General features: G+C 70.0%; 37 protein-coding genes (2 of these 37 cut by a window edge). 20 read left to right on the top strand and 17 right to left on the bottom strand.

Annotation, left to right across the window (positions count from 1 at the left end):
- Together IDM40_RS03110 and pglW are read left to right on the top strand one after the other, a co-directional pair.
- Positions 1-1,227: the 3' portion of a hypothetical protein gene (locus IDM40_RS03110; protein ID WP_193120347.1), read on the top strand. 498 nt of this gene lie to the left of the window's left edge; the window shows 1,227 of its 1,725 coding nt (coding positions 499-1,725); the start codon falls outside the window, past its left edge; the stop codon is at positions 1,225-1,227.
- A 116-nt stretch (positions 1,228-1,343) separates the two neighbouring features.
- The gene (gene pglW / locus IDM40_RS03105; RefSeq protein WP_193120346.1) at positions 1,344-5,645 is read left to right on the top strand and encodes a BREX system serine/threonine kinase PglW; all 4,302 of its coding nucleotides are present in this window, start codon (positions 1,344-1,346) and stop codon (positions 5,643-5,645) included.
- A 93-nt stretch (positions 5,646-5,738) separates the two neighbouring features.
- Here the strand turns inward: pglW and IDM40_RS03100 are convergent, their stop codons facing one another.
- The 5 genes from IDM40_RS03100 to IDM40_RS03080 all read right to left on the bottom strand — a co-directional run bounded on the left by IDM40_RS03100 (position 5,739) and on the right by IDM40_RS03080 (position 10,691).
- On the bottom strand, positions 5,739-8,111 hold the full coding sequence (locus IDM40_RS03100; RefSeq protein ID WP_193120433.1) for an ATP-binding protein: 2,373 nt from the start codon (positions 8,109-8,111) through the stop codon (positions 5,739-5,741).
- A gap of 61 nt (positions 8,112-8,172) precedes the next feature.
- Positions 8,173-8,781 (bottom strand): DUF6879 family protein, encoded by a 609-nt coding sequence (locus IDM40_RS03095; protein ID WP_193120345.1) that lies wholly within the window; start codon positions 8,779-8,781, stop codon positions 8,173-8,175.
- Complete coding sequence (locus IDM40_RS03090; RefSeq protein ID WP_193120344.1) at positions 8,774-9,043, bottom strand: hypothetical protein; 270 nt, start codon at positions 9,041-9,043, stop codon at positions 8,774-8,776. Before IDM40_RS03090 ends, IDM40_RS03095 begins: the two co-directional genes overlap by 8 nt.
- A 468-nt stretch (positions 9,044-9,511) precedes the next feature.
- Positions 9,512-9,838 carry a DUF397 domain-containing protein gene (locus IDM40_RS03085; RefSeq protein ID WP_193120343.1) on the bottom strand — a complete coding sequence of 109 codons (327 nt, stop codon included), beginning with the start codon at positions 9,836-9,838 and terminating at the stop codon, positions 9,512-9,514.
- Entirely contained in the window at positions 9,828-10,691 is an 864-nt protein-coding gene (locus IDM40_RS03080) for a helix-turn-helix domain-containing protein (RefSeq protein WP_193120342.1), read from the bottom strand. Before IDM40_RS03080 ends, IDM40_RS03085 begins: the two co-directional genes overlap by 11 nt.
- Before the next feature lie 326 nt (positions 10,692-11,017).
- Here IDM40_RS03080 and IDM40_RS03075 point away from each other — a divergent pair, with 326 nt between their 5' ends.
- From IDM40_RS03075 to IDM40_RS03045, 7 genes are all read left to right on the top strand, one after another.
- Positions 11,018-11,611 carry an ATP-binding protein gene (locus tag IDM40_RS03075; RefSeq protein ID WP_193120341.1) on the top strand — a complete coding sequence of 198 codons (594 nt, stop codon included), beginning with the start codon at positions 11,018-11,020 and terminating at the stop codon, positions 11,609-11,611.
- A 662-nt stretch (positions 11,612-12,273) separates the two neighbouring features.
- Positions 12,274-16,032, top strand: coding sequence for a BREX-2 system adenine-specific DNA-methyltransferase PglX (gene pglX / locus IDM40_RS03070; protein ID WP_328806922.1), 3,759 nt, complete (start codon positions 12,274-12,276; stop codon positions 16,030-16,032).
- Positions 16,033-16,345: 313 nt separating this feature from the next.
- On the top strand, positions 16,346-20,158 hold the full coding sequence (locus IDM40_RS03065) for a DUF6079 family protein (protein ID WP_193120339.1): 3,813 nt from the start codon (positions 16,346-16,348) through the stop codon (positions 20,156-20,158).
- Entirely contained in the window at positions 20,155-23,127 is a 2,973-nt protein-coding gene (gene pglZ, locus IDM40_RS03060) for a BREX-2 system phosphatase PglZ (protein ID WP_193120338.1), read from the top strand. Before IDM40_RS03065 ends, pglZ begins: the two co-directional genes overlap by 4 nt.
- 2 nt (positions 23,128-23,129) lie before the next feature.
- A complete protein-coding gene (gene brxD / locus IDM40_RS03055; protein WP_193120337.1) occupies positions 23,130-24,455 on the top strand; it encodes a BREX system ATP-binding protein BrxD in 1,326 nt (441 codons plus the stop codon).
- A complete protein-coding gene (locus IDM40_RS03050) occupies positions 24,452-26,617 on the top strand; it encodes a DEAD/DEAH box helicase (RefSeq protein ID WP_193120336.1) in 2,166 nt (721 codons plus the stop codon). Before brxD ends, IDM40_RS03050 begins: the two co-directional genes overlap by 4 nt.
- A gap of 338 nt (positions 26,618-26,955) precedes the next feature.
- A complete protein-coding gene (locus IDM40_RS03045; RefSeq protein WP_193120335.1) occupies positions 26,956-27,906 on the top strand; it encodes a sigma-70 family RNA polymerase sigma factor in 951 nt (316 codons plus the stop codon).
- Between the two features lie 103 nt (positions 27,907-28,009).
- Here IDM40_RS03045 and IDM40_RS03040 read toward each other — a convergent pair whose 3' ends face one another.
- A complete protein-coding gene (locus tag IDM40_RS03040; protein WP_193120334.1) occupies positions 28,010-29,902 on the bottom strand; it encodes an RNA polymerase subunit sigma-70 in 1,893 nt (630 codons plus the stop codon).
- A gap of 624 nt (positions 29,903-30,526) precedes the next feature.
- Positions 30,527-31,207: an SWIM zinc finger family protein gene (locus IDM40_RS03035; RefSeq protein WP_193120333.1), complete on the bottom strand. Its 681-nt coding sequence runs from the start codon at positions 31,205-31,207 to the stop codon at positions 30,527-30,529.
- 188 nt (positions 31,208-31,395) lie between these two features.
- Here IDM40_RS03035 and IDM40_RS03030 point away from each other — a divergent pair, with 188 nt between their 5' ends.
- Complete coding sequence (locus IDM40_RS03030) at positions 31,396-31,794, top strand: cupin domain-containing protein (RefSeq protein ID WP_193120332.1); 399 nt, start codon at positions 31,396-31,398, stop codon at positions 31,792-31,794.
- 6 nt (positions 31,795-31,800) lie between these two features.
- Complete coding sequence (locus tag IDM40_RS03025) at positions 31,801-32,490, top strand: DUF1028 domain-containing protein (RefSeq protein WP_193120331.1); 690 nt, start codon at positions 31,801-31,803, stop codon at positions 32,488-32,490.
- 264 nt (positions 32,491-32,754) lie between these two features.
- Here IDM40_RS03025 and IDM40_RS03020 read toward each other — a convergent pair whose 3' ends face one another.
- The 3 genes from IDM40_RS03020 to IDM40_RS03010 form a co-directional block, all read right to left on the bottom strand.
- Positions 32,755-33,453 (bottom strand): hypothetical protein, encoded by a 699-nt coding sequence (locus IDM40_RS03020; RefSeq protein ID WP_193120330.1) that lies wholly within the window; start codon positions 33,451-33,453, stop codon positions 32,755-32,757.
- A gap of 150 nt (positions 33,454-33,603) precedes the next feature.
- Positions 33,604-34,104, bottom strand: a complete 501-nt coding sequence (locus IDM40_RS03015; protein ID WP_193120329.1) for a metallophosphoesterase family protein — start codon at positions 34,102-34,104, stop codon at positions 33,604-33,606.
- Positions 34,105-34,135: 31 nt separating this feature from the next.
- On the bottom strand, positions 34,136-35,287 hold the full coding sequence (locus tag IDM40_RS03010; RefSeq protein ID WP_328806921.1) for a hypothetical protein: 1,152 nt from the start codon (positions 35,285-35,287) through the stop codon (positions 34,136-34,138).
- Positions 35,288-35,567: 280 nt separating this feature from the next.
- Here IDM40_RS03010 and IDM40_RS03005 point away from each other — a divergent pair, with 280 nt between their 5' ends.
- Both IDM40_RS03005 and IDM40_RS03000 read left to right on the top strand, forming a co-directional pair.
- Positions 35,568-37,739: a WD40 repeat domain-containing protein gene (locus IDM40_RS03005; RefSeq protein ID WP_193120328.1), complete on the top strand. Its 2,172-nt coding sequence runs from the start codon at positions 35,568-35,570 to the stop codon at positions 37,737-37,739.
- 198 nt (positions 37,740-37,937) lie between these two features.
- Positions 37,938-39,128 carry a PLP-dependent cysteine synthase family protein gene (locus IDM40_RS03000; RefSeq protein ID WP_193120327.1) on the top strand — a complete coding sequence of 397 codons (1,191 nt, stop codon included), beginning with the start codon at positions 37,938-37,940 and terminating at the stop codon, positions 39,126-39,128.
- A 468-nt stretch (positions 39,129-39,596) separates the two neighbouring features.
- On the opposite strand, the gene IDM40_RS02995 is transcribed toward IDM40_RS03000, so the two are convergent.
- The 6 genes from IDM40_RS02995 to IDM40_RS02970 all read right to left on the bottom strand — a co-directional run bounded on the left by IDM40_RS02995 (position 39,597) and on the right by IDM40_RS02970 (position 47,639).
- Positions 39,597-40,367 carry a hypothetical protein gene (locus IDM40_RS02995; protein ID WP_193120326.1) on the bottom strand — a complete coding sequence of 257 codons (771 nt, stop codon included), beginning with the start codon at positions 40,365-40,367 and terminating at the stop codon, positions 39,597-39,599.
- A 133-nt stretch (positions 40,368-40,500) separates the two neighbouring features.
- The gene (locus IDM40_RS02990; protein WP_193120325.1) at positions 40,501-41,421 is read right to left on the bottom strand and encodes a GntR family transcriptional regulator; all 921 of its coding nucleotides are present in this window, start codon (positions 41,419-41,421) and stop codon (positions 40,501-40,503) included.
- Positions 41,422-41,685: 264 nt separating this feature from the next.
- A complete protein-coding gene (gene pdxA, locus IDM40_RS02985) occupies positions 41,686-42,726 on the bottom strand; it encodes a 4-hydroxythreonine-4-phosphate dehydrogenase PdxA (RefSeq protein WP_193120324.1) in 1,041 nt (346 codons plus the stop codon).
- The gene (locus tag IDM40_RS02980) at positions 42,723-43,913 is read right to left on the bottom strand and encodes a four-carbon acid sugar kinase family protein (RefSeq protein WP_193120323.1); all 1,191 of its coding nucleotides are present in this window, start codon (positions 43,911-43,913) and stop codon (positions 42,723-42,725) included. The genes pdxA and IDM40_RS02980 overlap by 4 nt, the downstream gene beginning before the upstream one ends.
- The gene (locus tag IDM40_RS02975) at positions 43,913-44,950 is read right to left on the bottom strand and encodes a 2-keto-3-deoxygluconate permease (RefSeq protein WP_193120431.1); all 1,038 of its coding nucleotides are present in this window, start codon (positions 44,948-44,950) and stop codon (positions 43,913-43,915) included. The genes IDM40_RS02980 and IDM40_RS02975 overlap by 1 nt, the downstream gene beginning before the upstream one ends.
- Before the next feature lie 376 nt (positions 44,951-45,326).
- A complete protein-coding gene (locus IDM40_RS02970; protein WP_193120322.1) occupies positions 45,327-47,639 on the bottom strand; it encodes a HelD family protein in 2,313 nt (770 codons plus the stop codon).
- 335 nt (positions 47,640-47,974) lie between these two features.
- Here IDM40_RS02970 and IDM40_RS02965 point away from each other — a divergent pair, with 335 nt between their 5' ends.
- From IDM40_RS02965 to IDM40_RS02940, 6 genes are all read left to right on the top strand, one after another.
- Complete coding sequence (locus IDM40_RS02965) at positions 47,975-50,191, top strand: anthranilate synthase component I (RefSeq protein WP_193120321.1); 2,217 nt, start codon at positions 47,975-47,977, stop codon at positions 50,189-50,191.
- A gap of 244 nt (positions 50,192-50,435) precedes the next feature.
- On the top strand, positions 50,436-51,053 hold the full coding sequence (locus IDM40_RS02960; RefSeq protein ID WP_193120320.1) for a DUF4352 domain-containing protein: 618 nt from the start codon (positions 50,436-50,438) through the stop codon (positions 51,051-51,053).
- Positions 51,054-51,225: 172 nt separating this feature from the next.
- Positions 51,226-51,366, top strand: a complete 141-nt coding sequence (locus IDM40_RS02955; protein ID WP_193120319.1) for a GPGG-motif small membrane protein — start codon at positions 51,226-51,228, stop codon at positions 51,364-51,366.
- A gap of 175 nt (positions 51,367-51,541) precedes the next feature.
- The gene (gene thyX / locus IDM40_RS02950) at positions 51,542-52,339 is read left to right on the top strand and encodes an FAD-dependent thymidylate synthase (protein WP_193120318.1); all 798 of its coding nucleotides are present in this window, start codon (positions 51,542-51,544) and stop codon (positions 52,337-52,339) included.
- Between the two features lie 247 nt (positions 52,340-52,586).
- A complete protein-coding gene (locus IDM40_RS02945; protein ID WP_193120317.1) occupies positions 52,587-53,750 on the top strand; it encodes a DUF2382 domain-containing protein in 1,164 nt (387 codons plus the stop codon).
- Between the two features lie 118 nt (positions 53,751-53,868).
- Positions 53,869-55,254: a flavin monoamine oxidase family protein gene (locus IDM40_RS02940; protein ID WP_193120316.1), complete on the top strand. Its 1,386-nt coding sequence runs from the start codon at positions 53,869-53,871 to the stop codon at positions 55,252-55,254.
- Positions 55,255-55,276: 22 nt separating this feature from the next.
- Here IDM40_RS02940 and IDM40_RS02935 read toward each other — a convergent pair whose 3' ends face one another.
- A complete protein-coding gene (locus tag IDM40_RS02935; RefSeq protein ID WP_193120315.1) occupies positions 55,277-56,080 on the bottom strand; it encodes a hypothetical protein in 804 nt (267 codons plus the stop codon).
- Between the two features lie 128 nt (positions 56,081-56,208).
- Here IDM40_RS02935 and IDM40_RS02930 point away from each other — a divergent pair, with 128 nt between their 5' ends.
- Positions 56,209-57,671 carry the 5' portion of a carbon starvation CstA family protein gene (locus IDM40_RS02930; protein ID WP_193120314.1) on the top strand. The gene runs 394 nt beyond the window's last position, so only the first 1,463 of its 1,857 coding nucleotides appear in the window; it begins with the start codon at positions 56,209-56,211; its stop codon lies off the right edge, out of view.

The raw sequence follows: 57,671 nt of genomic DNA, 5'->3' as shown, positions 1-57,671 counted from the left end.
CAACGCCGCCTGCCCTGCATCGTCGCCGCCCGCCCCTCCAAACGGCCGGACCCCGAGTGGCGACGGACGGTGGACAACCTGTTCCGACAGGCCGCAGGGTTCGCCACCCTGTACGAACTCGAGGACTCCGCCGCGGCCAACGCCCTCAAGGCCGAACTCGGACACGCTCTCCGCATCGATCCGGGTGGAATCCGCACCTACCTGCCCGGGCTCGACCCCGAGGACCCCGGCGACGCGCACCGGCACCGTGTCCTGTCCGCAGCACGGTTGACGGGTGTCCGGGGCAGGGGAGGGGCCGCGGTTGTGGCCCGCGGGGTGCAGGACCGCGCGCGTCAGGCCGTGCAGCCCTCCGCGCTCCGGCATGCGGCCTTCGCCGATGTCTTGCGCCAGGAACGCGAGTCCCGGGAGCGGGAGCTGGAGAGCGTACGCGCCGCGCCCGACCGCAACTCGGTGGAGGAGCTCCGTGCCGACCTGAAGGAGACCGCGGCGCTTCTGGAACTCGCGGACAAGGAGATCGCCGACCTGCGCAAGAGCAAGGAGCTCGCCGAGCTCCGGGTCGCCTCGCTGACCGAACTGAACGAAAAACTGACGTCCGACCTGGAGGACGCGTTCGCCGACCATTTCGTGGACCAGCACGAGCTCCACCGGGTCCAGAACGAGGTCGGCCGGCTCCGTGCGGCCCTGCGCCGCACCGGTCGCGAGGACGAGATCCGGTCGGCCGAGGCCACCGAGGTGCAGGAGGCCCCGACCTCCTTCGACGAGCTCCTGGGCGCCTGCGCCGGCCGCCCCCGCGTCTGCTTCACCGGGGACGAGTCCCAGGCCCTCGAACTCGACGAGACCGGTGGTTCCAAGGCCGCCGTGTGGGCCGGAAAGGCCTGGCGTGCGCTCGTCTCCCTGGACGGTTACGCCGCCGCCAAGAGCGAGGACTTCGCCGGGGCCTTCCACGAGTACTGCAGCAACCCCCCGGGCGACGGGGAGGCCGTCGCGCTCAAGCAGCTCGCGATGTCGGAGAGCCAGGTGACCCTCGACAAGTACGGCCACGAGCGCATCTTCCCCGTCCCGGAAGACATCGCCCCCGAGGGCGAGGTGCTCATGGAGGCGCACATCAAGCTGGACTCGCGCGGTTCGATATCTCCGCGGGTGTACTTCATGGACTGCACCGCTGAGCACGGGATCGTCGTCGTGGGTTACATCGGCCGCCACCTGACCAACACCAGGACCAACTGAGACCGGACTCGCGCCCGGCCCGCAGCCGCTCGCCCTTGCCGCTCACTGGGTGCAGATCCGCTCTTCTATCCTGGATGAGCCCTCATGCGACACAGAACTGGACAGGGAGCACTCGGATGCCGGACCGGTGGTGGGACAATCCCTCGGAGTTCCCCTGGGAACAGGCCGCTCTCGACCACGTCAAGGAGAGCTTCCTCAGACACGGCACATCGAACCATTACCGTGCTTGGCCGGGCTTCACGTTCACGGCCCACAACCAGCGCATTCGCGAGTGCGACCTGTTCATGGTCACCCCCACCGGGGCCTTTCTCGTCGAGATCAAGAGCCATCCCGGACACGTCGTCAACCGGGGTAACCAATGGACCTTCTCGGGCGGGGACCGTTTTCGGCGCAGGACCATCACCAACCCCCTGCACCTGACCGACCAGAAGGCCAAGGAACTCAAGAGCCGCCTGCAGTGGGCAGTGGGCCAACTCAACCTGCGTGTCACCGTCCCCTTCATCGAAGCCGGCGTCTTCCTCTCGGACCCGGGGCTGCGTGCGGAATTCGACGAGGTTCAGCAGGTCAATGTGTTCGGGCGCGACGGCAAGGAGCAGCAGACCCGGTTGCCCGGCATCTGGGACCGTTTCCTCGGCGCGCCCAAGCGCCGCGTCGATCCTGACTTTCTCCGACATGTGTCCCGACTCATGGAGAAGATCGGCATCGTTCCGATGGACCGGGCGATGCAACTGGGGGAGTACAACCTGGCCAAACGTTCGATGGACAGCGGGCCGACCTGGACCGACTACGAAGCCGAGCATGCACGGCTCGGGTCCGAGACCCGGGTGCGGCTCTACCACTACGGGGAGCACGCCGACGCGGACGAGCGGCGCTCTGTCGAGAAGGCCGCCAAACGCGAGTACATGTCCCTCGGGGGCATCTCCCACGAAGGCATCGTGAAGGCCGAATACTTCGGTGTCCTCGAGGAGTCGGGCAAGGACCTGGGGCCGGCTATCGCCTTCGCCCACCGAAAGTCCTGGCAGCAGTTGGACCATTTCATGGCCGACCGCGGTGCGGAACTCCAGGTCGACACTCGGATGGAGATGGTGCGCCAGCTCGCCGAGGCGGTCAACCACGCCCACCGCAACCGCCTCTACCACCGGGCCCTGGCCGCCCGCAGCGTGTGGGTGGAGATGGACGGCAATTATCCCCGTCTCCACATCGCCGACTGGCAGGTGGCCTCCCGGGAGAGCGTGCGTCTGCGCGGTGGCCGTACCGGGCAGACGAGCGGGGCGACCGCACACCTGGAGGAGGCCTTGGGGAGCCGAGCGCTGGCGGCACACGTCGAGCGGGCGGCCGCGGGTTACCTGGCACCTGAATTTCCCGACTACACCGGGCGTGCTGCCCCCCAGGACCTCTTCGGCCTGGGTGCGCTCACCTATCTGATCTTCACGGGTCGGCCCCCGGCGCGTGATCGCCCGGAGCTGAGCCAGGCCATACAGGAGCACGGATGCCTGACCCCGGCTGCGGTCAGCGATGACATCATCCCCCAGCTGGACACGCTCGTGCGCGAGGCGACCCAGCGCTCCCCGGGCGAACGGATGGCAACCGTACCGGCGTTCCTGCGCGGCCTCGACGTGGTCGAGGAGTACCTCACCCTGCCCGAGGTCATCACCGACCCTCTGAATGCCCGGCGTGGTGACCAGGTGGTCCAGGGGTGGAAGGTCAGTGAGGTACTCGGCAAGGGCGCAACGGCCCGTGCCCTGTTGATGCACCACGAGCGCACCGGACGTGAACTGGTCTACAAGGTCGCGCTCAATCAGGAGTCCGCTGCCCGTGCTCTGCGCGCCGAAGCGGAGACCCTGCGCGCGGTCGGTTCCCATCCCCGGATCGTGCGCCCCGCGTCCGCGGAGGAAGGGGGAACGCCCGGAATCCAGGAGGTGGGGGAGCGCACCGTGCTGCTCCTGGAGCGCGCCGGCCAGAGAACCCTGGCCGACTACCTGGCGCGTCAGGGGTCCCTGACCACCGGTGAGCTGCGTACCTTCGGCCAGCACCTGTTCGAGTCGGTGGAGTTCCTGGAGGACCGGGAGGAGGAAGTCTTCCACCGCGACATCAAACCCGCCAACCTGGGGGTGCACCAGACCCCCAAGAAGGCCCGGGCCCTGGTGCTCTACGACTTCTCCCTCTCCCGGACGCCTGTCGGCAACACCTCGGCCGGCACCCGCGGCTACCTCGACCCGTTCCTGGGGCCGAACCGTCCCTACGATGCGTTCGCCGAACGGTATGCCCTGGCGGTCACGCTGCACGAGATGGCCACGGGTGAACTCCCTGTCTGGGACGAGGACGGGGTCGACCCCGAGTTCCTCGATAGTGAGGTCACGGTCCCGCGCCTGTCGAAGGACGCGTTGAAGGCCTTTCCCGGTCCGGTCGAGGACGCGTTCCGCAGGTTCTTCCACACGTCGTTGCACCGGCGCACCGGGCAACGGTTCGCCTCGCTCTCGGCCATGCGTGAGGCCTGGGAGGGATGTTTCCACACGACGTCCCACCAAGAGGCCAAGGAGGAGGACGAGGAGACACTCAGGCGCAACATGGAGAGCGCCGAAGCGGCCACCCCGCTGCATCTGGCGGGGCTGACGCCGTTGGCGGTGGACACGGCCCGGAGGATCCTGCGCTGTGAGACGGTCGGGGAGCTACTGCGCAGGCCCGTCAGGGACATCACCCACATGCGCGGATCGACGCTGGCCGTGCGCAACGAACTCAACCGTGCCGCCACCTACTGGCGCAAGCGCCTGGACGTGGCCGAGTACGCCGTTCCCACCCCCGCCAGGCTTCCCAGCGGGGCTGACGACGAGACCAAGCGCAGCGCGTCCCTGGACCAGGTGCTGCGCCAGTTCCTCCCGGTCACCACCGATGACAACAGGGAATGGGTCGGCGTCGTACGTGAGTTGATCGGCCTGCCGGAGGGCAAGCAGGGCTACGCGGACTGGTGGCCCACCCGGCGGGAGGTCGCAGAGAGACTGGGCCTCACCACTGCCCTGGTCGACCGGAGCCTGGACAAGGCACACACCCACTGGAGCAAGAACGCCTCCCTCCTGGGTTCGGTGCGTGGGGATGTCGAGGGCATCCTCGAGCGCGGGAACCGGGTGGGCGAGGTCCGTCAGATCGCTTCGGAACTGCTCGCCATGAGGGGTTCCTCCCTGGATGGGTACGAGCGGGCCGTCTTCGCCCTGGCCGTGGTGCGTGTGCTCGTCGAGTACGAGGCGCAGCGGCAGGAGCAACGGTTCGTGGTGCGGCGTTTCGCCCGCGGGGTGATCGCCGCTCAGGTGATCGATGACGACCCGACCGTGCCCGTCGAGAGCGATCTGCTGGATTATGCCGCGCTTCTGGGCCGCCGTGCTGACCAGCTCGTCGACTTCGGTGGCGCCGATTCCTTGCCCGGCCCCGGGACGGTGCGCGATGCCCTGCGCGCGGTGGACACCCCCGAGGGCATGGAACCCTGGAACGACACCGCCTTGGTCCGGACGGCCGTGGCAGCGTCGGAGCGGGCCGAGGCGACACCGCGTCTGGAGCTGTACCCCGACGACCTCGACCTGGATCGGGCGCTGCGCATCACTCAGGCGGTCGGCTATCTGGGTCGGCCCGGGATCAAACCGGAACAGATCCAGGACCGTGTCCGCTCGCGGTTCCCCGCTCTACCCACGCCACAGGAGGGGCAGCTCCGCGAGCTGCTGCGGGCCCGCCATCCGCACAAGCTGCGGGAAGACGTGGTGGGTGAGAGCGTGCGCTGGTTCATCGAACCGGAGTTCACCACCTATGAGCCCTCCACCCACACCGGTCACCGGGAACCGGGCAGGGTGGACGCCGTGTCCCAGGAGACGTGGGAGCGTCTGGGACGTGCGGTGGAACGGGGCGGTTACCGGGCGTTGAAGACCTGGCTCCCCGACACCGAGCGCAGTGCCGAGCAGATCGGGAACATGCCGGGCGTCGTCCCCTTCGATGTCTCGGCCGAGTTCGTCCAGGCCATGGACGAGGTCCGACAGGAGAAGGGCAAGGGGCTGACCTGGCGCCATCTGACCCAGGCCGACAGCAGCCGTCCCAGGCCGCGACCTTTCCAGACCATGCTGGAACTGGCCCTGCAGCGTGTGGGCGAGCGGGTGCGTGAGGCCGGCTCCGCTGCACACCACGGGCACGGTGTGGTGCTCCTGCACCGGGCCACGCCCCTGGCGCGCTACGAGCAGGGACGCGCCCTGCTCGGCCGGCTGGCGGAAGAGGCACGGGAGTCCGGTCGGTCCCCGCACGGACTGTGGCTGCTGTGTCCGATGCGCGGCCCACAGTCCCCGGCTTTGTTGGACGGGGAACCTGCGGGCATCATCGCCGATGCCGAACAGGTGCTCCTGCCGCGCGGGTTCTCCGCGCCGGAGCCACTCCTGATGGGCTGAGGTCTGCGTGGACGCTGGCCCCCGGTCGCAGGGGAACAGCGTCCACGTATGTCGGTGGCCGAACAGTGACCGAGGCAGGTGCACACGGGTTTGTCACGTGTCCCTGTCTCCCGCGCGCACACGGATCTCCCCGCGCAGGCGCACGGCCTGCGGATCGGTGAAGCCCTCCAGGGCCTCCAGGGCGGCCTGCCGACTCTCGCGCGCCGCTTCGTGGTTCCCGGTCGCGGCCGACACCGACGCCAACCGGTCCAGGCAGACCGCGAGCTTCCACCGCAGGCCCTTCTTCCGGTACCCGTGTACGGCCTGCAGGTAGAATTTGGCGGCCTCGCCGGGCAGCCGGAGAGCGTCGTAGGCCACGCCCGCACCCTCGAAGGCCTCGGCCTCGCGCGCATGGTCGCCGATCCGGCGGTGCAGGACGGCAGCCTCGTGGAAGCAGGCCAGGGCCTCCTCCGAGTTCCCGAGATCCACGTGGACCCGGCCGAGCTCCAGGAGCGCGAACCCTTCCCTGACGGAGTTGCCCAGTTCGCGGGCGACATCGAGGGCTCGCTGGGCCCACTCGAGTGCGCGGTCGGTCCGGCCCAGCTCCCGCCATGCCGCGCCCACGCAGACCAGGCAGGCGAACTCGCTCATCCTGTTGCCGGTCTCCCGGTGGATCGCGACGGCCTCTTCGGCCGGCGACACCGCCTCCTGCGGGCGCCCCGAATCGAGCAGCGCGTCGGCCAGGTTGCCGAGCGCGATCCCCTCCCAGCGCCGCTCTCCCAGGAGCCGGACCTCGGCCAAGGACCGTTCGAAATGGTCCCGTGCCTCGTCGAGCCGGTGCTCGCGCAGCAGGGCCAGCCCCAGAGCGTTGAGCGACATGGCCTCGCCGAAACGGTCGCCTGCCTCCTGGCGCAACCGCAGAGCGCGCTGGTGGTGGGCCTTGGCCTCCTCCCACCGGTGGGACTGCACGTAGGCCATCCCCAGGCTCTCCGACAGGTCGGCCTCGGCAGCCTGTTCCTGCTCGCGCCGTGCAGCGCCCAGACCGAGCAGGGTGGCGGTGACCCATTCGCTCATCGGAGCCCGGTACACGAAGTCGTGCCGCAGGACTACGGGCAGGCGCCAGGCGATGTGGTCCATGCCTGCCGACGCGGCGGTTTCGGCCATCGTGACCAGGTTCTTGGACTCCGTCTCGAACCAGCGGACCGCTTCGGAGTGTCCGGCGAACCCGGGAACGCCCTGCCCTGCACCTTCGCCCGATTCCGGGCCGGGCCCACTGTGGCGCAGGGGCGAGTCCAGCGCTCGGGCTGCGGAGTCTGCGGTCCGCAAATACCAGGTGAGCAGGCGCTCGAGCGCTTCGCGGTGCTGTTCCGGGTCCTCCTCGCGACGCGCTTGGTCCAGCGCATAGGAGCGCAGGAGGTCGTGGAAGCGGTACCGGTCGCGCCCGGACTGCTCCACCAGGTGCGCACCCACGAGGGAGTCCAGGATTCTGCGTGCCCGGCGGACCGGGACACCGGCCAGAGCGGCCGCAGCCCCAGCGTCGAAGTCGTGGCCCGGGTGCAGCCCCAACAGGCGGAACAGGCGCGCGGTCTCCTCCGGCAGGGCCCGGTAGGACCAGGCGAAGACGGAATGGACCGCGTCGGCCTCCTCCTCGTCATCGGTGGCCAGTGCGTCCCAGAGCCCGGACTCGTCGCGTAGGTCCTGGATGAGTTCTCCGAGGGGCATGTGGGACCGGCTCGCCGCACGTTCGGCGGCGATGCGCAGGGCCAGGGGGAGCTGCGCGCACAGCCGGGCCAACTCCGAGATCTCCTCGGGGTCGTCCTTGGGCCGGTCGTGCACGGTGACGTGTTCCAGCAGTTCCACGGCCTCGGCGGGGGCCAGGGTACGCACGGTGAGGCGCTGGGCCCCGTCCCTGGCGACCAAGCCGGAGAGGCGGTCCCTGCTCGTGATGAGCACCATGCACCCGGAGGAGCCGGGCAGCAGTGGACGCACCTGTGCGGCGGACGAGGCGTTGTCGAGCAGGACGAGGGCACGCCGGTCCGCCAGCAGGGAGCGGTAGAGGGCAGCACGGCTGTCGAGGTCGGCGGGGACCGTGTCGGCCGCGACCCCCAGCGCGCGCAGGAACCGGTCCAGCACCTGGTCCGGGGGCAGGACCGGACCCGGACCGTACCCGCGCAGGTCCACGTAGAGCTGTCCGTCGGCGAAGTGTTCCCGGACCCGGTGCGCCCAATGCAGGGCCAGCGCGGTCTTGCCCACGCCCGCGGTACCGGTGATGACGTGGATCGGTGCCTCGGGCCCCGCATCCTCCCCCGCACCGCGCAGGCGGGCGCTGAGTACCTCCGTCTCGCCCAGCCGGTTGACGAACCCGTGCACGTCACCGGGGAGTTGCCGGGGCACCGGGGGCCGGCCTGGGTCCGGGCCGTGCCCGTGGAAGTGCACGCCGCCCTGCACGTCACGCGCCTGCACGGCCCGGCCGGACACGTCCGCCATGCCGGTCCGCGGACCGGACGCTGCCCCGTCGGGGTCCTCGTCCGGGTGGGGGTGTCTGTGGTCAGGCACGGTGGGCTTCCGTCCCACCCACCTCGCGCGCGAAGTACCCCTGCAGGGGCTCGGCCTCGGCGTGCAGGGCGGCGATCTCGGCCCGGCACCGTGTGGTGACGGCGGGGTCGGTGAACCGTTCCCCGCCCCGGAGTACGCCCCGGTGGTCGTAGAGGATCTTGTACGTCACCTCGTCGCCCAAGTTCACCAGCTCCGGAACCTGATGGCTGCTCTCGAACCGCGCGAGGGGGTCGGCGGAGACGATCCGTACGTCTTCCCCGCACTGTGCCCGTAGGTGCAGCGAATGCAGTTCCCACAGCAGATAGGTCGTGAAAGGTCGTTCCACGACGCGGACCCGCCTGAGCGTGCAGCCCGACCGGGCGAGTTCGGCGAACGCCTTCTGCAGGGACGGGCGGCTCTTCTCCAGAATGCGGAGCGAGTCCGACCGTCGCCCTTCGCGGAAAGCCATCCAGCTCTCGCTCTCGGGCTGGTGGAAATCCTGCTGCCGTTCGAGTTTCCAGACGTCGGCGTCCCTGAGCGATGACAGTCGGGCGTCGAAATCATCCTGGTAGGGGGACAGTTGCAGACGTTCACCCGAAAGGCGGTCGACGGTGTCAAGCATCAGGGATGTCTGCTTTCGCTGATATCAGAGTATTGCGCGGGATGATGACCAGCCGCTCGTCCTCGGCGATGGCGGCGTCGTGGGGGAGCCGTCGTCTGTAGGTGTCGGTCAGGTCGCGGCCGATCACGGCGATGTCGCCGTTGTCGAGTTCCCACAGGTCGGGGCAGCCGCTGGCCTTGTCGGTGTTGCCGAGCTCCTTCGGCGACCTTCCGAGCCGGCGGGACATGGCGGCGGTGGGGTCTGCCTCCCAAGGACGTGTCATCGTGGGCCCTTCCGCGCACGGCTGGGGGGTTGGGTGCGCACCATAAAAATAGCACGGAATGCACGTGCTTCCTGGTGAGGAATGTGTCGCGCACGATCATGTTTGCCGCGTGGAGTGGTGGGGGTAGCGTCCTTCTCCGTAGGCGTTTCTGGTTATGTCCGGAACCGTGCTGGTCAGGGCTCTTTGTGGTTCCTGGAGTCGCGTTGGTCTTTTGCTGCGTATGTGTCTGGGATTCTACAACGACAGGGCGTGGAGTGTGTGTCCGGGGTGGCACGGTGGGCATTCCGGGAAATGCACCTGAAAATGCACGTGCATGAATTCGGCAGGGTGGAACAGCGGCAGGGTGGAACGGCGCCGGGGGAGATGGGGTCCGTGGGGCGGCCGTGGTCGGAGAAGCCGTTCCGGCACGTCGGCGCCCCGACCCAAGGGGTGTGGATCGGGGCGCCGAGAGGGGGAGTGGTTGGTGGGCTACGGGCGGTGGCCGATGCCGGCCGAGGTGAGGAAGGCGGTCCACTCCGAGGCGGGGAAGGGGAGATGGCCCGCGTCCGGGTTCTTGGAGTCCCGGACAGCGGCACCGCAGGGCAGGTCGGCGACCTCGACGCAGTTGTTGTTCACACCTGTGTAGCTGCTCTTGCGGAAGCTGGCGGGGGTGTGGGCGACCTCGACACAGTTGCCGTTGACGCCGCTGTAACTGCTCTTGCGGAAGTTCGGGGGGATGGCGGCGACCTCGACGCACTCGGCGCGGTCACCACTGTAGCTGGACTTGAAGAAGGACAGTCCGTGGTTAATCGACATGCTGCTCGCTGGACTCCAGGGTCTCTTGTAGGAAGCCGACGCTCTCTGCTGGGCGATGTGCGGCCGCGTTCAGGTTCGAGAAGATCGTTACATAACGCTGCACCGACGCGCTCTCCTGGACAAAGAGGCTATCCGTCGAGGTCTCGGTGTAGACGATGCTCGGATCCAGCTCGTTGGGAAAGTCCAGAAGGAAGAACGATCCCGACAGCGCAGCATGCATGCCGGCACGGAACGGCAGGATCTGGATGTTCACGTTGTGCCGCATCGCCATGTTGATCAGATGCTGAAGCTGCTCTCGCATCACCGATGGATCGCTGACCCGTCGATGCAAGGCTGCTTCGTCAATCACGGCCCACAGGTGGAGCGGATTGTGTCGAGACAGGGTGTACTGGCGTTGGATGCGTGCGTCGACGTTGCGACGTACTTCGTCATCCGTGTAGGCGCCGCCACCTCGAAAAACAGCCTCTGCGTAGGCAGGGGTCTGTAGAAGCCCGGGGATGACCTGACATTGGTACATGCGGATCATAGACGCCTCGACCTCGAAGTCGGGCAGGGCGTTGCCGCCGAACACGTCCTTGTACTTGGACCACCATCCCTTCTCCTTCGACTCCTGAGCCAGCTCCTGAAGTGCTGCACGTTGAGCATCGGAAGACCCGTATAGGTCGGCAAGCGCGTCGATGTCGCGAGGCTTGATTCGACGGGCTTCGGCGGCTTCGATGTTGCTCAACGTGGACTGAGGGACAGAGGCGTCCTTGGCGGCGGTGGAGAGTTTGAGGCCGTGCCCTTCTCGCAGTCGTCGCAGTTCTCGGGCTAGCCTCCGCCGTCGCACGGTGGGGCTGATCGGATGGTTCATGGGGGCAGCCTACTCAAGTCATTCTCGTATATCGAGTTTTAGTCTTGACATCCTGTATATCGCCCGACAAGATGTCAGTGTAGCCAGTGACTGAGAGGTCACACAGCGTCCTCGGTGCAGGCTACGCCGTGCCCCTTCCCGCCTGAGCGGGAACCGTGAAGCTCCACCCCTGCGGGCACGCCGACCCCCCGTTCAACTCCCATGCGCGAAGGAGCTCGTTCGTCATGCCCGCAACTGCACACCCGTCCGGATCCGCATCCGCATCCGGCCGCGCTCCTGGACCTGGAGCCGGAGCCGGAGCCGCACCCGGAACCGTCCCGGAGCTCTTGGCCGACCTGCCCGACGTCACCGTCCCGCTCGGCGAGCTGGTCCGACCCCGCTGCCGCCACTACTTCACCGGGCGTTCCGGCCGAGCCCACTTCCGCACGCGGCGCTACGATTTCGGCGGCTCGCCCCGGTACCTGCCGCTCGTGCGCGCCTTCCTGAACACCTGCGCCGCCGACCGCGACGACGACTACCGCTACCTCTTCACCCTGCTCGGCAGCGAACTCGCCAACAACGCCCTCGACCACTCGCACTCGGGCCGGCCGTTCGGCGTCTACAGCCTCACCTGCGAGCGCATCCGCGACGGTCTCCGTCTGACCTGCCGTGACCAGGGATCCCGCGACGGCACGACGGTCCCGTTCGGGCAGCGCGCGCACCTGCGGGCCGCCGCCGACGGCCTGGACCTGTCCGCGGAGTCGGGGCGCGGTCTGGCGCTGATCGACGCCCTGGCCACGTGCTGGGGCGACAACGGCATCCCCGACCGACGCCAGGTGTGGTTCTTCCTCGCCCACGACCTGACCGGCAGCCTCTGGGGCTCTGCCACCGCCGAACGCACCGGCCCCGACCCCGACCCCGGACCCGAAGCCGACCTCTAGCAACACCTCACGCCCCCGGACGTGAAACGGGCCCAGGAGAGCGCTCCAACGCCTCCCGGGCCCACACGATCCCAGCATCCGAGCACTCTCACATGAACAGAAAGCAGGATCGATGACGCATCCTATCCCGCAGCCCCGACGTTCGGGCGACCCGCGGCACCGCTCGTTCCCGTCGCTGCCGCACCGCCCACCGCTCGCGGGGCCTTCCTGCCCGCCCATCACGCGTCACCAGCCGCGCCGGGCACCCGCGGCTCACCCCGCTCCGCCGTGCGCACACGTGTCCTGCCGGCAGCGCCGGGCCCAGACGCTGCCCCGCCTGGGCGGGCACCGGTCCGAGTATGCCGCCGAGCACGCCCGGGCCGCCGCCGCGCAGGCCCGACACCCGCACCTGATCGTGTGGTTCGGGGAGTCCACGGGCTCGTTCTGGGTCGCCTCCTCCACTGGCCTGGCCGAGGTGCCGACGCCGAGACACTCACCCGCCTCTTGACGCCGGACCTGGCCCACCGCTGAGAGCTTGCTACGGCGGCCACCACAGCAACGGCCTTGATCCGCGTGATGGGGCCGGAGAATCGGCCCCATCAACGGGTTCCGGGTGCGTCCGGGTGTCTCCGACCGGTTGAATGGAGGGGTACCCCGCCCCTCTCGTCGTGGTTGGAGCCCCCGTGGTCGATCAGGAAGCGCTGTTGAAGGACCTGCAGGCGCAGGTTCGCTCGTTGGAGGACGATCTGCGCGAGCGCAGCCAGGATCAGGGCGCGATCAAGTACGTGGACGCCGAAGGAAAAGAGGTGAGCTTCGGGGAACAGCTCGACCACGAGTACGAGGAAGCCCAGGCGGGTGAACGGACCGCGATCACCAAGGGTGAGTGGCTCGAGGGACAGATCACCCAGGCCGCCGTGGCGTGGGTACTCTCCACCGTCTTCGTCCGGTTCTGCGAGGACAACGGCCTCCTGGCGCAGCCCTTCATCGCCGGACCCAAGGACGAGCGGGACCGGTACGGGATCGCCCAGGAACTGAAGGAGGCCTGGGTCCTCCGAGGGAGGCAGGAGGAACCGGAGGCGCCAGAGCGCACCGACCGGGACTGGCTGGAGCACGCCTTCGCGCAGATGGGTGTCTCCTCGGTCATGGCCGGTCTGTTCGACCGGTACCACAACCCCATGTGGACCATCACGCCGTCGCACCAGGCGGCCAAGGGGCTGATCGAGTTCTGGCGGACCGTGGGCGACGACGCCCACCTCGTCCACGACTTCACCGACCCCGAATGGAACACCCGGTTCCTCGGAGACCTGTACCAGGACCTCTCGGAGGCGACCCGGGACAAGTACGCACTGCTGCAGACACCGGAGTTCGTCGAGGAGTTCATCCTCGATTACACGCTGGAGCCCGCGGTCGAAGAGTTCGGCCTCGACGGCAACCGGATCTACCAGGCCCGAACGCAGGGTTTCCGCCTCATCGACCCGACCTGCGGTTCGGGGCACTTCTTGCTGGGGGCGTTCCACCGTCTGCTGGACAAATGGCGTGAAGCCGAACCGGGCGCCTCGGACTGGGACCTGATCAGTCGCGCCCTGCGCAGCGTGCACGGAGTGGACAAGAACCCCTACGCGGTGGCGATCGCCCGTTTCCGCCTTCTCATCGCAGCGATGAAGGAAGGCGGCGTCACTGCGCTGAGCGCGAGCAACCCCGAGTGGCCCATCGTTGTGGCCACGGGCGATTCTCTACTGCACGGCCGAGGTGCCCCGCAGCGGCAGGAGGACCTGTTCGGCACGGCGGGATCCGTGCACCGCTACGCCTCGGAGGACGTCTTCGAGTACGAGGACGAGTTCGATCTTCTGGGCGTCGCCAGCTACCACGCCGTGGTGGGCAACCCGCCCTACATCACCGTGAAGGACAAGCAGGAGAACCTGAACTACCGGAAGCGGTACAGCACCTGCAAGGGGACCTACGCCCTCTCCGTCCCGTTCGCCGAGCGCTTCTTCAACCTGGCCCGGCGGGCAGGAGGCGACAGGGTCGGTGCCGGTTTTGTCGGCCAGATCACCTCGAACTCGTTCATGAAGCGTGAGTTCGGTAAGAAGCTCATCGAGGAGTTCTTCAGGAACGAGGTTCGGCTCACTCATGTGATCGATACATCCAAAGCGCATATTCCCGGGCATGGGACGCCGACCGTGATCCTGTTCGGTCGCAACATGAAACCTTCCCACTCCGGGAAAATTCGAGCCGTCCTCGGGATTCGTGGGGAGCCCGAACAGCCACAGATTCCAGCCGAGGGGGTGGTCTGGAATGCTCTAACTGGGCAACTGAAGGCGCCTGGGGAAACTGAGTCAGAATGGCTGAGTGTGCTCACTTTGGGTTGGGAAATGTTTCGTTCTCATCCATGGTCCTTGGGAGGGGGGAGTGCGCCTGATCTGGCGCAATATATAGAAAATGGCTCGACAGATACCATTGGGCGAGTCTGCTTGAGTATTGGTCGAACCACAGCTACCGGGCAAGATGATGCTTACTTCCTCCCAAGCGAGAAAACTGCTGAACGCCTTGGTGACGCTGGCCGAGTTCGACGCTTGGTGGCTGGCGATATGGTTCGAGATTATAGGATCTCAGGGTCCTTGGTGGTGAGGAATCCGTACAGAGACCTTAAGAATGAGATTCCGTTGGGCGTGCGCGACTCTCTGCTCGGCAGGTCGCTTTGGCCTTTCAGGTCTCCACTTAGGGAGAGGCTTCTTTTTGGGAAAAAAATAAAAGACCAAAAGGTGCCGTGGGGTGTTCATCTGGAGAATTATTCAAGTAAACTCTTTTCGTCGTTGGCGATAGCGTTCGCTTTTGTGTCTACTCATAATCATTTTTCCTTTGATCGCGAGGGTAGGCTTTTTAATAGGTCTGCTCCCATGGTTAAGCTTCCGGAGGGGGCGACAGAAGATCAGCACCTGGAGTTGATGGGTGTGCTGAACTCGTCGGCGGCGTGCTTCTGGCTCAAGCAGGTAAGTCATCCCAAGGGAGGTAGTGGAATCGGGAGAGGGGTCCAGGATGAAGAATGGGAGAGCCGATACGAGTTCACCGGAACCAAACTCCAGGAGTACCCGCTTCCGAAGACTCTTCCTCTGGACCGCTCGAAGGAGCTCGACTCCCTCGCGCAGCGCCTGTCCGCCCTGGAACCGTCAGCCGTCGTGGAGGCCGAAACCCCCACGGCCGACCGGCTCAAGGAAGCCTGTGCGGCGCACGCGGAGACCCGCCAGAGAATGATCGCGCTCCAGGAAGAGCTTGACTGGGACGTCTACCACCGGTACGGGCTCCTCACCGATGACCAGCACGCCGAGCTGGTCATCACCGACACCGCCGAAGTCCCCGCTCTCAACCTGGGCGAGCGGGCCTTCGAGATCGTGCTCGCCCGGAAAATGGCAGCCGGTGAGGCCTCCACCGAGTGGTTCAACCGCCACGGTTCCACACCCATCACCGAGATTTCCGACCACTGGCCGGACGCGTATAAGCAGGCCGTGGCCGCGCGCATCGATCTCATCGAGTCCGACAAGAACATCAACCTCCTCGAACGCCCCGAGTACAAACGCCGTTGGCAGTCCGAACCCTGGGAGAAGAAACAGAAGGCCGCCCTCAAGTCCTGGCTGCTGGACAAGTGCGAAGACCGCCGTCTGTGGTTCACCCCCGACGACCACGGCGCCGAGCGCGCCCAGCCGCTGACCGTGCGCTCCCTCGCGAACCGGGTCCGCGACCTGTTCCCCGATGCCGCCGGGGTCGCCGCGCTCTACGACCCCGGCAAGGAGTTCGGTGAGGTCGTCGCCGAGATCGTCAGGACCGAGCATGTGCCCTACCTTGCCGCCCTGCGTTACAAGGAGTCCGGCATGCGCAAGCGCGCGCAGTGGGAAAAAGTCTGGGATCTCCAGCGCAAGGAGGACTCCCTCAACGCCGGTCTCCTCGAAGGCGAGGCCGAACACCGCCTCGACATCCCTGTCCCACCCAAGTACACGACGCCCGATTTCCGCCGCAACGAGTACTGGTCCAACCGGGGCAAGCTCGACGTGGCCAAGGAGCGCTTCGTCTCCTACCCGGGAGCCGAGACCGAGTCCGACCCCACGCTGCTGCTCGGCTGGGCCGGCTGGGACCACGCCCAACAGGCCGACGCCCTCGGCAGCCTCGCCCACGAACGCCACGACGAACTCGGCTGGGGCAAGGACGCCGACACCCGGGACGCGATGGTGCCTCTGCTCGCGGGCCTGCGCGAACTCCTGCCGTGGGTGCAGCAGTGGCACACCGAACGGGACGATTACGGGGAGACCCCCGCCGACCACGTGCGTGAGGACCTGACCGAGCTGCGCGACGCCACGGGCATCACCGAATCGGAGATGGCCGCCTGGCGCCCTGCGGCCCGCTCACGGGGACGCAAGACGAAGAAACAGCCCCCGACCCTGCCCCTGTGAGGTCGCATCCGCACCCCGGGCCGGGGACACTCGCGTCCTCGGCCCGGGCGGGGCAACCCCCGAGCGGGTTCGGCCGTCACAGGGTGGTCCGCTCCCGCTGCCGCAACCGAGCCCGGCACAGGTCCGGAACCCCTGCCACGGACGGGGTACGGGCCGCCTCCGTCCCGCCCGAGGCTTAAGCTGGAACCGAGCCCTCCGCACACCACGTCCACTGCGCTCCAACCACCGGATGCCCGCCCGGCGCCCCCGCCGCATCCGGTCGGCCCACGCGCACCGACCCCGCCGAACGACGTCAGAAAGGCGCACCCTGGCGATGACGACCTCTCCCTCTGCTCCGGGCAGCACCGACCGGGTCATCCGCGACCTGCTCGAGATCCCCACCGCGGTCCACGACGGTGACCTGGTCGTCAAACTCACCGACAGCGCCGAGAAACGGCAGGCCAAGGCCATCGCCGACTACGTGGTCACACCGCGGCTCGCCGAGAACTTCAACGAAGCCCTCGAGCTCATCCGCTCCGCCGTGGTCGACAACACCTCCCAGGCGGCCTACCTGCACGGTTCGTTCGGCGCCGGTAAGAGCCACTTCCTGTCCGTGCTCTCGGCGGTGTTGGAACACCACCCGGACGCACGCGGCAAGGAAGGGCTCGGCAACGTCATCGCCGCACACGACCCTTGGCTCGCCGACAAGAAGTTCGTCGAGGTCAAGGCGCACATGACGGACAAGACAGTGTCCGTCGAGGCCCACATCCTCGGTGGTTACGTGCGCCAGGTGCGCGCGCAGTTCCCCGATGCCCCCGTCCCTGCGGTCTACCGGGCCGGCGGGCTCCTGGAGGACGCCCGCAACCAGCGTGCCGAAATGGGCGACGACGCCTTCATCGCGAGCCTGCCCGTCCGCGCCGACGACGGTGCAGGAGAGGACGGAGACGACGCGTGGGGAGAGCTGGGCGGCCCCTCGACCTGGACCCCCGACACCCTCGACCGGGCCTTCGCCGCCGACCCCGACAGCGAGGAGCTCGGCGAGAGAAACCTGCGTGAAGAGCTCGTCAGCGCCCTGCTCGACGGGCCCTTCAAACGCTACGCCGACTCCATCGGCCAGTCCGGGAACGCCTACCTCGGCATCGACGAGGGCCTGTCCGTCATCAGCCGGCACGCCCGGGAACACCTCGGGTGCGACGGCATCATCATGCTCCTGGACGAGCTGATCCTGCGCTTCACCGCCTTCATCAACGACGAGGGGCGCATCGCCGGCGAGCTGCAGAAGATCTCCAAGCTCGTGGAATCCTCCTACAGTCGGCCCGTACCCGTCATCAGCTTCCTGCCCCGCCAGCGCGACCTGCGCGACCTGGTCGGGCTCGGCGGAGGCACCGAAGGCATCACCCGCACCATCGACTACTGGGAAGACCGGTTCAAGGACATCTTCCTGGCCGACGCAAACCTCACCGAGGTGGTCAGCCGGCGCCTGGTCAAACCGCGCAGCGCCGAGGCCGCCGCCGAGATCGACCAGGCATTCGAACGCATGCGCGGCAGCCGCGCCGAGGTCAAGGACACCCTCCTCGACAGCCAGGGCGGTGCCGAGACCAGCACCTGGGAGGACTTCCGCAAGCTCTACCCGTTCAGCCCCGCCCTGCTGCACGTCATGGTCGAGATGTCCCACGCCCTTAGCAGGTCGCGCAGCTCCATCAAGCTGCTCCTGCAGCTGCTGGTCGACCACCGCGACACCCTGCCCGTCGGGCAGATGGTTCCGTTGGGCGCGGTCTTCGACGTGCTCATCGGGGGCGAGAACAAGCCTTTCAAGGACCACCTGAGCGGTGAATACACCAAGATCAGCAACTTCTACCGCAACAAGGTCCGTCCCTGGTTGCTCGGCAAGCACGGTTACACCAACGTCGAGCAGACCGCCGACCTCGATGTGCGTTCCCCGTTCCGCCGCGAGGACCTGCTGGTCAAGACCTTGCTGCTGAGCGCGCTCACGCCCAACGTGCCCGCGCTCAGGGACCTGACCGCAGGGCGCGCCATCGCCCTCAACCAGGGACTCGTGCGTTCTCGCCGGCCCGGCCAGGACGTCAAGGCCGTCACCCAGTTCTTCAAGGACCTGCAGGCCGAGTTCGGCGAGGTGCGGGTGGGCGCCCAGAGCGACAACCCAACGATCTCCCTGAACCTGCTGCGTGTGGACACCGGATCCCTCATGCGCAGCGCCTTCTCCGCCGTCAACGACCACGCCCTGCGGGGGTTGGTCAAACGGCTGCTGTGGAAGGAACTGGGCCTGGAGGCGGGGGCCGAGCGCACCACCGTGGTCTGGCGCGGTACCCAGCGGCCGGTCGAACTCGTCTACGGCAACGTGCGCTCCAGCGACGACGTGGGGCGGGAAGATTTCCGGCCCCTGGCGGAGAACGCCGTGCGTATCGTCTTCGACTACCCCTTCGACAGCGGCGACCACAGCCCGGCCGACGACCGCCAGCGCGTGCAGGCGCTGCGCGAGGAATTCACCGAGCCGGTCGCCGCCCTGGCGTGGCTGCCCACCTTCCTGGCGCCCAACCGCCTGGAGGACGCCCGCAAGATCCTGCAGATGGAGTACCTCCTGCAGAACGGCGTCATCGAGGAGAAAGCCCCTGACTGGAACAGCGACGACCGCCGCGAGGCCTGGCTGCAGCTCGACAACCAGCGGCACCAGCTCACCGTGAGGATCAGGGGCCTGCTGCGCGGTGCCTACGGGCTCGTCGAGGCCGACGGCACCGACTACGGGGCGACGGCCGCCACACACATCGAACCGCTGATGCCGAACCTGTCGATCCCCCTGGAGGCGGGTAGCCAGTTCCCCGAAGCCCTGGAACGCGTCAGCTTCAAGCTCCTGGACGCCCTCTACCCCGAGCACCCCGACCTGTCCAGCTCCACCGGCAGGACCGCGGTGCGCCGGGCCGACCTGAGCACGGTGCTCAACGCGGTCGAGGCCGCCAAGGGCAATGCGCTCGAGCGCTACGACGATGTGCCCAAGGCTGACCTCCCGGTGCTGCGCCGTATCGCCGTCCCGCTGCGGATCGCCGCTGTCACCGAGGTCTTCGTGCTCCAGGACGAGTGGCGCAGGGAGATCGACCGCTTCATCGCCCGGCGCAGGGTCACCAGCGCCGACGTCCGGGTCGCCGAGATCAAGGAGTGGATCCGCGCACGGCAGGACGGCCACGGCCTCCCCGAGGACGTCGTCGATCTGTTGGTCCAGGTCTACGCCGTGCAGAGCGACCGGGCCTGGATCCGGGCCGGCAAACGCTTCACCGGGGTCGGGTTCGGCCAGCTCGCCGGCGACATCGTCCTGCGCCGGCAGGAGCTGCCCGCGGAAGAGGACTTCCACCGTGCCAACGACCGTGCTGAGCTCCTCTTCCAGCTGCCAAGCCAACCGTTGCGCAGCGCCCGCGCGGTGCAGAACCTGGCCGGGCAGCTCAAGGAGCAGGCGCACCGCCTGCAGCACGGGAGCGAGCGCCTGGTCGGTGAACTGCTCAAACACGCGGACGTCCTCGGTGTCGACGAGCAAGCGCCACGTGTGGCCACGGCCCGCACCGTCGACGGGCTCCTCGGCCGACTCGCGGGACTGACCGACGACACCGAACTGGTCAACGCCCTCGGGCGAGCCGACCTGCCCGAAGAAGCAGGTGTCTACAGGGCCGCGATGATCGGGGCCACCAACGTGGCCGACAGCCTGGCCGCAGCCCACTGGAAACTGCTCGGCTCCCTCGAAGGCATCGTCGAGGAAGGCGGGGCAAAGGCTGCGCAGGCCCGCGACATCCTGGACCAGCTCCGCGAGGCCGCCCGGCACAACGAGCTCAGCCACAAGCTGGCCAATGCCCTCCGCCAGGCCAACAGCGAGGCCGTGGACCTGCTCGCCCGGAACGTCACTCCGGACGCAACGGCGGAAAGGGCAGCCGCAGGCCACGGCACGGGTACCCGGGAACACGAACCCGTCACAGGAACCGGGGCCGGCCTCCCGGACATGCCGCCCACACGGCGTGAACCCGCACACACCTGGGTCACGGTCCCGCACAGCGCGGACCTGGACGCCGCCGTGGCCGAATTGAGGTCCTCACTCGGCATCTCCCCGGAGGCGCCGATCCAGATCACTATCCGGGAGGCCGAGTGAACGCCGTACTGGGCCGGGTCGGCGAAGAAGCCGTCAGAGGCGCACTGGACAGGGCCCTTGACGCCGAGCAGCGCAGGATCGACAAGGGCCACGCCCGATCGCAGGCCCGCGCCGTGGCCCTGTCCGCCGATCCGCACTGGGAGGGGCCCGACCGACTGACCCTCGACAGTGAGGCGCTCGGGGAACCCGTGACCGTCCGGGTGGCTGGTGCCGACAGCGTCCTGGGCGTCGTGCACGCCCTCGCCGAGTTCGGACAGGAGCAGTCCGCCGACCACCTGGTCGTGCTCACCCCGCTCGACCCCTCCGAGTTCGGAGAGGCCTTGTTGGCACGGTTCCTGGGCGACGAAGTCATGCGCCTCGACGATTGGGAGCTGCTGCGCACCGAACTCAAGGTCACCCGGATCGATCCCCGCCTGAACGCCGGCCGTTGGCGATGGCTCGCCGACACGCTGCGCAGCATCCGGGCCGCCACACCGCTGCGCGTGGGCACAGGCGTGCTCAAACTCGAACAAGCCCTCTCCATCGCCGTGTCCGTACGCTTCGGCGGCCAACCCGAGGAACGCGTCGACAGTGCCGCACTCCTCGAATGGACCCGGCGCCCCGACGCCGTAGCCGCCTTCACCCACCTCCACGAGCGCGAACGCCAGGAACTCTGCTGGGCGCTCGAGGAAGAACTCGGGTCGGTTCCGCGTGTGGTGTTCAAACTCCTCGAGCGCGGACACGCCCTCGATGCGGTTCCCGTCGGGTTGGCCCTGGCCGAACTCTCCGCCGCGGCGCGGAAGGGGCGCGAAGGCGACGACCGATCCGTTGTGCGGTCGGCCCAGCACGCGCTGATCCGTGCCCAAGAACGCTACTTCGGCGCCAACCGGCCCGCCGAACAGGACCTGTCCGAGTTCGGCAGGGCCTGCAGGGCCTCGTTGATCCGCCTGTTGGAGGGGTCGGAGGAGGACCAGGCCGACACCACGATCCGCCGTGCCGAAGAGCTCCTCTTCCAACTCGGCGCCGAACCCGTCGCCGAGGCCAGCAGCCTGCTCGACAGCGGCCTGCGCAGCCGAACGGCCGAACTGGGCAAACAGATCACCCTGGCGCTCGGCGAGCCCGGCCCAGCCGACGCTCCCTCGTTTCCCCTGCCGCAAGATCTGCGGGAAGTGGAAACAGCCTGGCAGCGCATGTGCCGACACCGCCGTTACGGTGGCCGCACGCCCCAGGGGCATCGGTCCGCTGCCCAGAACGCCGTGCGACTGCTGCGCCGCCTGGCCCGCAGCCAGGACGAACGTCCTCTCGGACCCGACACCCGTGCTTCCGTGCGCGGGTGGATCCAGAGCCATGTCGACGAGACCGGTTGGGTGGACCGTGCAGCCTCCGCGATCTGGCACGAGCGGAGTGACGTTCCCGCGTTCGCCCAGGCACTGGCCGAGCTCTACGAACGCGTCCGCGCGTGGCGAGCGCAGTTCGACGCGGCCTTCGCCGGCGCGCTCGAACACTGGGACGGCGCCCACAACGACGACGGCGCCCCGCTCCTCATCGAGAACGTGCTGGAGCAGTTCGCACGACCCCTGGCCCGTGAACAAGCACCCCTGATCATCGTGCTCGACGGGATGAGCGTCGAAGTGGCGCTCCAGATCGCCGAGCACATCAACGCCGAAGGGCGTCTGACCGAGATCGCGCACTTCCCCGACCGCAAGAAGGAGCAAGGGCAGGCCAACGAACCCCGGAGAGCCGGCGTGCTGGCAACGGTGCCCTCAATCACCACCTGCTCTCGAGCCTCCTTGCTCACCGGAACGCTCACCTCGGGTAAGCAGGACCGGGAACGCTCCGGATTCGCCGCGCTGTGGGCCGGCAACGGGTTCGGAGGCAGGAACGCTGTCCTGTACCACCAGCGTGACCTGGACAGCGGGGCCGGCGTCCACCTGCCGACCCACGTACGGGAGAGCATCGACGACACCACAACGGTCGTCGGGGTCGTGCTGAACACGGTCGACGACGCCCTGTCCCGAGGACGGGAAGCCGACGAGGCCGAGTGGAAACCTGCTCAAATCGGGAAGCTCAGCCCCCTGCTCGACGCGGCGGCCCGAACCGGGCGTCCCGTCCTGCTGACCTCCGACCACGGGCACGTCTGGGATCGCGGGTTCTCCACCAAGACCCGGACGGGGGAGGCAGCGCGCTACCGGACCGGCCGTCCCGAAGGCGGAGAAGTCCTGGTCACAGGTGGGCGGGTCCTGCACGGTGACGGCACCCTCGTCGTGCCCTACCGCGAAGACATCCGCTACACCGACCGCAAGGAGGGTTACCACGGGGGATTCTCTGCCGCGGAGATGGTCGTCCCCGTCCTGGCCTTCGCCCCGGTCCTGGATTCCGGTACCGCCACGCACGGCGGGACGGGGATCGTGCCCAAGGGGTGGAAACACCTCACTGCGGCCCAGGTCGAACCAGCGTGGTGGTCCCAAGCGCTCGAGAGCACGGACCCGCCCGAGAAGGACGGTGCGGTCGGCGGGGCTCCGGCCACCGGGGCAACCGCTGACACCACGTCCGAGCGTGTCCCGAAACGTTCGAAGAAGAAGCGGTCCGAGCGCGAACAGACCCTTCCCATGTTCGACGCGGTCCCCGAACCTGCCGAACCTCTGGAAAACGAACGGGTACACACCCTCGGCACAAAGGTGACCGCTTCCGCGGTCTTCGCGTCCAGCCTGAAGCGGGTCGGCCAGAGAGGCCCCCGGGCAGAACAGATCATCGCGATCATCGATGCCCTCGCCGCGGCGGGCGGCACCCGGCCGCGGCTGCCTGTCGCCGCAGTGTCCTGGGCCGGGAACGGTCCTTCGAGCCATCCTCGCGCGGTCCGTTTCCTCAAGATGGTCGGCAAGGCGCTCAACGTGGAGGCCTACCCCGTGCTCACCCTCACCGACGGTGACCGCAGCGTCGAACTGGACATTTCCCTGCTGCAACAGCAGTTCCTCTCTGAAGGGAGCTGAGCGTGACCACCGTCAGCGCCGCACGCCGTGCCGAGATCGTCGGTGCCCTGCGCCATGGAACCGTGCCGCACAGCGGCCTCGATCAGTTCGCCGTGGGACTCGGACGCTACGAGGCCGCTGTGGACAAGGAGTTGGGCCAGGTCACCACCGGAGGTGCCGAGTTCAAGGCCGTACGCGGTGAATACGGTTCCGGCAAGACCTTCTTCGTGCGTTGGTTGGGTGAGCGCGCAAAACGTGCCAACCTCGCTGTCTCGGAGATCCAGATCTCCGAGACCGAGACCCCTCTGCACAGGCTGGAAACGGTCTACCGGCGCCTGACCGAACGACTGTCCACCGCCACACAACCGCCCAGCGCATTGCGCGAGATCGTCGACAACTGGTTCTTCTCCCTGGAGGAAGACGTCCTCGACTCCGGCGACGTGGACGAGAGCGACGAAGAAGCGCTCGACACGGCCGTCACCACCCTCATGGAACGCCGCCTGGGCGAGGTCGCCAGCGCCAATCCCTCATTCGCTGCGGCACTACGGGGCTATCACAGGGCCCAGGCCGAAGAGGAACCCGCCATCGCCGAGGCGCTCATCGCCTGGTTGGGCGGCCAACCCAACGTCGCCGCGGCGGCCAAACGCTATGCTGGCATCAAGGGCGACCTCGACCACTTCGGCGCCCTGGCCGCGCTCAAGGGGCTCCTGGTGTTGCTGCGCGACTGCGACCACCCCGGACTGGTCGTCGTCCTCGACGAACTGGAAACCCTCCAGCGCGCCCGCACCGACACCCGGGAGAAGGGACTCAACGCGCTGCGCCAGCTCCTGGACGAGATCGCCAACCGGCAGTTCCCGGGGCTCTACCTCTTCATCACCGGAACACCGGCCTTCTTCGACGGGCCCCAGGGTGTGCAGCGCTTGGCGCCCCTCGCACAGCGCCTGCACACCGACTTCCTGGCCGACCCGGCCCACGACAACCTCTACGCCACCCAGATCCGCCTCACCGGGTTCGACCTGGACCGGCTCCATGAGCTGGGCGTGGCGGTGCGGGAACTGTACGCCGACGGCGCCGACGCACCGCAAAGGGTGCGCAGCCGGGTCGATGACAGCTACCTGCTGGGCTTCGCCGAGGCGGTGGCCGGGGAGCTGGGGGGCAAGGTCGGCATCGCGCCCCGTCTCTTCCTGCGCAAGCTCGTGGACGTCATGGACCGGATCGACCAGAACCCCGACTTCGACCCGCGGCAGCACTACGACCTGCGTGTGGGCAGGAACGAACTCACCGAGGTCGAACGCGGGGCCCACGTGCAACGGGCCGCCGACGCGGACGAGGTGGAGCTCGACCTGTGAACGCGGAGAGCGGGAGCGGAGAGGAATCTGCCGGTACCAGCAGCCTGGACCTTCTCCATCCCACCCTGGCCCACCACATCGTCCACACCCTGGGCTGGCCCGGTCTGCGCCCGCTCCAGCGGGAGGCACTCCCGCCTCTGGTGGACGGAGAGGACGCGATCCTGCTCGCGCCCACCGCGGGCGGTAAGACCGAGGCTGCCCTGTTCCCACTCCTCACATCGATGGCCGGGCGGACGGGGGAGGGGCCGTCACTGCTCTACGTGTGTCCCATCAAGGCTCTGCTCAACAACCTGCTGCCGCGCGTGCAGGCCTACTCGGGGTGGTTGGGCCGCACTTCGGAGCTCTGGCACGGCGACGTCTCTTCTGCAGCTCGCCGGCGGATCCTGCGCAATCGGCCCGACGTCCTGCTCACCACCCCCGAGTCGCTCGAATCGATGCTGGTGAGCACCAAGGTCGACCATCGGGCCCTGTTCCAGAATCTGCACTCCATCGTGGTGGACGAGGTGCATGCGTTCGCCGGGGACGACCGAGGATGGCACCTGCTCGCAGTTCTGGAGCGACTCGGCAGAGTGGCCGGTCGTCCGATCCAGAGGGTGGGACTGTCAGCGACCGTCGGCAACCCCGACGAGTTGCTCGCTTGGCTCCAAGGGCCCGGGGCCGGTAGCCGCCCCGGGCGCGTCATCGCACCCGGCGTGCACCTGCGCGGGCCGGGCGCGTTGCCGGACGAACCGCCGCCCGGGGACGTCCAACTGGACTACGTGGGCTCCCTGCATAACGCAGCCAAGGTCATCGCTTCCCTGCACCGCGGAGAGAAGCGGCTGGTCTTCTGCGACTCTCGCAAGTACGTGGAGGAGCTCGGCCACTCACTGCGCGAGTTCGGAGTAACCACCTTCCTGTCCCACGCCTCACTGGCCCTGGACGAACGCCGTCGTGCTGAGGCGGCCTTCGCCGAGGCCCGCGACTGCGTCATCGTTGCCACCAGCACCCTGGAGCTGGGTATCGACGTCGGGGACCTCGACCGGGTCGTCCAGATCAACGCGCCCGGTAAGGTCGCTTCCTTCCTGCAACGAATCGGCCGGACAGGACGGCGGCAGGGAACCGTCCGCAACTGCCTGTTCCTGGCCGTGGACCAGTCCGGTTTCCTGGACGCTGCCGGACTCCTGCACCTGTGGGGAAGGCACTGGGTGGAGCCGGTCAGGCCCACCCCCGAACCTCGGCACATCGTCGCCCAACAGCTTCTGGCGCTGTGCCTGCAGGAACCCGAGGTGGCACAGAACCTCTGGCCGGAGTGGTGGGAAGGCCTGGGCCCCTTCCAACAGGGGGCGCCCATCGCCGCACACCTGGTGAAGGAGGGGTTCATCGACCTCGACGGCGGCTTGATGATGATCGGCCCCGAGGCGGAGAAGCGCTTCGGCCACCGCCACTTCACCGAACTGACCAGTGTCTTCACCGCTCCGCCCCAGTTCACCGCCCTGAACGGGCGCACCGAGATCGGCAGCGTGGATCCGGCACTGCTGGCCGGGGACGAGAGGGAAGAGGGCCCGCGGCGTCTTTTGCTCGCTGGACGGACCTGGATGGTCACCTGGGTCGACTGGCGTCGGCAGCGGTGCTTTGTCGAGCCTGTCGACGGCGGCGGGGGCAAGGCCAAATGGGATTCCGGCGGGCACCTCGGATCGTTCTTCCACCTCACCCGGGCGGTCCGTGAGGTGTTGCTGGGCACGGATCCCGCGGTGAGGATGACTCAGCGGGCGACCGACGCTCTGGCCAAGGCACGCGAGGAACACATGGACCTGGTTCACCCCGGCGGATCGGTCATCGTACGTGCCGACAACGGTGACCTGCGTTGGTGGACCTGGGCGGGGGCCAGAGCCAACATCACCCTGGCCACCACCTTGGGGGACGCCGCGGACCCCAAGCAGCAGCCCAACGACGCCTGTCTACGGCTCAATGCCGAGCTGGATCCGCGCACGTGGTCGGCGGCCAAGAGCGCGGCGCAAGAACGTGTGGTCCTCCCAGAGGTCTCGGTGCGCGCTCTGGACGGGCTCAAATTCAACGCGGCTCTGCCCCAGCACCTGGCCGAGCGCACCTTGTCCGCGCGCCTGGCCGACGTGGAGGGGGCTGCTGCTTTGCTGAAGGAGCCGACCCGCTTTCTTCGACTCTGATGTACGAAGCGCGTCGTAGTCCGCACCCGGTGATTCCCCGACCTGTTTCCGGGAATCGGGCGATTCTGTCAGCGGGTGATGACATGATCTGAAGCATGCCGAACATGTCCTCCTCAGCGGCTTCAGGGGTCGATCGTCGTGCCATTGCCAAGGGCGTTCTCAGTAGAATTCGGGCATCTTCCGACAAAGGGTTGATCGACCGCGAGGAATTCGAAAGAGCGTGCGACGAATGGGGGATCGACCCCGAGGCCCGTCGGCGTTTCAGGGGTGCGCTCCCGTCTTTGGGCCTGCGTCTGATCGCTCCCCGGAAGATACCGGGGCCGCGGAAGCCCGAAGGGATGGATTCCGCGCGCCTCCCTGAATCGGGCCGTTCTTCTCAGGAAAAAGACGGTGCCGAATTTCGGTCCGCGGAGGTCGCCGGCGCCCGCCTGGTCCTGGAGGAGGACCGGTGGCGGCGTGACCGGCACACGTACATCCTCACCGCGGAAGAACAGGTGGGGATGGCCGTCCTGATGAGGGGAGGGGCCCCGCTCGACACGGAGCTCGACCAGGCCGAGGTCGTGGCACTGGCGCCCACCGACGAACGCCGTCGGGCCTTCGAAGCCATGGTCGTGCACAACCAGAACCTCGTGTACAGCATCGCCAAGAGGTACACAGGCCGAGGGCTGGACCTGGACGACCTGGCCCAGCACGGCATGCGGGGTCTGATGCGTGCGGTCGTCAAGTTCGACGGCAGCCGCGGATTCAAGTTCTCGACATACGCCACATGGTGGATCCGTCATGCGCTCCGGAGCGCTCTCGCCGACGAGGGTGCGACGATCCGCCTGCCGGCGTACATGCACGACAGGGTGTGCAAGGTGGCCCGGATCGAACGTGAGCTGGCTGCACAGGGCAGGTCCAACGGCCCGGCAGACGTGGCAGCGCACGGCAACATGACCATCCGTGAGGTCGCGCAGGTGCACAACCTCGCTCGGTGCACCGAGTCCCTGGACCGGAACATCTGTGGCGAGACCACCCTGCTCACCGTGGTCGCCGAGGACCCGCGCCATGCCCTGCCGTCCCCGGAGGTCGAGGTGCTGGAGGAGGAACGGCGCCTCGCGGCGCGCGCGTTGCTGACGCGGTTGAGTGACCCCCGCCGGCGTGAGGTCGTCGCACGGCGTATGGGCATGGTCACGGGGGACGTGGAGCCTCTGGGCCGCCTCGGCGAACACCTCGGGGTCACCATCGAGCGCGTCCGACAGATCGAGAAGACGGCCCTGCAGACCTTGCGTGAGATCTACGCACGGTAGGCCCGCGAGGGCGGTGCCCCGCCCCACCGGATGTGGAGCGGGGCACACGGGGAGAGGCTACGGGCGGTGGCCGTCGTCGGGGGAGGCGGGGAAAGCGGCCCGCTCAGACACCCACCCCGCGCACCAGGCCGTAGAGGTCGGTGTCGCCCCGCACGTCGAGGCGCTCCAACAGGTCGAGCACCGTCGCCTCCGGCTGCAGGCCCACGGCGGGCATCAGGGCGGACACCTTCGGCAGGGCATCCCCTTCACCGTCCGCGTCGAGCCCCGCCAGGTACAGGGCCCGCCTCAGTCCGTCGCGGGGAGCCAGGTGGGCCCGACGGACCCGGACCCGCACGGTGCCCTCGGCCAGGGTGACGAAGGCGTGGTCGCCCTCCAGGGCCCCGGTGCCGAGCAGGGCCGTCCGGATCGAGCTCATCGACGGGTACGACTTCCACGTCACGTACGAGCCGCGTTCGCCGACGGTCACCGGGCGGCGCTCTCCCGGACGCAGGCCGCACGCCGCTGCGAAACCCGCGGGCACCGGGAACCCGGAACCGCGCAGGTGCTCCCGGTTGAGGTCCACCCGGAACCACCAGGTGCCCTCTGGGTCGCGGAAACACCGGCGCGCACGCTCGACCGGGCGGCGCGGCCGGTACCGGAGCTCCTCCTCGGGCGAGAAGGCGCCCGCCATCCCGATGCGTCCGTCCTTCGACCGGGTGAACTCGGGGCCGTACCCCGTCGAGCGGATCGAGCTCTCGCTGATGTCGTACTTCTGGGTGACGCGATCGACCAGGACGTTCATGTCCACGGAACCGCCCGCGGCCTCGATCTCCCGGCGCATCGAGTCCGCCAACCCCGGGTACTCCTGCCCGCCCCAGCAGCGAAGCCCGACCACCTTGCGGTCCACGAGCTGGAAGCGCCGGTCGGCCCTGATCCGGCTGCGGACCCCGGCCATGCTGTAGTCGCCGCCGATCCCCTCGGCCAACGTGTCGAAGGACAGAGGGGAACCGACCAGGGTCAGCACGGCGGCCGCCTTGTCGGCGACACTGCGGCGCCACGACACCACGTGGCCGTCCATGACCTTGCTCAGGGGGAGCGCGTCCAACCACGCCGGGACGTGCTCGAGCCGGATGCCCCCTTCCACGAGCGTGCTCTCGACCTCGTCCAGGGGCAGGACCGAGCGTTCACGCAGGCGCATGGCGATCGTCTGCTCCAGGGTCGAGGAACGCAGTGTGGTCACCCATCCGTCCCGCGTCCAGTGGTGGGGCAATAGAGCCAGGACCGCATCACCGGCCGGCACACCCAGGGTCGGGAGCGTGGCGCGGTGCTCCGGGCACAGGTCCCAGAACGCCTTGGCGGGGGCGGCAGAGCCGAGCGCTGCCTCGACCTTGCGCAGGTGCTCGGACGTGGCCCGCCCGAGCGGGCCCTCCGCCCACGCGGCGAGCTCGTCGGCGGTGCGCTTCTGGACCTGGCGCGCCCACGTGCGCGTGACCCCGAGCTCCCCGGCGACCTGGTCGAGGGCGACCGGGGGACGGGTGAAGAGCCGCTGGACGGCGATGCTCCTCTTCCGGTCGGGGGCGTTGAGGCACCAGGCCTCGATCTCCTCCATGAACGCCGGCGTATCGGAAGCCTGCTCCCGGCACGCGCGCTCGACCGGGATCTGTTCCAGCACCCGGCGGAACTGCGCGGCGAGCTCCTCGACCGCGGCTTCCTCGCCCTTGGCCTGCAACAGGCGCCAGACCGGCGAACCGACGAACGCTTCCTCCCCGGTGAGGTAGAGCGCGGGCATCACCTCGCCGGGGCAGTGGCCGCCCCACCGCTGCGCGGTGAGCCGGGCCAGCCCGTCCGCAAGCTTCTCGGCGCCTGTTCTGTCCAGGACCAGGGGGAGGCGCACACGGTTCCACCACCGGTGCTGCGGCAGCGACCCGTCGTGCAAGGCATGGCGCACGAGGTCGTCGCGGGTGTGGGCCAGGGGCGGGACAAGACTGCTGAGGGGGAAATCCGGTGACCTGGTCAAGGCTGCCTTCCGGGGGTGACAAGCTCTGCGGGGGCAACAGCAGAACTCACCGTAGAGCAGCAACGGGGCACGTGGGGTGACAACGCTGGAACTCAGGTTCCGATGGGGTTCTTGTCCCGATCTGCACCCGCGCCATCGCCGTTTCGGGTGCCCGGATCGCGTGATCCGGTCCCGTCCCGGGTATCCGGCTCGTCGTCCCGGAGACCGCGATGGCATCGATCCCGTGATCATCGCGCCCGTCGATCAGGCTGTCTGCGGCCTCGTTACTGCTGACGCCGGCCTGACCGCGCGCCGCCAGCGCCGCCAGGCACGGGCGCCCGCTCGCGCACACGCTGTTCTCCCAGGAGACCCAGGTCCGGTTGGAATTTGCGCACCTGCTCGAATGAGTGCCGGTGCGGCCCATGCGACCGCTCCTGTGCCACCCCTGCTCGTGCACGGAACCGGCCATGTGGACGGTCTCGATCACGACCGCGACGACCGTGCCGCCCGGGTCTCGATCAGGTTCTCGATCGCGCCGGAGGGATCAGCGCCCCGGGAACTGCCCACGTGATGCCCGAAGCAGTTCGGCAAGCCCCGACCGATCCGAGGGCCGGCCCCTGTCGTCCACTACACCGCTCCACTACCTCAGGCCGTGTCGATCTCGTGCAGCCGGTCCAGGGCGGCGGCTACCTCCCCCTCCTCATCCTCCACGAGGTCTTCCGCGTCTTCGGCACAGGCGTGGACGGCTTCGAGGAGATCCTGGGCGTCCTCCTCCCGGCTGCTCTGCTCCAACGCTCGCACCGTGTCGACGGCGGTGTGCACGGCCCGGGCGTAATAGGACGCCTGTTCCTGGGGGACCGGCTCGGAGACCTCGAGCGCGCTCTCGAACAGGCTCGAGAGCACACCCGTGTCCCCGGAAACCACTGCGGCCCGGGCCTCCAGCTCCAGGGCCAGGGCGGGGGAGCGCTCGCTCTCGGCCAGCAGGAGCCCCACGAGGCTCTCGTGGTCCAAGGAACGCAGGTGGGTGGCGACCTCGGGCACCTGAGGGGCCTGTTCACCGTGCTCGCGGTCGAAGAGGTGCACCAGACCCACCGCGACCACGTGCTTGCAGCAGTTGCCCTCCATGGCCCACGGGCACTCACAGCTCCAGAAGAAATGGCCCGTGTCGGTGAGTTGGACCCGGTAGCGGGCCCTTCCACTCACGGTCGCGTGTACCCGGCCCTGACTGAGGCGGCGGCCGGACACACGGTCGAGGTAGTCCAGCGCGCGGTCGAAGGAGGGTTGTCCGGCGGTGTGGAGCAGTTGCTCGCGCGAGAGTTCAGCCATGGCCGAAGTCAACCAGAGGGGTCGGGCACCGTCGGGCGGTGCCCCGCCCGACGGTGCCTCCTGGCACAACCAACCGCCCGGCTCTTGTCCAGGTTCGTGTGTGGCACGCGCGGGACGTTCGCCGGCTCCGCGCGGTGCACGGCCGTGAAAAGCTCGGCGAGAGCCGAACAGAGCAGAGGGGAACCGCCATGGCACACGAGAACCCGCCGTTCAGCCTCATCAGCTCCGGGATCGAACAGCTGCGGCAGAGCAACCCGGGCCAGGAGGGGCGCGTGGCCCCCGAACGCCTCTACTCCGGCCAGGACGTACGCATCATGCACCTGGTCCTGGACGCGGAGATGACCGAGCACCGCGCACCCTCGCCGATCGTGGTGCAGGTGGTGGAAGGGCACGTGCGCTTCGACATCGAGGACCAGGGCCACGAACTGGGGGCCGGTGGTATGGTCCACGTCGCCGCCGGGATCCCGCACGCCGTCACCCCGCTCGGGGGTCCGGCCCGTATCCTGATCCACCTGCTCCACCCGGTACACCGGGGGCCGGGCGAGTACGGTCAGGAAGACCCGGCCGGGGAACCGTACCGAAAGTGAGACCGGTTGTACGCAGGGACCTTCACACTCGTGGCCCACGATCGTGCCACGGGCACGTGCGGCGTCGCCATCAGCAGCCGGATGCCGGCGATCGGCGCCTTCACCGTGTTCGCGCACGCGCGGGCGGGGGCTGTGGCCACCCAGGCGTTGATCAACCCCTTGCTGGGCGTCGACGCCCTGGAGCTGTTGCGGTCCCGTCCCGCCGACGAGGTCCTGGAACAGGTCTTGGCCACCGACCCCGACGCGGATTCGCGCCAGGTCGCGCTGGTCGACACCGAGGGCCGGTCGGCCGCCCACACCGGTGCACAGACGCACCCGTGGAGCGGTCACCGGACAGGTGAGGGATACGCGGTGGCCGGCAACATCCTCACCGGAGCTGACACACTCGACGCGATGGCCGAGCGGTTCGAGGCCACGGCGGCGGAACCCATGGAGGAACGCCTGCTGGCAGCACTGGAGTCCGGGCAGGAGGCCGGGGGAGACCGGCGAGGCCGGCAGAGCGCCGCACTGTACGTGCACACCGGTCACCCCTATCCGTACCTGGACCTCAGGGTGGATGAGCATCCTGACCCCGTGGCCGAACTGCGCCGGGTGCACGGGGTCGCCCAGGTGGAGCTCCTGCCGTTCGTCAAGGCCCTCCCCACACGTGCGCGCCCGGCAGGGGCCTTCGACCGGTTGTTGGATCCCGGCGACTGAAGACGTTCACCTCTGAGCGTGCTCCTGCCCGCGCAGGTGGGCCGGTTCTGAGCGCGGTCCACGGGCTCGTTCCGGGGCGTCTCCTCCACCGGCCCGGCCGGGGCCCGCGACGCCCGGACCCCAGATCGCCCGTCCGTCCCCGAGGCAGCCCGCCGCTGACGGTCTGCCCGGGCGGCCCCGATTCCGTGCCGGCCCCGGCTCTGTGCTTTGCGCGCACGTCGAGGCGGTCCAACAGGGCGAAGACCGTGGCCTGCGGCTGTCGGCCTACTCGCTCATGGACTCGTTCATGTAGTTGATCTCGCTCACGGCCGCCTCGACCGCGCCGTCGGGGTCCTCGATCAGGTTCTCCGTCTCCTCCACGTACGCCATCACCCAGTGGTAGAGGTCCTCGCCGTTGATGGGTTGGCCGTTGAGGTAGAACAACCCGACGGCCTCGGCGGCCGCGTGCAGAGCCCGCAGGTAGGCCGGGCGCTGCTCCTCGGCGGGCAGGACGAAGACGTCGAGGGCCTCGTCGAACAGCAAACACAGGTCGTGGCACCTGCCGTTGCCCACCTCGCGCAGGATCTGGACCGACAGGGGCGGGTCCTCGGGACCCCGCTCTCCGGTCCGCAACCGCCGCATCAGGCCGTCGTGGTCGAAGGGGATCGGGCTCACGTCCAGGGGTGACCGCGGCGGGCGGTACGGCCAAGCGCGGTAGAGCATGCCCGTGGCGTAGGCCATCCCGATGAGGACCGCGTGGTAACAGGGTGTGTCGCCGCGGGGTTCGGAGCAGTCGCAGCTCCAGGTGAAGTCCTCGTCGTCGGAGACCCGGACCCGGTACGTCACCCCCTCGTGGATCACCGTGCCGTGGACCAGCCCGGCCTCCTCGCGGAGTTCGTCGACGAGGCCGAGAGTGTTCATGGCCAGGCCGAAGGTCGAGCGGTCGGCGACGCGGAACAGAATGTCGGTGGTGAGTCGGCTCATACCCCGAGTGAAGCGCAAGATCCGGTCCCGTGCGGGTTGTCCACAGGGTGGATTCGGGGCGGACCCGTGCGTGGGCGACGCCGCGTGAGGGGACTTCCGTTCCGAAAGAGGAGGGCGGCGCCGGCGACTCCTGCCCTGGGCGTCCCCGGCTCAGCCCCGCGGCTCCACGGTGTGCAGCTGCACGTCGATCCGGCCACCGTCGACCTCGGCCGTCATGTACGTGTGGTGCGGCTGCCTGCGGCGGTCCGTGGGCGACCCCGGGTTGAGCAGGCGCAACCCGTTGTCGGCGCGGGTGTCCCAGGGGATGTGCGAGTGGCCGAAGACCAGCACGTCCACGTCGGGGTAGCGCTTCGCGCACCGCTTCTCCCGCCCATGCGCCTGCCCGGTCTCGTGCACGACCGCGAAGCGCACCCCGCCCAGTTCCGCGCGCGCCACCTCGGGCAGGCGTGCGCGCAGCTCCGGCCCGTCGTTGTTGCCGTACACACCGATGAGCTGCTCGGCGCGCGCCTCGAGCGAGGTCAGCGCATCGAGGTCGCACCAGTCGCCGGCGTGGATCACCGCATCGGCCCGGTCGACCTCCTCCCACACCTGCGAGGGCAGGTCGCGGGCGCGCTTGGGCCGGTGGGTGTCGGAGATGATCAGCAGGCGCATGGCCCGCAGGGTATCGGAGGGCACTGCCACGTCACCGCTGCGCGCACCCGGCCATGAGGGCCAGGCCCCGGGGCGGAACCAGGGGCGGCAGGCGGGCTCCGGCCGTGTCGTTGTGCCATGCGTGCGCGCGCACGGCCGCCGCGCACACCGCGTTCCAACGCGCCGCCCGAGCCCTCGGTGACGGTTCCCGGGCGATCTCCTGCCACAGCTCGGACCAGACCGCGAGGTTGTGCCCGTGCACGGCTCCGGTCCCCGCCTGCCCGAGCTCCTCGAAGGGCCGGCCGGGCTCGCCCAGGGAACGCGCCTCGCCCCACCTCAGGCAGGGCTCGCAGGTGCACCGTCCCAGGGCGGGCAGGTGCGCCGTCGCGGTCGGCCCGGCCATGTAGGTGAGCAGCGTACGGTTCAGGATCCCGGGCCAGGTGGGCGCGGGCGGCGGGAAGGGATCACCCGGGTAGGGCGGCGCGCAGCTCGCCGTGGCGGCCTCGTCGAGGGAGGCGAAGGACGCGCCGTGCGCCAGCGCGTCCAGGCCCACCAGGCCTGCCCCGAGCACGGCGGTGTCGTGCACCTCGGACACGACCAGCCGCAGCGCCCGCAACCGCTCCGCCGTGTCCACCTGAACGCGTTCGGGGTCCAGGACCAGCGCCTTGGGGACGCGCACCGGTCCCAGCAGTGCCACCAGGGTCTGGGCCCCGAAGTCACTGAGCCAGGCGGCGTCCACCGGAACGGCGAGCACCGTGCGGTCGGTCCTGACACGATCGACAAGGCGCACCGCCTCCCGCAGTGCTCGGATCCCCGAGGCGTCGCCGGGCAGGAACCCGGTGGGGGTGAGCAGCAGGGCCATCGGGCTCTGCCAGCGGTCCATCTCCGCCAGCGCCCGGCCGGGATCGTGTTCCCCGTTGTAGGCGCTCCACGGCGTGAAGTGGAAGGGCTCCTCCCCGGTGGCCACACGGGTGCGGTGGCGTGCCGGGTCGTGCACCATCGGGTAGGCGTGCCCGGACGCGGTGATGCGCTCGTTGCGCGGGGGAGCCGTGCCCGCGCCCGAGGGCAGGACGATGCCCCCGACCGTCGTGGGCATGCGCAGGTGCAGGCCGGGCGCGGTGTCTCGTACGTGGAGCAGTACGCGGTCGCGGACCGGGGACAGGGGATCGGGCGGACCGGGGGACGCGGTAGGGGAGGACAGCACCGCAGGACCTCGCCGTTCGGGTGACGGGCTCTGTACCGTTCTTCCCCGTTCTCAGGTCACCTGTGGCCTTCTGTCCGCTTGTGGTCACGCTCGGAACGCGGCCGTGTGCCCCGTGTGGTGCACGGTGGCCCGGGTGGCACTCGGGGCCGGGCCGCTGGGGCCCCGGGGGCGGCTGTTCCCAGCGGGGCCCATGGGGCGCACAGCCGGGTCAACCACCGTGACCGGAAGTGGCCACGACAGAGGGTGAACGAGGGGTCCGGAAAACGTTAGCGTTCCGGATGTGGACAAGCTCGACCCTTCCGACAACCAGGCAGCCCTGACCAGGGACTTTCCCACGCTCGTGGACGCGATCCTCCTCCGCGGCCCGCAGGCGGTCGCGGACTCGATCGCGGTCCGGGAACGGGACGGAACCGACCCGCACTCCCCGGTGGGACACCTGCGCTGGTTGCTGCTCAGCCACGCCCACCTGCTCGTGCGTTCCCACGACCGGTCCGAGGTGGCTTGTGTGCTGCACGACCTCTTGGCCCGGCGCCCCTCGGTGTCCGGATGGCTGGCGGGCGCGGAACGGGCCCTGCCACCGGTGCGGCTGACCGTGCGGGGGCCGGCCAGCGCACCCGACGACCTCCGGCTCGTGCGGGTCCTGACGGGCCACCGAGCCCCGGTGCGCTCGATCGAGTGGTCCCCCGACGGCGAGCGCCTGGCGACGGTCGGCTCCCACGACACCTCTGTGCTCATCTGGAACCCGCGCGACTGGACCCAAGAGCGTCGGATCGGCATCGAGGGGGCCGCCCTGGACGTGGCCCTGTGGTCCCCCGACGGCCGGCGCCTCGCGGTGCTGGGCAGGAGCGACCGCTTCCCCGACCTGGGCGAGCACCGCGAGAACGACAGGTCCGGCAGGGAGGGCCGCGTCGAGCACGTGCACACCGTGCTCGTGTACAACACGGTGACCTGGGAGGAGATCGCCGCGACCCACACCGCGCCCCGGTCGGGGTTCAGCGGCAGGCCGGTCATCGCGTGGTCGCCGGATTCCCGCACGCTCGCCGTGGGGGAGGACATCGGTGTGCGGCTGTGGACGGTCGACGAGGAGGAGCGGTCACCGTGGCTCCTGCCCGGCGGCCGGGTGCGGCAGGTCCTCGACCTGGACTGGATCCCCGACGGCGCCCTCACCGCCCTGACCCAGGGACGTGAACAGGTGCCTGGCGGGGCGTCCACGATGCCGGAGAGCCTCCTGGTGACCTGGCCCGACCCGGGCGCGGCCCCGGAGTACTCCGTGTGGGCCCGCGGGGTGCCCTGGGACCCCATCACCGGGGTGCGCCGGCGTCCCGGCAGCGACCGTGTCTGTGTGTACTCCCGCAGCGGGGTGGCCTTGTGCGATACCGCTGCGGAGCGGGTCCTGTGGCAGGAGGAACGCGCCCCCGACGACGCCTGGACCAAAGCGGTGGAGTGGGCCCCCGACGGCCGGGTGCTGGCCGAGCTGCGCTCCCGCCACCAGGGATGGTCCGACCTCGTCCTGTGGGAGACCGGTGAGGGCTCCGAACCGTCGGTCGTCGCCCGGATCGAGTGCGCCCCCGAGGAGACCACGGCGCTGGCCTGGTCACCCGACGGCGATCTGGTGGCCACCGGCGGCGACAGCGGGGTGCGCCTGTGGAGGCCGGAACCGGGCACGAGCCACCGTAGCGGTTTCGACACACGCGTCAGCACACCCGTGTGGAGCCCCGACGGGGACGCCCTGGCGGTCTACTCCCCGTCCGTCGGGGAGTGGTCCGTGGTCGACGCACGGGACCCGAGTGAGCCCGTACTGTCCGGGCCCGAGTGCCCCTTTCCGCGCCTGGACCCCGCCGCGCAGGAGGAACTGATCGAGGCCGCGCGCCACGAAGGGCGCGACTTCGACCTCTACACCAGCATGTACGGCCCCTACGCGCCGGACGCGATCAGTCCCGGGCAGGAGCTGTACGCCCTCGCCGGCCGGGGTTCGCAGATCACCCTCTTCGACCTGGTCGACGGCGGCAGCCGCAGACTCGGCGCGGGGCAGCCCGAGGGCCGGTGGATGCTGTTGCGGTTCACCCCGGAGGCGGAGCGGCTGGTCAGCCTCCACGTGCGCACGCTGACGCGCGAGCGGGACGGCGACTGGGTGGAGGAGCTCGTCCTGACCCTGTGGGACCTGGCCACGGGACGGCAGTCGGCCTGCGAACGCATGCTCCAGACGTGGGCCTCCGACACCCACCGGGTCGATCATCCGCGCGCCCTCGCGGTGAGCGACCGGCACCTGGCCTGGTGCGGGGAGGACGGCACCATCGCCCTGCACGACCTGGAGACCCTGAAGCCCCTGAGCCGGACCCGGACGTCGGGGGCCACCAGGGACGTGGAGTTCTCACCCGACGGGAACACCCTCGCCGTGGTCGGCGAGGGCGGCGTGCGCGTGGTGGACGTGGTCCACGCCGACCGCGGGTGACCGCCGGCCCGGCCGGGTTCGGGCCCGCCCGGCCGGACCCCCGAGGTTCACGGCCCGGCCCGATCCCGCGAAGGGGGCGGGCCGGAACCGCCCGCCACCGCGGGGACCTTTCCCCGGAAACCGGTCGGAGCCGGATGCGTCACCTGCGGAATCCTGTCCCGAACGTCTCCGGGTCGGCGCGCCGGGTAGCCACGCGGCATGACCATCACACCGAGTGACCCGAACGCGGTCACGACACGGATCATCGACCACTACGACGGAGGCAAGCGGGCGTGGGTCAAGGAGGCCGTCCGCTTGTTGCACGCCGATGCCACACGGTCGGCCGACACCCACGTCTTCCAGTTTCCCCTCCCCGCGGACTGGGGCATCGACCTCTACATCAAGGACGAGTCCGTCCACCCCTCGGGCAGTCTCAAGCACCGCATGGCACGAGCGTTGTTCCTGCATGCCCTGTGCACCGGCTGGATAGACGCGAGCACCCACGTGTACGAGGCCTCCAGCGGGTCGACCGCGGTCTCGGAGGCCTACTTCGCGCACCTGCTGGGCTTGCGGTTCACCGCGGTGGTGCCGGCGAGCACCAGCCAGGAGAAGGTGGATCTCATCCAGGCCTACGAGGGAGAGGTCCGCAACCCGGGGGAGGACGGTGACATCGAGAAGGAGGCCGCACGGTTGGCGAAGGCCGACCCCGAGGGCCACTTCATGGACCAGTTCACCTACGCCGAGCGCGCCTACGACTACCGCGACGACCACAACGTGGCAGCCACCGTCTTCCGCCAGATCGCCGAGGAGCGCCACCCCGATCCCCGGTGGTTCGTGGTCGGGGCCGGAACCGGAGGCACGAGCGCGACCATCGGGCGCCACATCCGGTTCAGCCGCCGTGACACCCGGGTGTGTGTCGTGGATCCGCAGAACTCGGCCTTCTTCCCCAACTGGACCGCGAACCAGGGCCGGCCCAAGAGCCGCTGGCCCGACGACCCGGCCACCTGGCAACGGGGCAAGCCGTCCAGGATCGAGGGGATCGGACGCCCGGCGGTCGAGCCCTCCTTCCTGCCCGGGGTCGTGGACCGGATGATCTCGGTGCCCGACGCCGCGTCGGTCGCGGCTATGCGCCTTTTGCTGTCACGCCTGCGCCACCGCGCGGGGCCGTCGACCGGCACCAACCTGTGGGGTGCCCTGCGCATCGTGGCCGAGATGCTGGCCGACGGGGAACGCGGCAGTGTCGTCATGCTCATGTGCGACCAGGGCGAGCGGTACATGCACAACTACTACGACGACGCCTGGGTGCAGGAGCACCTCGGGCAGGACCTCGCCCCCTACACCAAGACACTGGAGAGCTTCCTCCGCAACGGGACCTGGAACGAACCCGCCCCCGTGGCCTCCCAGTACTGAACACGAGCCGGGGCCGCCGCCCCCTGACCCCCTGTGCCAACCCCCGGGGCGGCGCCGGATTCCCCTCCGGCGCCGTCCACCCACGTGCGGGCCGTTGTGGGCACGGCCTCACCGCGGTTCCGCTCGCGGCCCGGCCGATATCCGAATGAGGGCGGGCCGGAAGTGTCCCCCGCCGCGGGGACCTTTCCCCGGAAACCGGGCGCAGACGGACGCCCGATCAGTGAAATCCTGCCCGGAACGTCTCCGGGACGGCGCGCCGGGTATTCACAAAGCATGACCGCCCCCGAACCGGCCCCCTGACCCGCACCGGGGTCGCCCGACTCTCCCCGTGGCGGCCCCGGTGCGACCACGACCTGTCCCTCCCACCCCCGAAGGACGGCGCCGGATCCCCCTCCGGCGCCGTCCGCCCCCACCCGGGTGTCGCGGGCACGAGCGGGCACCGGGACCGCCGTTCCCGCTTCCGACAAATCAGAGGCCGGCTTCGAGGGCGGCGACGCCGGCCTCGAGCACCTCGTCGAACTCCGCGTCGATCTCGTCCTGGGCGTCGGACTCGGCGCGCTCGGTCACGCGGTCCCGGCAATCGCGGTCGCCGATCTCGCACTCGTCCACGATCTCGTGGGGCGAGACGTCGGCCTCGGCACCGGTGTTCATGCCCATGAGAAGGAAGTGCACGTCCTCGACCTGGGCCCACACGACCGTCGTGGCCATGTCGAACCCGTCGGCCCCGACATCCATCGTGAAGCCGTCGCCGCCCTCGGGCAGGGCGGGGGAGTCGGCCTCGGCCATGCTGCCCTCCAGCTCCATGTCGTCGTAGGTGGCCGTCAGGGACGAACACGCGTCGAGCATCGCCCGGAGGTGGGCCTCTTCCTCCGCCCCTGCCTGGAACTCGCCGGAGGTCAGCATGTACACGTACACCCCGTGGGCGTCGTCCCCGGACGGGGTGAGGGTCTGCGCGGCGCCCTCGGCGGCCTCCTCGGGCACGTCGCCCGGGCCGCCGTCCATCGCGTCCTCGCACTCCGAGGGCGAGACCGAGTCCCAGTCACCGCCGGCGGAACCGTCGTCCTCGACGTCCGTGATGTCGACGGTCTCCACGTCGAACCCGTCCGGGTAGTCGGACGAGGAGGGCAACAGGGCCTCGAGCCGGTCGCTCTGTTCCAGTTCGACCTGCGGGGAGCCGCACCCGGCCAGCGGCAGGGCGAGCGCCAGGGGGAGGAGGGCGTGGCGGGCCTTCAGGGGCATGGGGGATCCTCACTGCTTCGTTCTGCGTACGCCCACTCCGACGGCACCCCGTACCGGCCGGTTCGCGGGGGCCCGCGAGACCGCGGTCACACCGGGGGCCGGGCGCCGCAAGGCCGACGGACGCCCCCTTGCTTCAGCCCCGTCCGCGCAGGTGCGCCACCTCGGCGCGCAGCTCCTCCACCAGGTCCCACACACGTTCCAGGACCGGTTCGCCCGGACCCCCGGTCGCAGGGCCCTGCCGCCGCGGCGCGGACCCGCCGGAAGCCTCCGGCCCCGGCCCCGCCGTTTCCCGAGCCGGCGCCAGACTGACCCGGTCCACGCCGTCCTCCGCCTCGATGTCGAAGACCACCCGGTCGGAGCGGTGCCAGCTCTCGAACCACTCCAGCGGTGTGCCGTTCTGGTCGAAGGTGCCGCCCTCGAGCAACAACAGCGGCGACCGGTCGGCGACCCCGAGCCCGCGCGCGATCCGCGGGTCCGCCGGTACCGCACGCACCTGGCGCCGGCCGCTGGTGGGGGAGGCCCCGTACCGTTCGCGCATGACCCGGTGCAGGGACGCGTCGTTCAGCATGCGTGTGGTCAGGTCGTGGAACCGCACACGCGGGAGCCAGGTGCGCACGTGGGAGAGGGGTTCCCCGCCCACCGAACGCAGGCGCTCCAGCCGCAGCAGGTCGTCGGTGCCCAGGTGGCGGGCGGCCGCGGGGGAGGCCGTGCGCACGAGGTCCAGGGACAGCACCTCCGTGGACAGGCTCAGCCCTTCGGAGGAGAACTGGTCGTGCAGGCCGGTGACACGCTGCACGAGCCGGTGGTGCTCGGTGGGGGAGGCTGCGACCGGGGCGCGCCCGCGCGCACGGTGCACGCTGCCGTCGTCGATCAGCGTCCCCAGGGCCTGGCGCACCACACTCCGGGAGACCCCGAAACGCTCGCGCAGGGCCGCCTCGCTGGGCAGGGTCTCACCCGGCGGTATCGACCGGTCCCGGATCTCCGCGCGCAGGACGTCGGCCACCTGGGCGTGCAGGGGGCGGGGATCGGAGCGGTCGACAGGCATGGTTGTCATTTTAGGACCTGTGCGGCCGGGCCCCGGGCGGGCGTTCCAGCGCGTCACCCCGAGAGCCCTGGTCGCCGGCCCACTGCACGTGCAGACAACAGAACCGCCCCGGCTGACAACAGAACCCCCGCCCCGGGACCCGGGACGGGGGTCGTGTGCGTGCGGCCGCGCCCCCGCATCGGGCGCGGGATCCTCCCCACGCCCTACGGCCGCACGTGGGGCGGGCGCCCGAGTCCGCCCGGACGGGCGCCCGCCACCGTTCCTCCCCCCCGGTCAGTGCCCGGGGTTGGTGGCCCGCCACACGTGGCCCCACCCGGGGGCCAGCTCGGCGGCGCGGCGCATCGCCAGTACGAGGCTGGCCTCGCGGGCGATGCCCTGCCCGGCGATGTCGAAGGCGGTCCCGTGGTCGACGGAGACGCGCACGACGGGCAGGCCGGCGGTGATGTTGACGCCGTCGTCGCCGTAGACGGCCTTGAAGGGGGCGTGGCCCTGGTCGTGGTAGCAGACCGCGACCAGCTTCCACTTGCCCTGGACGGCGGCGGGGATGAGCGCGTCGGCGGGCAGCGGTCCGTGGGCGTTGATGCCCTCGGCGCGGGCGCGCTCGACCGCGGGCTCCAGGACGTCGGCGTCCTCGTCCCCGAACAGCCGGTTCTCGCCGGCGTGCGGGTTGAGCCCGGCCACCCCGATGGGCTCGTCGGCGTCGCCCTGGGCCTTGGCGAAGGCGCTCATCAGGCGCAGGACCTCCAGAGTCCGCTCCTGGGTGACGTCCTCGATGGCCCGGCGCAGCGACACGTGCGTGGTCAGGTGGAAGAACGACAGGTCGCCGGCGGACAGCACCAGGCTGTAGTCGCTCACACCGAACTCGTGCGCGAGCAGCTCGGTGTGCCCGGGCCAGGGGTGGCCGCCCAGGTGCATGGCGGCCTTGTTCAGCGGCGGGGTGACGATGCCGTCCACCAGCCCGCGCTTGGCCAGGTCGACCGCCTCGATGACGAACCGTGCGGCCCCGTCGCCGGCGTCCGCGCTGAGTTCGCCCAGCGCCACGTGGCCCAGGGACGGTCCGGTCTGGACGATGTCGATGACCCCGGCCTCGTCGGCGGCCTGCTCGGGGCTCTCCACCGGGTTGACGGCAGAGGGGTCGCCGCCGACCGCGGTCACGGCACGGCGCAGGGCGTCGGTGTCACCGATGACCACCGGACGCGCGTACTCACGCACCTCGGGGTGGTGCAGCAGCGCCTTGGCGGTGATCTCGGGTCCGATGCCGGCCACGTCCCCGAGGGTGACGGCGAGCGTGGGGCGTTGGTCGGGTCGGCTCATGTGCTCTGGCCTTTCGTGTGGCGGACGGCGTCGGCGGCGTCCAGGAGTGCGGTCGGGGAGCCGAAGCCCCCGGCCTTGGTGACGATGGTGAGCCCGTGCAGGGGACCGCCGGAGACGGTGCCGATCGGGATGCCGGGTGCGACCTCGCCGGTGAGCGCGATCGCTCGGGCCTGCACCTGCGTCGTCAGGGAACGGGCCCCGTCGCCGCCGGTGACGACGAACCCGGAGAGCGTGTGCTCCTCGGCGATGCGTGCGGCCAGGGCACCGAAGCGGCGGGCCACGTCGGCCGGGGACAGTGCCCCGTCCCGGTCCTCGGGCGCCACAAGGGCCAGCCGCGGGGCGCCGGCGTCGAAGCGTTCCAGCACACTCCGGCTCCAGGACCGCCAGGCGTCCTCGTCGGCGAGGTCGGCCGCGCCGGGGCGCTCCACCCGGGTGCCGGGCTCGGCGGCCAGGCGTGCGACCTGGTCGCGGGCGGTGCGGTGCAGCGAGGTGACCATGACCAGGGCGGGGCCGTGCGTGTGCCGGGGTGCCCAGGTGCGGGCGAGCTGGGCGGCGAGCCCGGCCGAGCCCACCGGAACCGCGTCGGGGCCCAGCGCAGCCACGGCGGCGGCCACACGTTCCAGGTCGGCCTCGGTCTCGGCGTCCACGACCGCCACGGGCCCGGCCGCGCGCAGGAGTCCGGCGTCCTCTCCGGCGTCGATGCCGGTCAGCCGCACGTGCTCGGCGCCCAGGAGCTCGGCCACGCGGCTCTCGGTGACCGGGGTGACCGGGTCCTGGCCCGCGGCGGTGCGGTGGACCTCGACCCCGTCGACCAGCAGGACCCCGTCGCGCACGGTGCGCCCGTTGGCGGGGTAGGCGGGGCAGACCACCGCCACGGCGCCGGGTCCCCACACCTGCAGGACCCCGTCGATCTCGGCGCGGATGCGCCCGCGCAGGGTCGAGTCGACCTTCTTGTAGAGCAGGTCGACGCCGTTGGCGCGCAGGTCCTGCAGCGCCTGCCCGGCGGCCTGCGCGGCTTCGCCGGAGGGAAGGGCGCGGGAATCGGTGGTCACGGCCACGACCTCGGCGGCGGTGTCGGCCGCCGAGAGTTGGAGCTCGGTGCTCCACCCGGCGCGCACGAACTGGACGGCAGTGTCGCCCGCCCCGGTCAGGTCGTCGGCGACCACGGCGATGTGCGGGCCGGTCATCAGCGGTCCTCCTCGTCGGCGCTGTTCTCTGCGGCGGCCAGGGCCTCTTCCTCGGCCTTCTCGGCCTGGGCCGGCTGGGCCCCGGCCCGGCGCAGCACCCAGGTGGTGACAACCGGGGCCAGGAGCGCGGTGACCAGCACGCTGGCCGCGACCTGGGAGGTGGCGGTACCGACGTAGGCGGCGAAGGACGGGTCGGCGGCGGCCACGATGGCCGGGGTGGCCACGGCGTTGCCGGAAGCGGTGCCGGCGGCGAACCCGAGGCCGGACTCCTTGCCGCGGCGCAGCAGGAACCGGTACCCGAGGTAGACGAACCCGCCGGTCACGACGGTGATGACCGCACCCAGGAGGATGCCGGTGAGGCCGCCCTGCGCGACGTCGGCGAGGTCGATGTCGGTACCCAGGGCGAAGGCGAAGAACGGGATGACGATCGAGGGCACCGGCTTGAGGACCTCGCGCCACTGGTGATCGATGTTGCCGACCAGGACACCCAGCAGGAACGGCACGATCGCGGCGAGCAGCGTCACGAACGGGATCTGGCCCAGCCCGGAGGCGCCGATGAACAGCAGCGCGAAGAAGGGGCCGTCGTTGACCGCGCCGGCGATGTAGGCGCCGCGGTCCTTGGCGCGCCCGTACTGGCCGGTGATGGCCAGCCACAGCCCGCCGTTGGCGTTGGTGGCAGCGGCGATCATCGCCAGGATCGAGATCCCGAAGATGCCCTCCGGGCCTGTGACCATGGCCAGGGCGATGATGAGCAGGCCGGGCACGATGCTCTTGCCGAGCAGGACCACACCGGTGGTGGCCAGGATCGGCCCGCTCGTGCGCAGGCTGACCTGGGTCCCGGTGGCGAAGATCAGCAGCGCGATCAGCGGCATGGCGCTGTCCTTGAACAGCGCGGTGGTGAAGCTGCCGATGTCCAGGGCGGCGGGGGCGAAGGTCCCGATGACCGAGCCCAGGACCAGGGGGATGAGCATCGCCCCGCCGGGGATCTTGTTCATCCAGTGGAAGAGGGGGACCGGTGACCCGTGGTTGTCGCGCATACATGTCCGTTCGCAGGAGCCCCCGAGCGTGGCTGTACCCGGGGGCATGACGCATATTGTCCGTACAGATTGTACGTACAGCAACGTGCTGTGCCAACGGCTCTGCACAAGAATTCACAGGCCGGGGCGGTTCCGGCGGTGCCGCTGCCCCTGTTCTGCGGGTGCTGCAAGGGCACGACCCGCCGCACAGTGCCCTGCACGCCGGATGTTCACGTCTGTGACGGTTTCCGGGGCGGCCCGGGGCCGGACCCGGGGACGGCCAGGGTCCGTGGGCGGCATCACCCGAACCCTGCGTCGAGGATCTTGCTACTGGAGCCGACTTCGGCGCTGATATCGGCTCTGGTGGCAAGATCCCCGCAGATCCGCCCGACCGCCGTCAGACCCCCGCGGTCTCGCGCAACCGCGCCAGAACCGGTGGCAGGTCCCCGGAGTGCGCCACCGTCAGGCGTCTCGTGGCCCGGGTGACCGCCACGTACAGGTCGTTGGCCCCGCGCGGCTGTTCCAGGACCGCCTCCGGGGCGACCACGACGACCGAGTCGAACTCCAAGCCCTTGGCCTCGGTCGCGGTCAGCACCACCACCTCCTGCGACAGCGCGTCGCGCCCCGGTGCCGGCCGCGCCGCCCCGGGCACGGCCGCGGCGACCTCCTCCACCAGTCGGTCCGCAGTCACCAGCGCCACACGGCCCTCGCCGATAGCGCCGCGTTCCTCCTCGACCAGACCCGGAAGGCCCTCCTCCCACGGCCCGTCCACGGCGACCGCACGCGGCGGGTCGCCCTCGGTACGGACCGACTCCGGCGGTTCCTGGCCCGGTTCGGCCACGGCCAGCACGTCCGCCGCGACCGCCATGATCGGTGCCGGGGTGCGGTAGTTGACGCGCAGGTGCTCCACGTGCACCTTGCCCGGGGCGTGGTGCTCCAGGGCCTCGGTCCAGGAACCGGCGCCGCCCGCGCCGCCGGTCTGGGCCAGGTCGCCCACGACCGTCAGCGACCGGGTGGGGACCCGCCGCACGATCGCGCGCCAGCCCATCGCCGACAGTTCCTGGGCCTCGTCGACGACCACGTGCCCGTAGGCCCACTCGCGGTCGGCCGCGGCCCGGTCGGCGGTGGTGCGCTCGGGCCCGCCGTCGTGGTGGAAGGACGCGAAGTCGGCGACCTCGATCCGGTTGTCCTCGTGCATGCCGGTGATCTCCAGGGCGCCCTGGGCGTAACGGACCTCGTCCTCCTGCTCGGCCCTGCGGCGGCGCTCGGCCGCCTGTTCGGCGCTGTTGTCCTCACCCAGCAGCTCTGCGGCCTCGTCGAGCAGCGGCACGTCCTCGACCGTCCAGGGCGCCCCGGCCTCCCGGGCAAGCAGGGCACGCTCGCCGCTGTCCAGACCGGCGCTCTCACCCACCCTCTCCAGGGCCTCGGGGTCGCCGTAGAGCTCCTCCAGCAACTGCTGCGGGCCCAAGTACGGCCACAGGGCCTCCAACGCGGCGTGCACAGGGTCCTCGAACCAGAGGCGCTCGGCGAGGAAGGGCAGGTCCTCCTCGTCCACGGGGCGCTCGAGCAGGTGCGACTCGGCGCGTGCGATCTCCCGGAGCAGTGTGGTGACCACGTACTTGCGGGCGACGTTGTGCGCCAGTCCCAGTCCGCGCGCGGTCTCCAGTACCTGCGCGCACACCTGGCCGGGAACCGTCACCGTGCCCGAGTCGGTCACCACGTGCAGGTCCTCGGTGTCGAAGGCCTGCCGGGGGCCGCGTTGGCGGTCCTCGACCGCGGCGCGCACCAGGTCGGCCATCCGCGCCGACCCCTTGACACGGGCGTGCTCGTGGTCGTCGTGCGCGGTGGCGTGCACCCCGGGCACGAGCTCGCCGAGGGTGCGCATGACCGCCTCGCTCTCGCCCAGCGCGGGCAGCACGTCGCCGATGTAGCGCAGGAACGCCGGGTTGGGGCCGACCACGAGCACCCCGCGCCGTTCCAGCACCCGCCGGTGGGTGTAGAGCAGGTAGGCCGCGCGGTGCAGCGCCGCCACGGTCTTGCCGGTGCCGGGGCCGCCCTGGACCACCATGATCCCGGACAACGGGGCGCGGATGACCCGGTCCTGCTCGGCCTGGATGGTGGCCACGATGTCGCCCATGCGCCCGGTGCGTCCGCGCTGCAGCGAGTCGAGCAGCGCGGCCTCGCCCACCAGCCCGCTGCGTTCGGAGTCCGACAGGCGCTCGGCGTCGAGCACGTCGTCGTCCAGGCCCACCACACGGCGCCGGCGCACACGCAGGCTGCGGCGGCGGGTCACCCCCTGGGTGTCGAACGGGGTCGCCGCGTAGAACGGGCGCGCGGCGGGGGCGCGCCAGTCCACCAGGATCGTCTCGTGTTCGGCATCGCGCAGCCCGATGCGCCCGATGTACCGCGCCTCGGGATCGTCCTCACCGGGGTGGGCGAGGTCGATGCGGCCGAAGCACAGGCCCTCCTCGACCGAGCCGAGCTGGCCGCGGCGCCGGGCGTGCTCGAAGGCGCGGGTCTCGCGCTCCTCGAGGGCGGCGTACCCGGAACGCTCCTGGGCGTGGGCGTCGGAGAGCCGGCCCTCGGTGTTCGCACGCAGCTCGTCCAGGCGCCGGTACATCACGTCGACCCGGGCCTGCTCGGTGGCCAGGGCCGCACGTTCGGCGGAGGTGTCGGCGGCGCTCTCGGAGGCCTGTTGACCGTGGTTCATGAGAGTGATATCCTGACCGTGTAAGATGTGTGAAGACATCGATTTCTGAGCTTTTGAGCTCCGTATCCTAACACGGGGCTCCCTTTTTGTGCGCTCTCGATGCTGCGTTCCGACTCACGCCGCCTTCCCTCCCCAGCACACCCCGCCAGGCGCTACACTCGTGCCCATGCGAACCGTGAACCCCACCCGCGCCCAGTGGTGGCGCCGCCTCTAGGCGGCGCTCGAGGAGTTCGCGTACCCACGTGACAGCGACCGCCCGCACCGGCGGTCGTTCTTCGTCTCCAACGGCCCCGGACCTGCGGTCCCCACCGACCAGCTTCCGCAAAGGACCGGCCGTGCAGCCCACCGACGAGCACACCAGCACCCACCGCACCCAGGGCGGGGTCACCGTCCGCCGCCGCGCCACCCCCTGCGACCCCGAGGTCCTCACCACCCTCGTCCGCGACGTCGAGGACCGCCGCGGGGGCGTCCTCTCCTCCGGCATGGAGTATCCGGGCCGCTACGACCGCTGGCACCTGGGCTACGTCGACCCCTGCGCCGAGGTGTCCACCCGCGGACGCGTCGTCACCGTCGAAGCGCTCAACGACCGCGGCAGGGTCCTGATGCCCGTGCTCGCCCGCGCGCTGGCCGGCGTCGCCCCCCTCGACACCGAGACAGCCGACCGCGCCGTGCTGACCGTGCCCGAACCCGACCCCGAGGCCTTCTTCACCGAGGAGGAGCGCAGCCGCCGGCCCAGCGTCTTCACCGCCGTGCGCGCCCTCGTGGGGGCCATGTCCAGCCCCGACGACCCCAACCTCGGGCTCTACGGCGCCTTCGGCTACGACCTCGCGTTCCAGTTCGAGCCGGTCGAGCGCCACATCGACCGCGACCCCGAGGATCGCGACCTCGTCCTGCACCTGCCCGACGCCGTCGTCGTGCGCGACCGCAAGCGAGAGACCTGCGTGCGCTACACCTACGAGTTCACCGTGCCGGCCGAGGGCGACCGCGCCGAGGCGAGCACGGAGGGGCTACCGCGCGAGACCGCGCCGACCCCGCCCGTGCAGGCCGCCGAGGTCCCCGCCGGCCCCGAACCGGGCTCCTACGCGCAGGTCGTCGCCCGGGCCAAGGAACGCTTCCGTCGCGGGGACCTGTTCGAGGTCGTGCCCGGCCACCGCAACTACGCACGCTGCTCCTCGCCCGCCCGCTTCTACGAGATGCTGCGCGAGCGCAACCCCGCCCCCTACGAGTTCTTCTTCAACCTCGGCGGGGGCGAATATCTCGTCGGCGCCTCCCCGGAGATGTTCGTTCGGGTCAGCGGCCGCCCCGGCGAGGGGCAGCGGGTGGAGACCTGCCCCATCTCCGGCACCATCCGCCGAGGGGAGGACGCCCTGGGCGACGCCGAGAACATCCAGGAGCTGCTCTCCTCGGTCAAGGAGAAGTCGGAGCTGACCATGTGCACCGACGTCGACCGCAACGACAAGTCCCGCGTGTGCGAACCGGGCAGCGTGCGTGTCATCGGGCGCCGCCAGATCGAGATGTACTCGCGCCTGATCCACACCGTCGACCACATCGAGGGCACTCTGCGCCGCGACTTCGACGCCCTGGACGCCTTCCTCACGCACATGTGGGCGGTCACCGTCACCGGCGCACCCAAGACCTGGGCGATGCGCTTCATCGAACAGAACGAGTCCAGCCCCCGCCGCTGGTACGGGGGCGCGGTCGGCGTCATCAACTTCGACGGATCGATGAACACCGGTCTGACCCTGCGCACGGCCCATATCCGCGACGGGGTCGCCGCGGTGCGCACCGGCGCCACCCTCCTCTACGACTCCGACCCCGAGGCGGAGGAGCGCGAGACCTTCCTCAAGGCGCGGGCGCTCATGGAGACCCTCGCCCTCGGTGAGGAGGCCGACCGCGCCGACCAGGAGCCCGCGCCCGAGCCCGCCGCCGAACCCGAACGCGAGGCCGAGGGGGAGGGGCTGCGGGTCCTGCTCGTCGACCACGAGGACTCCTTCGTCAACACCCTCGCCGACTACGTACGCCGCCACGGCGCCGACGTCACGACGGTGCGCTACGGGTTCGCGCCCGAGCTCCTGGACCGTCTGGCCCCCGACCTGGTGGTGCTGTCCCCGGGGCCCGGCCTGCCCGAGGACTTCGGCATGAACGGGCTGCTCGACGCCCTGGCCGCCCGCGGCCTGCCCGTCCTGGGCGTGTGCCTGGGCCTGCAGGGCATGGTCGAGCACGCCGGGGGAGAGCTGCGCACCCTGGACGAACCCGTGCACGGCAAGCCCGGCCGGGTCCGTGTCACCGGCGGGTCGCTGCTCAGCGGGCTCGGCGAGGACGGCCGGTTCCCCGCTGCGCGCTACCACTCGACCTACACCTTCCCGGACCAGGTCAAGGGCTACGAGGTCACGGCCGTGCTCGAGGGGGAACCCGACGAGGGGCCGGTCGTCATGGGCATCGAGGACCCCGTCACCGGCTGGGCCGCGGTGCAGTTCCACCCCGAGTCGATCCTCACAGCGGGGGTGGGCGAGCAGATCGTGGCCCGCGCCCTGCGTGCGGCACGGCGCTGAGGCTCGGCCGTCCGGGTCCTACGCGGGCTCGGACGGCCGCCGCTCGTCGATACCCCGCGCGCGGATTACCGCGTTCGGTCATCGCTGTCCTGGCCGGTTCAGGTCACCCCTGCGGTCGAACCCGGCCCTGCCCCGCCCCATCGGAACCTGGCAACAAGCCCGGAACGGCGGCGCGGGGCGGTTTCACGGTGGACGACCGGGTCCGGGGCCATCCCCGCTCGACGACATGGATGTGGAGCAGGACATGACTCACGGTAACGGCCGCACGAACTCGACCCTGATCGTGATCATGTGCGTAGGGATCGCCGCCCTCGCGCTGGTCCTCGGTATCGGCGCCGGCGTGTTCGTGCTCAGCGAGCGCGTCACCAAGGAGGAAAACGGCACCGCCACCACCGAGCAGGACGGCGGTGGTACGGCTGAGGCCGACGAGGCGGACTCGGGCGGCGACGGGGCCGACTCGGACACCACGGGGGCCGGGGACACCAGCGTGCAACCGGGTGCCCTGGAGTACTCGGTCGCGTCGGTGGAGACCGGAGTCGGGGCCATCGAGGGCGCACGGCAGACCGTCGAGCCCGAGGGCCAGCACATCGTCTTCCAGCTGGACTTGCGCAACAACGGCGACGAGGAGTCCTGGCACACGGGGTCCGAGGTGACCCTCGTCGACTCCGACGGTGTCGAGCACGAGTTCTCCATCCCGGCGGGCCCCGCCGTGTCGGAGACCGGGGTCACCTCCTCCCGCCTGCAGCCCGGGGAGCAGGACACGCGTCCGATCGTCTTCGACATCCCCGAGCACGTGGAACCCGAGTACCTGAGGGTCGGCGACGGCGAGGACGGCGGGCGCATCGACGAGCTGTACTTCTGAGCGGCTCCACACGCGTGATCGGGCAGAGCAGGCCGGGCTCCGGGGTGGAACGACCGCCCCGGAGCCCACAACAGTTGTCACAGGGAAAGATTTAACCCGCTTCGACCTGCGGCGACAGGTTTCTCTGCCCTTGGGGCGGTTTGATCGTTCCGTGACCGGACAGGGGCCGTGTATGGGACTCATACTCACGATCCTCGGAATCATCGTTCTCGTCTCCGGCGTGTTGGGGGTGCTCCGAGGGCAGCTCCTGTGGGGTATCATCCTCATCGTCGTCGGGCTGGCCCTCACGCCCGGCTACTTCTACGGCTTCTGACGCCCCCACCAGGGCTCCGGCCCCGGTCGAGCGGGCCGGGGCCGGGGCCGCGGCCGTGTACCCTCGTACGTGGCTGTTCAGCCCCGCCCCACCCGTGCACCCGTGTCCTGGGAATACACCAGGCCGCGGCTCTCACGTGTGCCCGGAGCGGGGGAGAATCGACGGGAGGCAAACAGTGCAGAGGGTCGAGCCGCAGGTACGACTGGTCGCGCGTCCGCAGGTGGACTACGACGCCATCACCGACTACCTGAAGGAGGTCGGTGGAGAGGCGTGGCTGGAGCGGTTCGACCGCGGTGAGCTCGACACCCACCTCAACGACCCGCAGAACCTCGCCGAGTTCGCGGGCCGCCTGTGCTACCGCTCCTGGGAGCCGGGCCTGAACCCCAACGTCACCCGCGTGCGCACCGACCAGGACGCCTACCTGGGCAACCTCCTGCGCAGCATGCACGGTTCGGTCCTGGAGCACATCAGCTTCAGCTTCGTGCTCCACAACGTCTCCCGGGTGCTCACCCACGAGCTCATCCGCCACCGTCCCGGCGTGGCCGTCTCCCAGGAGTCGCTCCGGTTCGTGCGCCTGACCGACCTGCCGTTCTGGTTCCCGGACTGGGCGGAGGACGACCCCGAGCTCATGGAACGCGCCTCTCAGATGCTCCAGCAGATGGAGGAGTTCCAGTTCTGGATGGCCGAGCACTTCGGCCTGGACGACGAGGGCGTCAAGTTCGCCGAGAAGAAGCACAAGACCTCCTTCATGCGCCGTTTCGCCCCCGAGGGCGTGGCCACCGGCCTGGTGTGGACCGCGAACGTGCGCACCCTGCGCCACGCCATCGAGGCCCGCACCGCTCCCGGCGCGGAGGAGGAGATCCGCCTGCTCTTCGACCGCATCGGCGGCACCCTCAAGGAGGAGGCCCCGGCGCTGTTCGGCGACTACACCGTGGAGGACGGGGCCTGGGTGCCCGAGTGGCGCAAGGTCTGATCCTCCGCCCCTGAATCCCCGCGCCCGCCGCCGGTCCGACCGGCGGCGGGCGCTTCGTGTACGCCCAAGTGCAGGTCAAGGCTCGGTCTGCGTTCCGTCCATACTGTGGGTCCGCCATCGTCGTGCCTGATATGTACGGGTATGAGACCGCAGCAGTGCGGAGCGGGAGGCCCCCGGGGCCGACCGCCCGGCGGGGGCGACCCGCAGGCGTCCCAGTGCCGTGAACCATCCACGAACGGGGAAGACCGTGGCACACGACCTCAGGCCGGAGAACCTCATCGGACACCAGCTCCTGGACGGTGAGGGGCACAGCGTCGGCAAGATCAACCAGGTCTACCTGGACGACCGCACCAACGAACCCAGCTGGGTGTCGGTGCACACCGGGTTGTTCGGGCGCAAGGAGACCCTGGTGCCTCTGCAGGGGGCCCAGCCCCACCAGGAGGACCTCCAGGTCCCCTACGACAAGTCCACCGTCAAGGACGCGCCGCACGTCGACTCGGGGACCCACATCTCACCCGAGACCGAGGCGCAGGTCAGGGACTACTACGCCGAGCACGTCATGGTCCCGAACCAGCGTGCGGGCCGCCACGAGCGCGGCTACTCCGACGTTCCGGTGACCGACCGCGAGACCGACGACAGCATGCATCCGGGAACCGGCTACTCCGAGGCCGACGTCTCCATGCGCCCGGGTGACGAGCACGCGGAGACCACACCGCCGGTGGCCGCGACCGAGCCGCACGCCCGGGCGGCCACCGGCAGCGCGGCGACCGAGACCACGGGGACCGAGGACGTCGTCACCGAGTCCGGCACCCCGGGCGTCGTCTCCGAAGACACCACCGAGGGCCGGGCCGCCTCCGGGAGCGCAGCGCCCGAGGGCACCGCCCCGACGTCCTCCGTCCCGGAGGCCCGGAGCACGCAGCGGCCCGACACCGTGCCGATGCCGGTCACCACCGACAGCACGACCGCTCCCGAGACCGGGGCCGGCGCCGAGACCGACGGTGAGCAGGCCTGGGGCGAGGCCTTCGCCGAGGACGTGACCATGACACGTTCCGAGGAACAGGTCGACATCGGGGTCGAACGGGTCGAGATCGGCCGTGCGCGCCTGCACAGGTACGTCGACGCCGAGGACTACGACGAGACCGTGACGCTGCGCAGGGAGGAGCTCGAGATCGAGCGCCACCCCGTCGACGTCTCCGACGAGGGCGAGGACCTCGACGCTCCCATCGGTGAGGACGAACAGATCTTCACCCTCTACGAGGAGCGGACCGTGGTCTCCAAGAAACAGGTGCCCGTCGAACGTGTCCACGTGCGCAAGCGCATGGTCAGCCACGAGGAACACGTACAGGGCACACGCCGCAGCGAACGCATCGAGCTGGAGGACGAGCAGGGCCACCCGCCCTCGCAGAGGTGAGGGGCGGCCCGGGCCGGTGGGGCGGAGGCGCTCCACCGGCCCGGGTGTGTCCTCGAGACCGGGGACACACCGCGACCGTAGGGTCGCACGGTACGACGAGCACGCAAGGGGGAACGCCATGGCTGACCGGGGGGACGTCAGCGGGGAGATCACCGAGGAGGAGGTCGCCGGCGGCGGTCCGGAGCACACCGAACCCGAGCCCCGCGGCCGTGAATCGGCCCCTGGGCGCGGGCACACCCTCGTCGTCGGCGCGGGCATGGCCGGTCTGGCCGCCGCCGACCGCCTCGCCGAGGCCGGCGAGCGGGTCACCGTGATCGAGGGGCAGGCCCGCACCGGCGGACGCATCCACTCCGTGCACGACTGGGAGGGCACGGTCCTGGACGCCGGGGCCTCCTGGATGCACGGCGACGAGAACAACCCGCTGTCCGCCCTGGTCCGCGACACCGGCGTGCGCACCACCGCCTTCAACCGCACCACCGAGACCGCCTACGACCCCAAGGGCCGGCGCCTGCTCTTCGACCGCCACCGGCGCAACATGGAGGACGTCAACCTCCTGCACGAGCACATGTACTGGACCACGGTCGGCGCCGGCGAACGCGAGTCCATGGAGGAGGGCATCGACCAGGCCCTGCTGGACGCCAACCTCTTCCGCGGGCGCGCCCGCGACGCCAAGGAGATCGCCCACCGCCTGGCCGAGGGCGACCACGGTGCCGAGCCCGAGGAGATCGCCTTCGCCGCCGTGGCCTCGCTGCACGAGTTCAGCGGCGACGACGTGGTCTTCCCGGACGGCATGAGCCAACTGACCGACCACCTCGCGCGCGGCCTGGACGTGCGCTTGGAGCACGTGGTCACCTCGATCGCACACGACGGCGACGGCGTGCGCGTGGCGGTGGACACCCCCGACGGCGACGAGACCCTGACCGCCGACCGGGTCCTGGTCACCCTCCCGCTGGGGGTGCTCAAGGCCGGGCAGGTCGCCTTCGAGCCCGGGCTCCCGGAGGACAAGACCGGCGCCGTCGAGCGGCTCGGCAACGGGCGCCTGGAGAAACTCTTCCTCCGCTTCGACGACGTCTTCTGGGGCGACGCCGAGGTCCTGGTGCACCTGGGGACCGAGGAGGGCACCTGGTTCCACTGGTACGCGGCCCAGCGGGTCCTCGGCGCACCCGTCCTGATCTGCCGCAACGGCGGGCGCGCGGCCCGCTTCCTCGCGCAGATGGAGGAGGGCGAGGTCGTCGAGCACGCCATGGCCTCGATCCGCACCATGTTCCGCAAGGCCCCCGACCCCGTCGACCACCTGCTCACCGACTGGATGGAGGAGCCCTTCGCCCGGGGCAGTTTCTCCTTCAACGCGGTGGGCTCCACCGACGACGACCGCACCGCGCTGGCCGAACCGATCGGCGAGCGGGTCTTCTTCGCGGGTGAGGCGACCGAGGTCGAACACACCGCGACCGTGCACGGGGCCATGCTGTCGGGGCTGCGCGAGGCGGCCCGCATCCTCGGATGAGCGGCGGCGGCACGATGAGGGATCAGAGGCGTTCGCGGCGCTCGAGCTCGGCGACGCCGGCCGTGCACGCGCGCTCGACCTCGCGGTGGTTGCGCAGGCGTTCCAACAGCCCGAACGGCCTGGGGGAGGGGTCGGGGCCGCCCTCGGCACCGGCCACGACCAGGTCCTGCCCGGTCAGCGTGCCCTCGCGGGTCCAGCGCTCCCAACGTTCGAAGTCGGGGCTGGCCTGGTGCCCGAAGACCAGGACCTTCTCACCGCGCCCCTCGAGCGCGGTGCCGCCCGCGTCCGCCAACGGCAGGGACGGGCGGTCGGTGCGCACCGACCAGTCGGGGGAGGAGACCACCCGCACCGCCGGGGCACCGTGTTCCTCGCGCACGAGCAGCGCGTGGTCGGCCGAGGAACGCGGTCTCACTGTGTGGACAGACTCCGCCTCGGAAAGGAACACCAGTGCACGGCCCATCCACCACCAATTCTCGTTCCGGGCCATCAGGCTGCCGGCACGCAGGCGCGTGGGCGGGTGTTTGTGCGCTTCCTGCTCGACGAGTTCTCCGCCGAAAAGCTTTCCGCGCGGGTCCAGGCGCACCTCGACCGGGCCCACGGCCACCTGCCCGGGGCGGTCGGGGTCGGCCACCCCGGGGACCGTCACGCTGAGCGCGGCCCGCCCTGGTAGTGAGTCGATCTCCGGCAACAGTGACAGGGGCAGCGCGGCGCACGGTCGGCCCCCGTCGTCCAACGGGACCACGGGAATGCCGCACGGGCCGCCGGGGGACAGCCAACTGAGTTCGGCGACCGTCGAGCGCCGCCACAGATCGTGAAAGTCCTGCACAGGTCGTACCTTTCGGAGGAGTATCACGCATGTTAACTTCTGTGGCACCTTAAAGGACCGGCCCCCACCTGGGCACCTTTTCCACGTCTCACCATCTGGGACACATAGCAGTAAGGACGTCTCCCCCTATGCCCGCAGCAGCGGTACTCCTCGGTACCCTGGCGCTCTTCGCCCTGGGATACCGCTTTTACTCCGTCTACCTGGCCAAACGGGTCTATGCGCTGGAGCCGAGCTTCGTCACTCCGGCGCACGCCTACAACGACGGTGTCGACTTCGTTCCGACCAACAAGCACATCGTCCTGGCCCACCACTTCATCTCCGTGGCCGGCGCGGCCCCGATCGTCGGGCCCGCCATCGCCGTCTTCTGGGGATGGGGTCCCGCTCTGCTGTGGGTGGTGCTGGGCACCATCTTCGCCGCCGGAGCCCATGACTTCGGCTCCATCGCCGTCTCGGTCCGACACAAGGGCCGCAGCATCGGCACCCTGGCCGGCGACGTCATCAGCCGGCGTGCGCGAGTGCTGTTCCTGCTGATCATCTTCTTCCTGGTCACGATGGTGAACGCGGTCTTCGCCATCGTCGTGGCCGGTCTGCTGGAGCAGCACCCGGCCGCCGTGCTCCCCACCGCCGTGACCCTGCCGCTGGCCATCGCCGTCGGCCAGATCGTCTACCGCAAGCGCACCGCGGCGCTCATCCCCTCCCTGATCGCGCTGGTCACGCTCTACGCCTGCATCCCGCTGGGCCAGCTGATGCCCATCACTCTGGACCCGGTCGCCGAGGCCACCGGTATCAGCAGCACCGTGCTGTGGATCCTCATCCTGTTCCTGTACGCCTACATCGCCTCGCGCCTGCCGGTGTGGATGCTGCTGCAGCCGCGCGACTACATCAACCAGCACCAGCTGGTCGTGGCGCTGGTGGTCATCGCGGCCGGGGTGCTGGTGGGTATGAACACCATCGCCGCACCCGCTTTCCGTGACGTGCCGGCCGACTCGCCCTCGATCTTCCCGCTGCTGTTCGTCACCATCGCCTGCGGTGCGGTCTCGGGCTTCCACAGCCTGGTCGCGTCGGGCACGACCTCCAAGCAGATCGACAAGGAGACCGACTCCCGGTACGTCGGTTACATGGCCGCGCTCGGTGAGGGCTCCCTGGCCCTGGCCTCGATCCTGGCCTGCACCGCCGGTGTCATGCTCTTCAGCGGCAACCAGGGCATCGAGTGGTCCTCGCTCTACGCCACCTGGGGAGACGCGGGCGCCGACCCGCAGGGCATGTTCGTCGACGGTGTGGCCGGGTTCGCAAGCAACCTCGGTATCCCCGAGAGCACCGCGCAGGTCTTCGGCGCGCTCATCATCGTCAGCTTCGCCGTGACGACCCTCGACACGGCGGTCCGTCTCAAGCGCTATATCCTGCAGGAGATGTCGCTGCTGGCGGCGAGCCGTTTCGAGTCCGGCAGCTCCGCCAACCGCGCCTTCCGCGGCTTCTCCCGCAACCTGTCGCTCACCACGCTGGTCGCGGTGGCCCTGCCGTTCGGTCTGGCGATGGTGCCCGGCGACTTCGCCCTGGGCACGCTCTGGGTGCTCTTCGGTACCACCAACCA

The sequence above is a fragment of the Nocardiopsis coralli genome (assembly GCF_014892575.1).
Classification (GTDB): domain Bacteria; phylum Actinomycetota; class Actinomycetes; order Streptosporangiales; family Streptosporangiaceae; genus Nocardiopsis; species Nocardiopsis coralli.
Note: the sequence above shows the minus strand (reverse complement) of the source record. Positions and strands in the feature narration are given on the sequence as shown.

Excerpts from the sequence above, each read along its gene's own strand:
- IDM40_RS02980 (WP_193120323.1), bottom strand. The coding sequence starts at position 43,913 with ATGACCGGCCCGCACATCGCCGTGGTCGCCGACGACCTGACCGGGGCG.
- pglW (WP_193120346.1), top strand. The coding sequence starts at position 1,344 with ATGCCGGACCGGTGGTGGGACAATCCCTCGGAGTTCCCCTGGGAACAG.
- IDM40_RS03030 (WP_193120332.1), top strand. The coding sequence starts at position 31,396 with ATGGCACACGAGAACCCGCCGTTCAGCCTCATCAGCTCCGGGATCGAA.
- IDM40_RS03100 (WP_193120433.1), bottom strand. The coding sequence starts at position 8,111 with ATGGCGGACGTGTCCGGCCGGGCCGTGCAGGCGCGTGACGTGCAGGGC.
- IDM40_RS02960 (WP_193120320.1), top strand. The coding sequence starts at position 50,436 with ATGACTCACGGTAACGGCCGCACGAACTCGACCCTGATCGTGATCATG.
- IDM40_RS03020 (WP_193120330.1), bottom strand. The coding sequence starts at position 33,453 with ATGAGCCGACTCACCACCGACATTCTGTTCCGCGTCGCCGACCGCTCG.
- pdxA (WP_193120324.1), bottom strand. The coding sequence starts at position 42,726 with ATGAGCCGACCCGACCAACGCCCCACGCTCGCCGTCACCCTCGGGGAC.
- IDM40_RS02990 (WP_193120325.1), bottom strand. The coding sequence starts at position 41,421 with ATGACAACCATGCCTGTCGACCGCTCCGATCCCCGCCCCCTGCACGCC.
- IDM40_RS03090 (WP_193120344.1), bottom strand. The coding sequence starts at position 9,043 with ATGACACGTCCTTGGGAGGCAGACCCCACCGCCGCCATGTCCCGCCGG.
- IDM40_RS03085 (WP_193120343.1), bottom strand. The coding sequence starts at position 9,838 with ATGTCGATTAACCACGGACTGTCCTTCTTCAAGTCCAGCTACAGTGGT.
- IDM40_RS03000 (WP_193120327.1), top strand. The coding sequence starts at position 37,938 with ATGACCATCACACCGAGTGACCCGAACGCGGTCACGACACGGATCATC.
- IDM40_RS02975 (WP_193120431.1), bottom strand. The coding sequence starts at position 44,950 with ATGCGCGACAACCACGGGTCACCGGTCCCCCTCTTCCACTGGATGAAC.
- IDM40_RS03045 (WP_193120335.1), top strand. The coding sequence starts at position 26,956 with ATGGATTCCGCGCGCCTCCCTGAATCGGGCCGTTCTTCTCAGGAAAAA.
- IDM40_RS02955 (WP_193120319.1), top strand. The coding sequence starts at position 51,226 with ATGGGACTCATACTCACGATCCTCGGAATCATCGTTCTCGTCTCCGGC.
- IDM40_RS03080 (WP_193120342.1), bottom strand. The coding sequence starts at position 10,691 with ATGAACCATCCGATCAGCCCCACCGTGCGACGGCGGAGGCTAGCCCGA.
- IDM40_RS03065 (WP_193120339.1), top strand. The coding sequence starts at position 16,346 with ATGACGACCTCTCCCTCTGCTCCGGGCAGCACCGACCGGGTCATCCGC.
- IDM40_RS03015 (WP_193120329.1), bottom strand. The coding sequence starts at position 34,104 with ATGCGCCTGCTGATCATCTCCGACACCCACCGGCCCAAGCGCGCCCGC.
- IDM40_RS03095 (WP_193120345.1), bottom strand. The coding sequence starts at position 8,781 with ATGCTTGACACCGTCGACCGCCTTTCGGGTGAACGTCTGCAACTGTCC.
- IDM40_RS03035 (WP_193120333.1), bottom strand. The coding sequence starts at position 31,207 with ATGGCTGAACTCTCGCGCGAGCAACTGCTCCACACCGCCGGACAACCC.
- IDM40_RS02995 (WP_193120326.1), bottom strand. The coding sequence starts at position 40,367 with ATGCCCCTGAAGGCCCGCCACGCCCTCCTCCCCCTGGCGCTCGCCCTG.
- IDM40_RS02940 (WP_193120316.1), top strand. The coding sequence starts at position 53,869 with ATGGCTGACCGGGGGGACGTCAGCGGGGAGATCACCGAGGAGGAGGTC.
- IDM40_RS02970 (WP_193120322.1), bottom strand. The coding sequence starts at position 47,639 with ATGAACCACGGTCAACAGGCCTCCGAGAGCGCCGCCGACACCTCCGCC.